The organism is Caballeronia calidae (assembly GCF_900044055.2).
GTDB lineage: Bacteria > Pseudomonadota > Gammaproteobacteria > Burkholderiales > Burkholderiaceae > Caballeronia > Caballeronia calidae.
In genome coordinates this window covers 1-45426 of record NZ_FCOX02000056.1, presented here as the reverse complement: position 1 = coordinate 45426, position 45426 = coordinate 1, and the positions used below count along the sequence as shown (strand labels likewise).

The window sequence follows — 45426 nt, the reverse complement described above, 5'->3', positions numbered from 1 at the left end:
ACGAAATGCAGAAGCGCGATGCGAAGAAGGGTCTGGCGTCGCTGTGCATCGGCGGCGGGATGGGTGTCGCGCTGGCGGTCGAACGTCCGTAAATCACTGGCGGGATAGGGAAGGGCCGGCGGGCGGCAAGGAGATCACCGTCCGCATAACGAAAATGGAGTGAGGAATGACGAAGCGCATAGCGTATGTAACCGGCGGGATGGGCGGCATCGGAACCAGCATCTGCCAGCGTCTGCTCAAGGATGGCTTCACGGTCGTCGCGGGCTGCGGTCCGAACTCGCCGCGCCGGGTGAAATGGCTCGAAGACCAGAAGGCGCTCGGCTTCGACTTCGTCGCATCGGAAGGCAACGTCGGCGACTGGGAATCGACCAAGAACGCGTTCGACAAGGTCAAGGCCGAAGTCGGCGAGATCGACATCCTCGTGAACAACGCCGGCATCACGCGCGATGTCGTGTTCCGCAAGATGACGCACGAAGACTGGACCGCGGTCATCGATACGAACCTGACGAGCCTCTTCAACGTGACGAAGCAGGTAATCGACGGCATGGTCGAGCGCGGCTTTGGCCGCATCATCAACATTTCGTCGGTGAACGGTCAGAAGGGGCAGTTCGGCCAGACGAACTACTCGACCGCGAAGGCCGGCATTCACGGCTTCACGATGGCGCTCGCGCAGGAAGTGGCCACCAAGGGCGTGACGGTCAACACCGTGTCGCCGGGCTATATCGGCACGGACATGGTGAAGGCGATCCGTCCGGAAGTGCTGGAGAAGATCGTCGCGACCATTCCGGTGCGGCGTCTCGGCACGCCGGATGAGATCGGCTCGATCTGCGCATGGCTCGCGTCCGAGGAGTCGGGTTTCGCGACCGGCGCGGACTTCTCGCTGAACGGCGGCTTGCATATGGGCTGACGGGCGGCGGCTTCCCGCGACGCTTCCGGGCGCGCGCGGGAAGCCTCCACTCGCCGGATTTATCAACGATGCGGCGAATATGCAGCAGCGCTTTTTTGCGACAACGCAAGACCTGCTTGCTGCCATCGCAGTAAAGTTTTGCGTTTAAAGGCGTTAAATGACCACCACCACTACTACTACAAAGAAAACCGCCGAACGACTCATAAAAAAATATCCAAACCGTCGGCTGTATGACACGGAAACGAGCACCTACATCACGTTGTCGGATGTGAAACAGCTCGTGCTCGATCAGGAAGACTTCAAGGTCCTCGACGCGAAGAGCAACGACGATCTCACGCGCAGCATCCTTTTGCAGATCATTCTCGAGGAAGAGAGCGGCGGCCTGCCGATGTTCTCGTCGGTGATGCTGTCGCAGATCATCCGCTTCTACGGCCACGCGATGCAGGGCATGATGGGCACGTACCTGGAGAAGAACATCCAGGCGTTCATCGACATCCAGCAGAAGCTGAGCGAGCAGAGCAAGGGCATCTACGACGGCAACGCGCTCAACCCGGAAGTCTGGTCGCAGTTCATGAACATGCAGGCGCCGATGATGCAGGGCATGATGACGAGCTACATCGAGCAGTCGAAGAACATGTTCGTGCAGATGCAGGAGCAGATGCAGTCGCAGGCGAAGTCGATGTTCAACACGTTTCCGTTTCAGCCGCCCACGGGGCCGTCGACGGAAAAGAAGTAATCGATGTCATGGGCGCGTTCGGGCTTCGGGGCGTTGCGGGCCTCGGCGTAAGGAGCGCGCGGCATTGTTGGCCGGCATGACAGGCGAATGACCGCTCGCGCGGTTCCGGTTTCACCCGCAGGGGCGCGGCCAAATCGCCCTCTCGTCGCTCCGGGGTAAAATAGTGGATTCGCCTTGTCGATCTCGCGAGGCGCCCACAACATCGCTCCTCCCCGTGAAAAATTCTTTGGATTCAACCGCCAAGACGACTCCCGCGCCGAAAATCGGCATGGTGTCGCTCGGCTGCCCGAAAGCGCTCGTCGATTCCGAGCAGATCATGACCCAACTGCGTGCCGAAGGTTACGAAATCTCCGGCACCTATGACGGCGCGGACCTCGTCGTCGTCAATACCTGCGGCTTCATCGACGAAGCCGTGCAGGAAAGCCTCGACGCCATCGGCGAGGCGTTGAACGAAAACGGCAAGGTCATCGTTACCGGCTGCCTCGGCGCGAAAAAGAGCGCGAGCGGCACGGGCCTCATCGAGGAAGTGCATCCGAAAGTGCTCGCCGTCACCGGCCCGCACGCCACCAACGAAGTGATGAACGCGGTGCACGCGCATCTGCCGAAGCCGCACGACCCGTTCACCGATCTCGTGCCGCCCGCCGGCATCAAGCTCACGCCGCGTCACTACGCGTATCTGAAGATTTCGGAAGGCTGCAATCATCGCTGCACGTTCTGCATCATTCCGTCGATGCGCGGCGATCTCGTGTCGCGCCCCGTCGCCGAAGTCATGCTCGAAGCCGAAAATCTCTTCAAGTCCGGCGTGAAGGAGCTGCTCGTGATCTCGCAGGACACGAGCGCCTACGGCGTCGACGTGAAGTACCGCACGGGCTTCTGGAACGGCAAGCCGCTCAAGACGCGCATGACCGATCTCGTCGGCGCGCTCGGCGAGCTCGCCGCGCAATACGGCGCGTGGGTGCGCCTGCACTACGTCTACCCGTATCCGAGCGTCGACGACGTCATCCCGATGATGGCCGAAGGCCCGCTGCGCGGCCACGTGCTGCCGTATCTCGACGTGCCGTTCCAGCACGCGCATCCCGAGGTGCTGAAGCGCATGAAGCGCCCGGCCAACGCCGAGAAGGTGCTCGAGCGCGTGAAGACGTGGCGCGAGATCTGCCCGGATCTGACGATCCGCAGCACGTTCATCGCGGGCTTTCCGGGCGAGACCGAAGAGCAGTTCCAGACGCTGCTCGATTTCCTGAAGGAAGCGGATCTGGATCGCGTCGGCTGCTTCGCGTACTCTCCGGTCGAAGGCGCGAGCGCGAACGAGCTCGACGGCGCCTTGCCCGACGACGTGCGCGAGGAGCGCCGCGCGCGCTTCATGGAGCTCGCGGAAGAGCTGTCGGCGAAGCGCATGAAGAAGAAGGTCGGCAAGACGCTGAAGGTGCTCGTCGACGAAGTGAGCACGGACGGCGGCATCGGCCGCACGGCGGCGGATGCGCCGGAAATCGACGGCGTCGTGTACATCGCGCCGGCGACGAAGGCATCGAAGCGCTACAAGGCCGGCGACTTCGTGTCGGTGAAAATCACCGGCGCCGATGGCCACGATCTCTGGGGCGAGGTCTGAGCACATGCCAGCGATGCCGCACGTTCTCGCGCTCGGCGAGGCCATGGTCGAGTTCAACCAGTCGAGCCGCGATCAGCCGAACTATCTGCAAGGCTTCGGCGGCGACGTCTCCAACTTCCTGATCGCGGCGTCGCGTCAGGGCGCGTCGACGGGCTTCGTGTCCGCCGTCGGCAACGACCACTTCGGGCAATTGCTGCTCGATCTGTGGCGCGCGGAGAATGTCGATACCTCGACCGTGCGCGTCGATCACGATGCGCCCACCGGCGTCTATTTCGTGTCGCACGGGGAGAACGGGCATCGCTTCGACTATCTGCGCGCGGGCTCGGCGGCGAGCCGCTACGCCCCGCCGCATCTGCCGCTCGATGCGATCGCCGCCGCGAAGGTGGTGCATCTGTCGGGCATCAGCCTCGCGATCGGCGTGTCCGCGTGCGATGCCGCGCTCGCCGCGATCGATCACGCGCGCACGCACGGCGTGAAGGTCAGCTTCGACACGAACCTGCGCCTGAAGCTGTGGCCGCTCGCGCGCGCCCGCGCGGTGATGCTCGAAGCCATCCGCTCGACCGATATCTGCCTGCCGAGCTGGGACGACGTCACCTTGCTCACCGGTCACGAAGACAAGGACGCGATCATCGACGCGCTCCTGAAACTCGGCCCGAAGGTCGTCGCGCTGAAGCTCGGCAAGGAAGGCGCATATATCGCGACGCCCGACGAGCGGCGCGTGGTTCCCGGCCGAGTCGTGCAGGCGGTCGATGCCACCGGCGCGGGCGACTGCTTCGGCGGCGCGTTCATCGCGCGCATCGTCGCGGGTGACGATCCTTTCGAAGCCGCGCGTTACGCGAACGCCGCGGCGGCCTTGTCGACGCAAGGCTTCGGCGCCGTCGCGCCGATTCCGGACAAGGCGGCGGTCGAGCGCGCGCTCGCGACGTAACGCGGCGCGCGCCGACCGGCAGCCCAACGAACACACAACCAGCGGAGACGACAACATGCAGCGAGAAGTGGTGGTGGTAAGCGGCGTGCGCACGGCGATCGGCGATTTCGGCGGCTCGCTCAAGGATTTCTCTCCGACCGATCTCGGCGCGCGCGTCGTGCGCGAGGCGTTGTCCCGCGCGAACGTCGCGGGCGATGAAGTCGGCCATGTCGTGTTCGGCAACGTCGTGCATACCGAGCCGCGCGATATGTATCTCGCGCGCGTCGCGGCGCTCGACGGCGGCGTGACGCAACACGCGCCCGCGCTCACGGTGAACCGGCTGTGCGGCTCGGGCCTGCAGGCGATCGTGTCGGCGTCGCAGTCCATTCTGCTCGGCGATGCCGATGTCGCCATCGGCGGCGGCGCCGAGAGCATGAGCCGCGCGCCGTACATCATGCCCGCCGCGCGCTTCGGCCAGCGCATGGGCGATGCGCGCATCGTCGACATGATGGTCGGCGCGCTCAACGATCCGTTCGACAAGATCCACATGGGCGTGACCGCCGAAAACGTCGCGCAGAAGTTCGGCATCACGCGCGAGATGCAGGACGCGCTCGCGCTGGAATCACACCGGCGCGCGGCCAAGGCGACCGAAGCCGGCTATTTCAAGGAGCAGATCCTGCCGATCACGCTCGCCTCGAAGAAGGGCGATACCGTGTTCGATCGCGACGAGCACGTGCGCATGAACGCAACCGCCGACGACTTCGTGAAGCTCAAGCCCGTGTTCGCGAAGGAAAACGGCACGGTGACGGCGGGCAATGCGTCCGGTATCAACGACGCGGCGGCGGCCGTGGTGCTCATGGAGCGGTCCGTCGCGGAAAAGCGCGGGGCGAAGCCGTTGGCGCGCCTCGTCGCTTACGCGCACGCGGGCGTCGATCCGAAGATCATGGGCATCGGCCCGGTTCCGGCGACGCAGAAAGTGCTCGAGCGCGCGGGGCTGACCGTCGACGATCTCGACGTCATCGAAGCGAACGAAGCATTCGCCGCACAAGCCTGCGCCGTGTCGCAGGAACTGAAGCTCGATCCCGCGAAGGTCAATCCGAACGGCTCGGGCATCTCGCTCGGGCATCCGATCGGCGCGACCGGCGCGCTCATCACCGTGAAGGCGCTGTACGAGCTGCAGCGCATCGGCGGGCGTTACGCGCTCGTGACGATGTGCATCGGCGGCGGGCAGGGCATCGCGGCGATCTTCGAGCGCATTTGAAGGACTGAAGGATGATGCAAAGCAAGAAAGGGCCGCGCGTTCTCGCGGCCTTGACGTCGATGGCGGCGCTCGTCGCGCTGGCCGGCTGCAATTCGCCGATGCCGCCGGGTTCGCCCGGCGCGACCGGCGCGGCCCGTGTTGTACCGTCCGATCAGCGCGAACCGGCCGAAACCGACGTCCACGGCGCGCAGGCGGCCATCAAGCAGCTTGCGCTGCCGCCGAAAAAGCCGCTCACGCCGAATCCGGACTACGCGCGTCTTCCGCGCTATATCGGCACGCTCGGCGACAAACAGATCGAGATGAAGCTCGGCGCGAAGACCGACGAGCCTTCCGGCGTGCACGGCGAGTACAGGTTCGCCGGCAGCCCGAACGTGATTCTCGTCGCGGGCGATCGCGACGGCGACACGCTCGAGATCGAGGAGTCGAACGACGGCACGCATATCACGGGCAACTGGGTCGGCAAGTTCGCGGCGGACGGCAGCGTGTCGGGCGAGCGCATGGATCCGGACGATTCGAACGGGCAACCCTTCGATCTGCGCCCGGCGGTCGCGGGCGTGAAACTGCCGCCGATGCCGGCAACGGGCGCGGCGAAAACACCGCCGCCCGCGCCGTCGCTCGAACCGGCGCCGCCTGCGCCTCCGAAAAATGCCGTGGGCGGCACGAGCAACGTCATCATCGGCGAATAGCTTCGCTCGTCTTCACGCCGCCGGGCGAACCGGCGGCGGCTTTTCCTTATCCCGTTCCACATCGACGTCATGACCGATTCCAACAACAACGCCCCCGACCGCGATCTGCAAACCCGCATCGTGCAGCCGAAGGATCGCATCACGCCCGGCTTCGAGTCGTTCTCGGTGCCGGTCGCGCGCGCATCGACGGTCGTGTTTCCCGATCTCGCGACGATGCGCGCGCTCGTCTGGAGCGACGATTCCAAATGGCGCTACGGCCTGCACGGCACGCCGACGACGATCGCGCTCGCGCAGCGCCTGGCCGCGATCGAAGGCGGCGAGCACGCGCTGTTGCAGCCGTCCGGGCTGGCTGCGATCTCGAACGTCTACTTCGCGCTGGTGAAGGCGGGCGATCACGTGCTCGTGCCCGACAACGCGTATTCGCCGAACCGCGAGCACGCGGACTGGCTCGCCGCCGATTTCGGGCTGGAAGTGAGCTACTACGATCCGATGACGGGCGCGGGCATCGCCGATTCGATCCGTCCGAACACGAAGCTCATCTGGCTCGAAGCGCCCGGCTCGGTGACGATGGAAGTGCAGGACGTGCCGGCGATCGTCGCCGTCGCGCGCGCGAAGGGCATCGTCACGGCGATCGACAACACGTACTCCGCGGGCCTCGCGTTCAAGCCGTTCGAGCATGGCGTCGACATCTCCGTGCAGGCGCTGACGAAGTATCAGTCGGGAGGCAGCGACATCCTGATGGGCGCGACCATCACGCGCGATGTCGAGCTGCACAAGAAGATGAAGCGCGCGCGCATGAGAATGGGCATCGGCGTATCGGCGGACGATGCCTCGCTCGTGCTGCGCAGCCTGCCGACCATGAAAACGCGTTACGAAGCGCACGATCGCACGGCGTTCGCGCTCGCGACGTGGCTGAAGACGCGTCCGGAAGTGGCGGCGGTGCTGCATCCGGCGCTGGAGGATTGTCCCGGTCACGCGTTCTATGAGCGCGATTTCAAGGGCGGCGCGGGCGGCCTGTTCTCGATCGTGTTCGATGGCCGCTACAGCGCCGCACAGGTCGATGCCTTCGTCGAGGCGCTGGATCTGTTCGCGATCGGCTGGAGCTGGGGCGGCGCGCACAGCCTCGCAATGCCGTACAACATCGGCTCGATGCGCACCGCATCGCAATGGCCGCACGAAGGCGTGCTCGTGCGCTTCTATATCGGCCTGGAAGCGGAAACGGATTTGCGCGCGGATCTCGAAGCCGCGCTCGTCAAGGCCTTCGCCTGAGTGACGAACCGATGAACTGAAAAACGGCACCGCGAGGTGCCGTTTTTTTTACATCAGAACAGGCGCAACAACCCGTCCAGCCCGACGAAGTTGAACGCGACGCTCGCCGATTGCCGCACGACCGGCTTCGCGCGAAACGCCACCGACAAACCCGCTTCGGCCATCATCTTGAGATCGTTGGAGCCGTCGCCCATGGCGATCGCGCGCTTCGGATCGATGCCGATCTTCCCGCACGTCTCGACCAGCGTGCGCGCTTTTTCGTCGGCGTTCACGATGTCCCCGACGACCTTCCCGGTCAGCTTGCCATCGACGATTTCGAGCGTGTTCGCGCGCGTGTAATCGAGCCCGAGGCGCGCTTTGAGGCGCTCGGTGAAGAACGTGAAGCCGCCCGACACGAGCAGCGTCTTCAGGCCGGCTGCGCGCGCGCCTTCGAGCATGCGTTCCGCGCCGGGCGAAAGTTGCAGCCGTTCCTCGTAGACGCGTTCCAGCGCGCTCGCGTCGAGCCCCTTCAGAAGCGCGACGCGGCGCGTGAGGCTCTCGTTGAAATCCTTGATCTCGCCGCGCATCGACGCTTCCGTGATCGCCGCGACCTCGGCCTTCAGCCCGCAAAAATCCGCGATTTCGTCGATGCATTCGATCGTGATGAGCGTCGAATCCATGTCCATCGCGACGAGGCCGAAATCCGCGAGATTCGCGTTCGGCTCGACATAGGCGTAATCGAGCGCGTGCGCGCCGCAATAGGCGTCGATATCGGGACGCTGCAGCGGATCGGCGTCGATCAGGCGCAGGAGCGTGTCGTCGACGCGCCGGGTCTCGCGCGAGCGGGCGAGCGCCGCGAGAGGCCGCAGATGCGAATCGGAGATCGGGGCGGGGCTTTGAATGACGAGGTTCATCGGAGGCAAAGGCGCAGAAAGGCAGCGCAGAAAGGCAGGAAACCGTCATTGTAAAGAACCTTCAGCGCTGCACGTGCGCCGGATCGACGTCCCAGTAAGGCGGCTCACCGAACCGGGCCGCGAGAAAGTCGATGAACGCGAGCGTCTTCGGCGGCACGAACGCGCGGCTCGGGTACACGGCCCAGATCGCGACGGTTTGCGCGAGCGGGTAGTCGTCGAGCACGGTGACGAGCTCGCCGCTTGCCAGCAAAGGCGCGACGCTCCATGTCGATTTCAGCCCGATGCCGATGCCCGCCGCGAGCGCATCGCGGATCACTTCGCCGTTGTCCGTCGCGAGCCGTCCGGACACGCGCACGTCGATCACGCCGGTCGGCGTTTCGAAGCTCCAGTCGCGCTGATCGGCGAGGATCACGCATTCGTGCTCCGCGAGATCGGCGGGATGACGCGGCGTGCCGTGCTCGGCGAGATACGCAGGCGACGCGCACAGCACGCGCCGGTTGCTCGCGAGCTTCTTCGCGATGAGCGTCGAGTCCTTCAGCGCGCCGATACGGATCGCGAGGTCGATGCCTTCATCGACGAGATCGACGATCTGATCGGTCATGCGCAGATCGACGCTCACGCCGGGATACTCGCGCAGAAACGCGGGAATCAGCGGCGAGATGTGCTGACGGCCGAGCGACGAGGGCATGGTCACGCGCAGGCGGCCGTGCGGATGCTCGCGCGCCCGCCCGACCGACGCGCGCGCGGCTTCGGCGGCGTCGAGCAACTCACGTGCGTGGGCCGCGAAAATCTCGCCTTCCTGCGTGACGGAGACGCGCCGCGTCGTGCGATGCAGGAGCCGCGCGCCGAGCATGCGCTCCAGCGCCGCGATGCGCGCGCTCGCCACCGCGGGCGACAGCCCGAACTCGCGCGCCGCCGACGACAGGTTCGCCAGCGCCGCCGCGCGCATGAAGAGGCCGACGTCGAGCAGATCGAGACGCTCGCGCGTGGCCCCGTCCATTGGTGGATCGCTCGCCATTCGATGGATTTCCCGAAAAATGTTTCAGCGATTATGACGGTTTTCCAGATGCCGGACGCGCACTAACATCGAGGCAAATCCACTCGACGGAGCACAAGCATGAAAGCCATCGGTCTCACCCGTTATCTTCCGATCTCCAATCCCGAATCGCTCATCGATATCGAACTCGATAAACCCGCGCCCACCGGCCGCGACCTGCTCGTGAAAATCGAGGCGATCGCCGTCAACCCCGTCGATACGAAAGTGCGCGCGCCGAAGGACAAGGTCGAGGAAACGCCGCGCGTGCTCGGCTGGGACGCGGCGGGCGTCGTGGAAGCGGTCGGGCCGGACGTCACGCTCTTCAAGGTCGGCGATCCGGTCTATTACGCGGGCGACATCACGCGCCAGGGCGCGAACAGCGAGTTTCATCTGATCGACGAGCGTATCGTCGGCGCGAAGCCGAAGTCGCTCGACTTCACCTGCGCGGCCGCCTTGCCGCTCACGACCATCACCGCGTGGGAAGCGCTCTTCGAGCGGCTCGGCGTGTCGGCGGAAGGCAAGGACGCGGGCAAGTCGGTGCTGATCATCGGCGGGGCGGGCGGCGTCGGCTCGATCGGCATCCAGCTCGCGAAGCGCGTGGCGAAGCTCCAGGTGATCGCCACCGCGTCGCGGCCCGAATCGGCCAGGTGGGCGGAAGACCTCGGCGCGGATCACATCGTCAATCACTTCGAGGACATTCCCAAGCAGATGAAGGACATCGGCTTCCCGCAAGTCGATTATGTGCTGATCTTCAACGACACCGACAAGCATTTCCCCGCCGCCGCCGAAGTCATCGAGCCGCAAGGCGGCATCTGCACGATCGTCGAGAATGCGAAGCCCGTCGCGGTGGAACTGCTGAAATCGAAGAGTGCGGCATTCCACTGGGAGTTCATGTTCACGCGCGCGATGTTCAAGACGCCGGACATGATCGAGCAGCACAAGCTGCTCTCCGAAGTGGCGCGGCTGATCGACGCAGGCACGATCCGCACGACGCTCGGCCGCGATCTCGGCAGGATCGATGCCGCGAATCTGCGCGAGGCGCATCGCCTGCTGGAAGAAGGGCGCACTGTCGGCAAGATCGTGTTGACCGGTTTCTGATCGCGTTGACGAACGTCATCGACGTTGCCGGGGACTCGGGTTTTCCATGAGCAGGCCCCGGCGCGCGCGGCGCTAGACTGACTCGGCCTTTCAGCATTCCGGCGCGGTTCAGTCGCGCCGGACTTCCCAAGCGCTCGTTACGGAGGTGGCGGCATGAATCGTCGTTCGATCGTTCGTCGCATCGTTCCCGTCGCCGCGCTCGCGATGTTCGCCGCGACCGTCCACGCGACGCCAGGCATCAAGGTTCTCTCCGAAGCGCCCAATGACGGACCCATCAAGTACACCGTGAAGATGGTGTCGAAGAACTTCGGCAACGAGCAGGAAACGCGCACCATCCGCTCGGGCCAGACCGACGACTTCACATGGCAAGGCTCGCCGCCGAGCGGCGCGCAGGCCGTGCCGGACGGGTGCCCGGAGGCGGCTTCGGTGCCCAAGAGCGCGGACGGGCAGGCCGTGCGCCAGGTGCAGATCCGCTTCGCGCCGGTCGTCGCCGACAACGGCTCGGCCAATGTGCAGATCAGCTTTCGCGCCTACGCGCCAAAGGGCACGAACAAGGTGACCGTGGGCGGCAAGAGTCTGCAATGTCCCGTCGACACGCGTCTGAGCCAGATCGTGCGTTTCTCGATGCCGACTTCCACCGGTTCCAAAAAGACCGTCACGCTCGACGACGGCACGCAGCTGACCGTCACCGCGAGCCGCAAATAACGCTCAAGTCCGCCTGCGATTGCCGACGCGCCGGCTCAGGTCGGCGCTTTTTTCCTGGGCTCGATCGCAACTAACCGTCTTTTTCTTCAGCGCCCTCGAAATGAGATCACGGCAACGCACAGCCGTTCTCATCAGTAAAGCTTACAGATGCCCGGGTTGTAGCGCTTCGCGGATTAACGCATCCGCCCAGTCATGAAGCGGATCAGCGCCTGCGTGCCGCTTGGCACGCTTCGTGCGATTCCTGTCGATACCCCGCCGGCCACGCGCGCAGAGAACGCTTCGACGCAAGGCCGCGGGCGTTTCCATCGACTCGATCGACAGCGAAGGTGCCGTGATGCCGCACATGATCTGGAAAGGCGCGATCAGCTTCGGGCTGGTCCACGTGCCCGTGCAACTCTATCCGGCGACGCAGTCGGAGAAGGTCGGCTTCAACCTGCTCGACAAGCGCTCGATGGACCCGATCGGCTACAAGCAGATCAACAAGAACACGGGCAAGGAAGTCACGCGCGACAACATCGTGCGCGGCTTCGAGTATGAGAAGGGCAAGTACGTCGTGATGACCGACGCGGAAATCCGCGCGGCCAATCCCGAATCGACGCAGACGGTCGATATTCTCGCCTTCGTCGATGCGCCCGAGATCTCTTTCCTCTCGCTCGATACGCCTTACTACCTCGCGCCCGATCGCAAGGGCGAGAAAGTCTATGCGCTGTTGCGCGACGCGTTGAAGGACACGGGCAAGGTCGGCATCGCGAGCGTCGTGCTGCACAACAAGCAGCATCTCGCGGCGCTGATTCCCGTGGGTCCGGCGCTCGCGCTCAACACCTTGCGCTGGGGCGACGAAGTGCGCGACTTCACCCAGTTCAAATTCCCCGACGAAGACACGAAGAAAGCGGGTGTCACGCCGAAGGAACTGGAGATGGCGAAGCGCCTCATCGACGACATGAGCGACACGTGGGACCCGACCAAGTATCACGACACTTTCAGGGACGACATCATGGCGCTCGTCGAAAAGAAGGTGAGGGAAGGGAAGGTCGCCGAGGTGATGAAGATCGAGGAAGGCGGCGAGCAAAAGGCCTCCGCCGACATTCTCGACTTGTCCGAGCTGCTCAAGCGCAGTCTGAAGAAAGGCGGCGCGGCGGCGAAGCGCGGCGCGAAGGCCGCGCAATCGGACGACGACACCGGCGACGACACCGGCGAGGAAACGGCGCGTCCCGCACGCAAGACGACGCGCCGCAAACGCGCATGAGGCGCGCGAGCGCATGAACCACGAAGCACACGACGATGGCAGAGAAACTCGAAACCTATCAACGGATGCGGCGCTTCGACGAGACACCGGAGCCGCCCGGTGCCGCACGGCGCAGCGCCCGCGCGAAGAAGCCCGCGGCTCACGCGTTGTCCTTCGTGATCCAGGAGCATGACGCGCGACGCCTGCATTACGACTTTCGCCTCGAACTCGAAGGCACGCTCAAATCGTGGGCGGTGCCCAAGGGACCGAGCCTCGATCCGTCGGTGAAGCGTCTCGCGGTGCATGTCGAGGACCATCCGATCGACTATGGCTCGTTCGAAGGCGAGATTCCCGAGGGCAACTATGGCGCGGGAAGCGTCATCGTGTGGGACCGCGGCACGTGGGCGCCGCAGTCGGGCAGCGTCGCGGAAGCGGCGCGCGACTACGAGAAGGGCAAGCTCAAGTTCACGCTCGACGGCGAAAAGCTGCACGGCGGATGGACGCTCGTGAAGAGCCACATGCGCGGCAGCGGCGACAAGGAGCAATGGCTGCTCATCAAGGAGCGCGACGACGCAGCGCGGCCCGAAGCCGAATACGACATCCTGCTGAAGAAGCCGGGCAGTGTGCTGTCGACATCGCTCGGTGCGCGCGACGAGAGCGGCGCGCTGCTCGAACGCGCCGAGCGCAAGGCGGGCGCGAAGAAAACGCCCGCGCGCAAGCCGGCGAGCAAGAACGCGGATGGCCACGCGCATCCGGACATCGTCGCGAATCGCAGCGCCGAATCTCTGCGCACCTTGTCGCACGATCCGGCGATCGAAGGCGCTGTTAAAGCGAAGCTGCCCGCGACCTTCAAGCCGCAACTCGCGACGCTCGTCGATGCCGCGCCGCCCGGCGACGATTGGGGATACGAAATAAAGTTCGACGGCTATCGCGTGCTCGCGCGCATCGAGACGATCGAGGGCAAGCGCGACGTGCGCATCTACACGCGCAACGGCAACGACTGGACCGCGAAGTTCTCGAAGCAGGTGAAGGCGCTCGACAGCCTCGATATCGAAAGCAGCTGGCTCGACGGCGAAGCGGTGGTGCTCGACGAGCGCGGCCTGCCGGATTTTCAGGCGCTGCAGAACGCGTTCGATGTGGGCCGTCCGCAGGACATCGTCGTGTATTTCTTCGACGTGCCCTATCTCAACGGCTACGACCTGCGCAACGTGCCGCTCGTGCAGCGCCGCGCGATCCTGAAGGCGCTCATCGAGCCGGTCGACGATCCGGTGCTGCGTTATTCGCAGGACTTCGCCTTTCATGCCGACGAACTGCTCAAGAGCGCGTGCGACATGGCCCTCGAAGGCATCATCGGCAAGCGTCTTGATAGCACGTATGTGTCCGGGCGAAGCAACTCATGGATCAAGCTCAAGTGCCGCCGCCGGCAGGAGTTCGTGATCGGCGGCTATTCGGAGCCGTCGGGCAGCCGCGGGCAGTTCGGCGCGCTGCTGCTCGGCGTGTACGACGCGCACGGCAAGCTGCAATATGCCGGCCGCGTGGGCAGCGGCTTCGGTCATGCGACGCTCGTCGCGGTGAAGAAGGAACTCGATAAACGCGAGACCCCGCGCATGCCGTTCGCAAGCGAGCCGCAGGAGCGCAGCCGCACGCCCGTGCATTGGGTGAAGCCGGAACTCGTGGCCGAATGCAATTTCGCGGAATGGACCAAGGAGCGCATCGTGCGACAAGCATCGTTCGTCAGTCTGCGCGACGACAAACCCGCGCGGCAGATCGTGAAGGAGGAGCCGGCATCGGGTAAGGCCGTCGAGGCCGATCATGAAGAGGCGGCGGCGAAGAAGCCCGCGCGCAAGACGGCTTCGAAAACCGCCGCAACGAAGACAACCCCGGCGAAGACACCCGCAGCGAAGACCACGCGCTCGCGCGCGAACGCAGCGGAGATCGAAGGCGTGAAGATCAGTCATCCCGAACGTGTGATCGACAAGTCGACGGGTCTCACGAAGCTCGATGTGGTCGAGTATTACGGATCGGTCGCCGACTGGATGCTGCCGCATCTGAAGGACCGTCCGGTGTCGCTCGTGCGCGCGCCCGAGGATATCGGCGGCGAGCTGTTCTTTCAGAAACACAGCGCGAAGCTCGCGATTCCGCATATCACGCAGCATCCCGATATCGATCCGGGGCATCCGCCGCTGCTCACGATCGAATCGTCGCAGGCGCTCGTCGGCACCGCGCAGATGGGCACGATCGAGCTGCATACATGGAACGCGGTCGCGTCGAACATCGAGAAGCCGGATCGCATGGTGTTCGATCTCGATCCGGGCGAGGGCGTCGGCTGGGAACGCATGATCGAGGCCGCGAAGCTCACGAGGGAACTGCTCGCGGAACTGGACCTCACGTCGTTCTGCAAGACAAGCGGCGGCAAGGGCTTTCACGTGGTCGTGCCGCTTGCGAAGCACGCGGGCTGGGACGAGATGAAGGCGTTCTCGCAGGCGGTCGCGCAACACATGGCAAGCACGCTGCCGAAGCTCTTCTCCGCGAAGATGGGCATGCAGAACCGCAAGGGCAAGATCTTCATCGACTATCTGCGCAACAACCGCGGCTCGAGCACGGTCGCGGCGTTTTCTTTGCGGGCGCGTCCGGGGCTCGGCGCATCGGTGACGCTCACGTGGGACGAGCTCGATGACGTGAAGAGCGGCGATCAATGGAACATCGGCAACGTGCGCGCGCGGCTCGATGGGTTGAAGAGCGATCCGTGGGCGGGCTACGACAAGGCGCGTCAAAGACTCACGGCCGAGATGAAGAAGCGGCTCGGCATCGGCAGCTCGCGCAAGTGAGCGCTCAAACAGGGAGACAATCATGAAGCAGGCCAGCACGGCACCGCAAAGCGCGCCCGAGCGCGGACGCGAGATGGCGAGCAAGGACCGCGAGACGCAGGCGCACGACGATGCATCGAATGCGCCGCTGCCTCACGAAGCGGATCAGAACGTCGAATCGCAACATGAGGAGGACGCGCGCGAGGTCGGCAAGCAGGCGCATGAGGACATCGAGCGCGGTCTCGTCGATACGGACAGAAGAGGCGGCGACGACTATCAGCGCCACACGCAGCGCGACGAACAGGTCAACGTGAACAGCGGCGAGGGCGGCGCGCGCGAGCGATGAACCGAACGGTGAAAAGCCCCGGCGAATGGCACCGTGCAGTGCGGTTGCGTAGAATGATTCGTTGATCAGGAGCGGGTCTGGGGAGGCAACGTTTGCTGCGTTCTTTCTACCGATGCACGCAAGGCGTGACATGCGCGAACCGGTAAGCCCTTCCGATACTTGCCTTCTTTTGCCCGCCTGACGGCCCCAAGCCAACACAACGGAACATGCCACTCGATCTTCTGTCCCGCCTGAAGCACGAAACCGCCGCTTGCCATGCGCGGCTCGAAAATGCGCTCGACCTCATGCGGGACGATCTTCAACGAAACGAGTACATCGCGCTGCTCGAACGCTTCTATGGCTATGTCTCGCCGTGGGAAGACGCCGCGGCCGCATGCATGCCCGCATCGCTCGCGGGCTTCTTCGATGCGCGCCGCAAGGCGCCGCTCCTCGCCGCCGATCTCGCCGCGCTGACGGGCGAACGGCTCTCCGCCGATGCCGTTCCGCAGGCCGATTCACGCCATGACCTGCCGCGCATGCGCAACCTCGGCGATGTCTTCGGCTCGATGTACGTGATGGAAGGCAGCACGCTCGGCGGGCGTTTCATCGCGCCGCATGTGGCCGAGCATCTCGATCTCGAGCCGGGCCTCGGCAATGCGTATTTCGACGGCTATGGTCCGCGCACGGGCAGCATGTGGAACGCGTTTCGCGAAACCGCGACGACCTCCGTTCCGGAGATTCAGTACGACGATGCGGTGAAGGCCGCCATCGATACGTTCGACAGCCTGCACGCGTGGCTGTGTCCCGAAGCCGCCGGTCTCGAGCCGCTGCAGCCGGCACCGGGAGCGGCTTCATGAGCGATCCGGAAAGCGAACCCATCGGCGCGAGAGCTTTGCACGAGACGTCGCTCGGACCGCCCGATGCCGAAGCGCGCCGCCGCACGCTCAGCTCGGGCGTCGCAGACAAGGACTGCGACGCCGAGCCGATCCACATTCCCGGCGGCATCCAGCCACACGGCTTTTTGCTCGTCCTCGCCGGCGATCTCAGCATCGTGCAGGCGAGCGAAAATCTTTCTTCGCTCACGGGCGCGAGCGTCGGCACCTTGCTCGGCCAGCCGCTCGATGCCGTGCTCGGCACGCAGGGCGCGCAACGCGTCGCGAAGGCGGTCCTCACGTCCGCGCTCGACGATGCGCCGCTTTATATCGGCGCGATCGACGTCACGCCGGCGATGCGCTTCGATGTCACGCTGCATCGTCATGACGGCGCGCTGATCGTCGAGATGGAAGCGGCCGCCGCGACGAACGATGCGTTCGCGTCGATGTATCCGCTCGTGCGCACGTTCGCGCGCGGGCTTCAGGACGCGGCGAGCGTTCAGGCGTTGGCGGAACTCGCGGTGCGCGAAGTGCGCGCGCTCACGGGCTTCGGCCGCGTGATGCTCTACAGCTTCGATGAAGAAGGCCGCAGTCACGTGCTCGCGGAAGACCGCGACTCTCGCTACGCATCGTTTCTGCACCAGTTCTTTCCCGCGTCGGACATTCCGCGGCAGGCGCGCGCGCTGTATCTGAAGAACCGCATCCGCCTCGTCGCGGACGTGAACTACAGGCCCGCGCGGCTCGTGCCGAACGTGAATCCCGTCACGGGCCGTCCCACCGATCTCACCTACGCAACGCTGCGCAGTTTCTCGCCCGTGCATCTGGAGTACATGCGCAACATGGGCACGCATGCGTCGATGTCGGTGTCGCTCGTCGTGCGCGGCCAGTTGTGGGGACTCATCTCGTGTCACGATCATGACGCGCGTATCGTGCCGTTCCACATGCGCGTCGCGGTCGAGCATCTCGGGCACATGCTGTCCCTGCAGATCGAGGCGAAGGAAGAGCGCGCCGAAGGTGAATATCTGGCCGCGCTGCGCCGCACGATGGGCCGGCTCATCTCCGCGATGGGCGAGCATGAGAACTTCGCCGCCGGCTTGCAGGCAACGCCGAAAGACATGTTGAGCTTCGCGCGCTCGGCGGGCGCGGCGATCGTGTTCGACGATCAGGTCACGCTGCTCGGCTCGACGCCCGACGAGCAGACCGTGCGCGCGCTCGCGCAATGGCTCGCGGAGCATACGTCCGGCGTATGGGCCACGGATTCGCTCGCGCGCGAATGGCCGCCTGCCAAGGCGCACGAGGACAAGGCCTGCGGCGTGCTCGCGGTGCCGGTCTCGCAGATCTTTCGCCACTACCTGCTCTGGTTCCGGCCCGAAGTGATGCAGACCATCAAGTGGGCGGGCGAGCCGGTCAAGATCGAAAGCGCCGATGGCGCCAGCGCGCCGCGCACGAGCTTTTCGCCGTGGCTCGAAACGGTGCGCGGGCATTCGTCGATATGGCGCCAGGGCGAGCTCGAAATCGCGGGCGAACTGCGCGGCGCGCTGCTCAACATCGTGCTGCGCCGCGCGGAAGAGCGCGCCGAGCTCGCGACCGAACTCGCGCGCGCGAACAAGGAACTGGAAGCGTTTTCGTATTCGGTGTCGCACGATCTGCGCGCGCCGCTGCGCCATATCGCGGGCTACGGCGATCTCCTGCGCGAGCAGGAAGGCGAGCGCATGTCGGAGAAGAGCCGGCGCTTTCTCAACAACATGCTCGATTCGGCGCGCTTCGCGGGCACGCTCGTCGACGATCTGCTGACCTTCTCGCAGATGGGCCGCGCGGCGCTCAGGCCCGCGTCGGTCGATCTCAACCTGCTCGTGCGCGGCGTCGTGCAGGAGTTCGAGGTGGAAGGCGCGGGGCGGCGTATCGAATGGGTGATCGGCGAACTGCCGCACATCACCGGCGACGCGGCTTTCCTGCAGCTTGCGTTGCGCAACCTGATTTCGAACGCGGTGAAATATACGCGAACGCGGGAATCGGCGAAAATCGAGATATTCGCCAGCCGAAGCGGCGACGAATACGTGATCGGCGTGCGCGACAACGGCGTCGGCTTCGACATGAAGTACGGCGCGAAGCTGTTCGGCGTGTTCCAGCGGCTGCATCGCGCGGAAGAGTTCGAAGGCACGGGCATCGGGCTCGCCAACGTGCGGCGCATCGTCGAGCGCCATGAAGGGCGCACGTGGGCCGAAGGGCGGCTGGGAGAGGGCGCCGCATTCTATTTCTCCCTGCCGGTCGAATACCGCAACGCGAGTGGAACGTCAGGGACGCAGGGTGTGCGCCAGCCTGGCGTATCGACAAGAAAGCCAAGAAAAAACCATGCTTAAACCGATATTGCTCGTCGAAGACAATCCGAACGACCTCGAGCTGACGCTCGTCGCGCTCGACAAGAGCCAGCTCGCGAACGAGGTGATCGTGGCGCGCGACGGCCAGGAAGCCATCGACTATCTCACCTGCGAAGGCGACTGGAAGGCGCGTGCGCCGGGCAATCCCGCCGTGATCCTGCTCGACCTGAAGCTGCCGAAGATCGACGGCCTCGAAGTGCTCGACATGATCCGCTCGAATGCGTCGTTGAAGAGCATTCCCGTCGTCATGCTGACGTCATCGCGCGAGGAGCAGGATCTCGTGCGCAGCTACGAACTCGGCGTGAACGCGTACGTGGTGAAGCCGGTGGAATTCGCGGAGTTCGTCGAGGCGATCGGCGATCTCGGCGTCTTCTGGGCCGTGCTCAACGAGCCGCCGCCGGGCTCCACGCGTTTTCGCCGTCCGCCGTCCGCGCAATGACCGCTGTGCCCATGTCCGCGAACTCGTCCCGTGTCATGCGCCCGAAAGCGTCCTTCGAAGAGGACGTGTAGATCATGCAGCCTCTGCATCTGCTTCTCGTCGAAGACAACGCACTCGATGCGGAGTTGACGATCGCCCAGCTGGAGCGCGCGGACTACGCGGTCGATGCGTCGATCGTGTACGACTCGGCCAGCTTCATCGCCGAGCTCGATCAAAAGCGTTTCGACGTGATCCTCGCCGACTTCGTGATGCCCACGTTTTCCGGCATCGAGGCGCTGACCATCGCGAGCGAGCGAACGCCTGACACGCCGTTCATTTTCGTGTCGGGGCTGCTCGGCGAGGAGCATGCCGTCGACATGCTCAAGCGCGGCGCGACCGATTACGTGCTGAAGCAGCGCCTGCAACGTCTGCCCGCCGTCGTGCGCCGCGCGATGCGCGAGAGCGCCGAGCGCGCGCAACGCATCGCGGTCGAGCGGGCGTTGCGCGAGACGGAGACGCATTTTCGCCTGCTCGTCGACGCACTGAAGGATTACGCCGTCATCACGCTCGATCCGGAAGGCCGCATCCGCACGTGGAACGCGGCATCCGAGCGCATTCTGGGCTTTCCCGCGCAGGACGTGCTCGGCCAGTCGGCGAACATCTTCTATGCGCAGGAAGACCGCGAGGCGGGCGTGTTCGAGGACGAGCTCGACACGGCGCGCCGCGAAGGCAGCGCGAGCGACGACCGCTGGCTGTGGCGCAAGGACGGCCATTCGTTCTTCGCGTCGGGCGTGACGACCGCGATCCGCAGCGAGCATGACGAGCTGATCGGCTTCTCGAAGATCGTGCGCGACGCCACCGATGCCCACATGGCCGCCGACGCACTGCGGCTCGCGAAGGATCAGGCGGAATCGGCGAATCGCGCGAAGGATCATTTTCTCGCGGTGCTGTCGCACGAGTTGCGCACGCCGCTCACGCCGATTCTCGCCGCGGTGCGCCTGCTCGAAATGAAGCACGCGCTGCCGCGCGAGGCGCATCCGACACTCGATCTCATCCGCCGCAACGTCGAGCTCGAAGCGCGCCTGATCGACGATCTGCTCGATCTCACGAGCATCGCGCGCGGCAAGCTGTCGCTCAATTTCGCGAGCGTCGCGCTCGATACCTTGCTGACGAGCGCGCTCGACATGTCCGAGGCCGATCTGCGCGCGAAGAGCCTCGCGCTGGAGACGCATTTCGACGCAGGCCGCTTCGTCGTGCTCGGCGATGCCGCGCGGCTTCAGCAGATCGTCTGGAATCTGATGAAGAACGCGGTGAAGTTCACGCCGGCGGGCGGGCGCATCCACGTGCGAACGTGGAATCCGGACCCGGCGACGATCGCGGTATCGGTGACAGACAGCGGCATCGGCATCAGCGCGGAAGCGTTGCCGCGCATTTTCTCGGCGTTCGAGCAGGCCGACGATTCGATCACCCGCTCGTTCGGCGGCCTCGGCCTCGGCCTCGCGATCGCGAGCACGCTGGCGCAGAAGCACGGCGGCACGCTCTCGGCGTACAGCGAAGGCCGCGACGCGGGCGCGCGCTTCACGCTCACGCTGCCGCTCGCGAAAGTGCAGCCCGCGCGCGAGGACCAGCCGCTCGTCGAGGCGGCGAACCAGGAGCACGGGCGCGCGCTCAAGGTGCTGCTCGTGGAGGACAACGAGCAGACGTCCTCGGCGATGGCCGAAGTGCTCGAAATGCTCGGCCACGAAGTGACGGTCGCGGTGACCGTCGCGGAGGCGCTGGAGCGCGCGCAGAGCGGTCCGTTCGATCTGCTCGTCAGCGATATCGGCCTGCCGGACGGCAGCGGACTCGACATCGCGCGCGCGTGGCAGACCTTGCAGCCGGAGAAGCCGTCCGTCGCGATCACGGGCTACGGCATGGATGAGGACATCCGCCGCTGTCGCGAAGCGGGTTTTCGCGATCATCTGACCAAGCCGGTGAACTTCTCGCGGCTCGAAGCGCTGATTCAATCGCTGGCCGAACAGCATTCGAAATAATCCATCCTCGCGTGCCGGTACAAGAAATTTGACGTCCGCGTGCGCGTTCGTGTCGATTGACGGACCCCGCGTTCGTTGTAGGGTATGAGGGCCGCGCCGAACCCGGCGCGCCTCGTTCACTACACGGAGCCAATATGTCCACTTCCGCCGTCAAGCCGATCCCCGAAGGCATGCATTCGCTGACCCCGCATCTCGTCTGCGCGGGCGCCGCCGATGCCATCGAGTTCTACAAGCGTGCGTTCGGCGCCGTCGAGCTGGGCCGCCTTGCGGGCCCGAACGGCAAGATCATGCACGCGCAGGTCAGGATCGGCGATTCCGCGCTGATGCTCGTCGATGAAGATCCCGCCTACGGCATGATCGGCGCGAAGGCGCTGAAGGGTTCGCCCGTCACGATCCATCTGTACGTGGAGGATGTCGACGCCGTCGTGCGCCAGGCCGAAGCCGCGGGCGCGAAAGTGACGATGCCCGTGGCCGACATGTTCTGGGGCGACCGCTATGGCCGGCTCGAGGACCCGTTCGGGCATCAATGGTCGGTCGCCACGCACCAGCACGAGTGCAGACCGGAAGACATCGAGAAGGCGATGGCCGCCATGTCCCGGAAAGACGCGTGACTTTTCCCGCCTGACGAAAACGGAGCCAATCAATGAACAAGATTTCGCCCTGTCTATGGTTCGACGGCAACGCCGAGGAAGCCGCGAACTTTTATCTCGGCGTGTTCCCGAGCGCCCGCATCAAGGAGATCATGCGTCATACCGAATCCAGCCCGGGACCGGCCGGCAGCGTGCTCGCCGTGCTGTTCGAACTGGAAGGCGAGGATTTCATGGCGCTGAACGGCAACTCGGATTTCAAGTTCACGCCGGCCGTTTCGATGTTCATCAAATGCGAGACGCAAGCCGAGATCGACCATTACTGGGACAAGCTGATGGACGGCGGTCAGTCGATGGCATGCGGCTGGCTCACGGACCGCTTCGGCGTGACGTGGCAGATCGCGCCGACGCGTCTGCTCGCCATGTTGCAGGACCCCGATCCGGTCAAGGCGGATCGCACGATGAAGGCGATGATGGACATGATCAAGCTGGACATCGCCACACTGGACCGCGCCTATAGCGGTGAATGACAGCGGTGAATGACAGCGACGATGACGCGCGTGCTCAGGGCGCGCGCTTTCGGGCCTTGCGCTCCACGAGCTTCGACGCCATGAACCGATGGTCGGCGGAGAAGAGCCGCCGATACGTCAGCACGACGGCGCCGACCACGCCGAGCCCGGAAGCCGCCGCGATCAGAAACATGATGACGATCTGATAGCGCACCGCCTGCAACGGCGACTGCCCGGCGAGCACCTGGCCGGTCATCATGCCCGGCAGGCTGACCAAGCCGACCACCGCCATCTGGTTCAGGGTGGGAATCATCCCCGCGCGCACGGCATGGCGCGCGGGCCCTTGCGCGGCTTCCCAGCGCGATGCGCCGAGCGCGAGCGACATCTCCACCGCCGCGCGTCCGGCGGTCAGTTCTTCCGTCATGCGCTCGATGCCGAGCGACACGCCCGTCAACGTGTTGCCGAGGATCATGCCGAGAATCGGAATCGCGTATTGCGGCTCGTACCACGGATGAATGCGGATCACGACGAAGAGCCCGAAGGCGCCGATCAGCCACGAGCTGCCCCATATCGACAGGATGCTGTCCGTGCGCTGTCCCGCGTAGCTGCGCCGCCCGCGATTCGACGCCGCGAGTCCGGCGATGACGGTCATCAGCGCGATCAGCGGCAGCACGACATACCAGCGGTTGAACGCGAACACCCAGCCGAGCACGTAGCCGATCAGGAGCAGTTGCACGACGGTGCGGATCGCGGCGACGAAGAGCCTGCGCTCGAGACCGAGATCGAGCGCGACCGACAGCGCGCCGTTGATGACGATCAGCGCCGCCGCGAGCCCGATGTCGAAGAGACCGAGGTTCTGATAGCCGTTCATTGCACGTCGCCTCCGAGCACGCCGGCGCTCATCGTCAGATGACGCGTGGCGACGCGGCCCGCCTGTTCCGGATCGTGCGATACCCAGATGGACGCGCGTTCTTCGCCGCCGTCGAACCAGGCCGAGACGAGCGCCTCGATCGAACGGGCCGATGCGGGATCGAGCGATGCCGTCGGTTCATCGAGCAGCAGGACATCGGGCGCGAGTTGCAATACGCGCACGAGCGCCGCGATCTGCGCCTCGCCGCCGGACAGGTCGGCGGCGAATTTGTCGAGGAAGTCTTCGCCCCGTCCGGCCGCCTGCGCGAGCCGCATGGCGGTGTGACGGTCGAAATGCGTATCCCCATAAGTTTTGAGCGTGAACGGATAGCGCAGATTGTCCTCGACGGTGCCGTCGAGCATCGCGGGCCGCTGCGCGATATACGCGGCGCGCCGCCGGTACGCCGGAATGCGCGCCCGCGCGATGCGTGCGCCGCGCCAGGTGACGTATCCGGCGTCGCACGCGTCGAGCAGCGCGAGCGTGCGCAGAAAGACGCTCTTGCCCGAGCCGGACGGGCCCGTGACCGCGGCGCGCTGGCCCGCATACAGCGTGAAGTCCGTCGGATGCAGAAGCACGGCGCCACGAATGGCATCGCGGCGCATGACGCCGTGCGCGGCGACGAGCTCGATCGAGGGGACGGCGGACATCGTTTTTATGGGGGCATGTTGTTCTTCGAGCGCACATCTTACGGACATTCGGCGTTCAGCGTAGATCGCCCCGCGCCCGACGACGCCCGCACGCGGGCACACGATGTGCTGCCGCACACATAATCAGAAAGAACGGATGGAGCCGTTATGGCGCAGGCCCGGATGAGCGGAAAAATCGGAAGGATCGTCGCATGGTTTTTTGCCGTTCTGGCGGTTCTGATTGCAATCCTCGTAGTGATCTTCCTGACCTTCGACTGGAACCGCCTGCGGCCGTGGGTGGATGACAAGGTATCGGAGGCGATCGGCCGGCGTTTCGAGATCACCGGCGATCTGAAAGTCGGCTGGCAGCGGCCACCGAACGAAACGGGCTGGAAGCGCTGGGTGCCGTGGCCGCGCTTCTCCGCGGAAAAGATCACCATCGCGAACCCGGACTGGGCGCGCCAGAAGTTTTTCGCGACGCTCGACGAAATCGATTTCCAGGTGGCGATGCTGCCGCTGCTCGCGCACGACATCGTGATTCCGGCGATCAATCTCGTGAACCCGTCGATCGATATCGAGCGGCTCAAGGACAATCGCAACAACTGGACCTTCAAATTCAAGCAGTCGACCGAGCCGTCGACATGGAATCTGCGGCTCGGCGACGTCTCGCTCGCGAAAGGCACCGTCGACGTGCACGATGAAGTCACGAAGGCCGAGATGCAGGTCGTCGTCGATACGCTCGGTCAGCCCGTGCCGATCGGCGAAGTGATGAAGCAGCAAGAAGCGGCGTCCGCGAAGTCGTCGGCGGAAATGGTCGGCAAAAGCGGCGCGGCGAAGCTCGACAAGCAGGCCGACGCGGCTGCGGCGTCCGAAGCCTCCGCGGCGTCGGCGGCGTCGGCTGCGGCGGCGGCGAATGCATCGGCGCCCAATCCGGCGAGCGTGTCGGCGAATACGAGCATCACGACGAAGGAAGGGCCGAAGCCGCCCATTCCGCCTTACGCGTTCGGCTGGACCGTGAAGGGTACGTACAACGGCGGCAAGGTGTCGGGCGACGGCAAGCTCGGCGGCGTGCTCGCCGTGCAGGACGCGAAGCGGCCATTCCCCTTGCAGGCCGATGTGCGCCTCGGCGATACGCATATCGCGTTCGTCGGCACCGTGACCGATCCGGCCCATCTCGCCGCGCTCGATCTGCGCCTGTGGGTGCAAGCCGTGAGCATGGCGCATCTCTATCCGTTCACCGGCGTGCCGCTGCCCGAGACGCCGCCTTTCGCGACCGAAGGACGCCTGACCGGCCAGTTCCGGGAAGACGGCAACGTGTTCCACTACGAGAACTTCACGGGGCGCGTGGGCGGCAGCGACATCAACGGCTCGCTCGTCTATGCGGGCAAGAAGCCGCGTCCGTTGCTGAAGGGCGAGCTCGTGTCGCATCTGCTGCAGTTCAAGGATCTCGCGCCGGTCATCGGCGCCGATTCGAACAAGAGCAAGGCGAAGCGCGGCGAGACGCAGAAGCAGCCGTCGTCGAAGGCGCTGCCGACCGAGGAGTTCAAGACCGACCGCTGGAAGGCCATCGACGCCGATGTGAAGTTCACCGGCCAGCGCATCGTCAAGGACCCGGATCTGCCGATCACCGACCTGTACACGCACGTCCTGATGAACGATGGCGTGCTGTCGTTCGAGCCGCTCAAGTTCGGCGTGGCGGGCGGGGCGATCGCGTCGAACATTCATCTCGATGGCAGCGCCGCGCCGTTGAAGGGCCGCGTCTCGGCGCAGGCGCGGCATCTGAAGCTGAAGCAGCTGTTCCCGACGGTGAAGACGATGCAGTCCGCGCTCGGCGAAATCAACGGCGACGCTGCGCTCTCCGCGACCGGCAACTCGCCGGCGGCGCTCGCTGCGACATCGAACGGCGAGGTGAAGGCGCTGATCACCGAAGGCACCGTGAGCCGCCTGTACATGGAGGCGGCGGGGCTGAACGTGGCGAACGTCGTCTACGAGAAGCTCTTCGGCAAGCGCGACGTGAACATCAACTGCGCGGCGGCGGATTTCGTCGTGACGGACGGCGTGCTCGATTCGCGCGTCTTCGCGCTCGATACCGACGACGCGGTGATCAACGTCGACGGCACGATCAACATGAAGACCGAGGACATGGATCTGGGCATCCATCCGCATACGAAGGGCTTCCGCGTGTTTTCGCTGCGCTCGCCGCTGTATGTGAAGGGCACGTTCAAGGATCCGAAGGTGGGCGTGAGCGTGGGCGCGCTCGCGGCGCGCGGCGGGGCGATGGTCGGGTTGGGGCTCATCAATCCGTTCGCGGCGCTGATTCCGCTCATCGCGCCGAGCAACAACAAGCCGCTTCCTTGTCATCAGATGCTCGCCGACATGAGCCGCGCACCGACCGCGCCGCCGCCGGGACAGAAGGAAAAGGCGAAGGCGGCGCCGGCTTATATGTCGTCGGATGCGGCGGCTGCGGATAAGGCAGCGAAGAAGCCTGCCGCGCCTGCGGCGCCCGCAGCGGCTAGCGCGGCACAGTATCGGGGGAGTTGAGGGAGGACGGATTCCCACCCCATCTTGCCGGCCGAGCCTTGCGAAAGACGGCGCAAGAACTTGTCCCCACGAATTGGGGAACACCCTGTTGAAAACGCCTCGAAAAGTCTGCTAAATCCCTGACGCGGAAGGAAAAGCGTCACGCGCTTCACGACGCGTCACTGCGCGTCGGAGTCTGCATAACTTATCCCCAGCGCAAGGGGAAAGGGCTGTGGAAAACCACTGGGCGACTCACCTAGATTCTTGATTTCGCGCCGGAAACCCCGCCCGGCGCGGATCGCGTCAGTGTTCCGCTCTCTCGTGGCGCTTCGAATCGATGCCCGACTTATCCACAATTTCTGTGGATAGCGATGTTGAAAAGCATCGCGCATCCATGTTAAGTCGTTGATGAAGAACGATTTGTATGAACTGACCGCTGCGGCGCGAAAGTGAGCGAAGCGAGCACGGGCGACGCCCGGCGCGCTCACGTCACCCTGTGCCGGAAGCTAGACCGATATCCCGGGACCGCCGTTGCTGCCCAGCAATTGCTCCACCGAATCCGCGTCCTTGTAGTCCTGCTCGGGCAAGCCGTCGAAGAGCGTGATGACGTCGTTGGAGACGCCCGCATCGCGCGCCGCATCGACGATCGCGTCCTTGTTGGCGGGATACTTCACGAGGCGCAATACCTGCGTGATCTCGTCGTCGATCGGCTCGTCGTTCAAGGCGTGATTTGCGTGCGTGTCGGTCATGGCGAGGTCCAGTGTCGAGTCGGTGGGAAGGAGGGCGTCAGGTCTGCACCTGGATCGGCTGGCTCGCCATGCCGTGGCTCGGCGTGCGCGACTTCGGCAGCGGCACGTGACGCCAGCGCGCGTGATCGAGATCCTGCGCCGAGACTTCCGGCGCGGGCGGCGCGACGGGCGCGGCATTCACGCGCAGCGCGGCGCGCGTGGCGGCCACGCCGGCAGGGGAAACATCCGTCGAGCTCGTGTGCAGCGGCGCCGCATAGCACGAGACCGAAACCAGGGCCATCGACAACAACGTTGAGGTCTTCATCGGGCAACCCCTCCTCTGTCAAGCAGCGAGAATCATCAAGCAATGGCTATGCCGATGAACACTCACGCTGCCCGCCATGCGCGCGGTCCTCCCGGACGTCTTGCGCACGGGCGCGACGATCGGACGTCGCGCGGAAACACTTCGAGTGAATTGTGAAGTCGGTCCGACTCGCGCGAAACACGCGCGCACGCGGTGCTGCGCGCCGCGAAATTGCACGGCTGCGCACTTTCAGCGCGATGTCGGATTCAAACGGAAGTATGCGTCCAGAAGCGAGGTTTTGTACACGACGCCGAGCAGCAACGGCTGCGTCTTTTTTTCGATCACCGGCAGCCGTTCGCCCTGGAACGCGAGGAAGTGCTGGAGCGCCTCGCCGAGCGACATGTCGGGCGTGAGCACGTCGAATTGCGGCTGGAGATAGTCGGCAGCGGTCTTGGCGTCGCAGCCTTTGTCGTCGAGCAGATCGGAAGTGATGTTCTTCAGCGCGACCACGCCCTGAAAGCGCCCGGCTTCATCGATCACGTACAGATACTTCACCGGATATTCGAGGAACACGCGCGTCATGTCCTTGATGTTCGCCGTCAGCGGCACGACGGTATCGGCGGGCTTGACGAGCTCGCGCATCTGCGTGGCGGCGAGACGCAGGCGCTCTTTTTCCTCGCGATTGCGGCGCAGCGTGACTTCGTACATCGAGGTCTGCTCGGACGTGCGCGCGATGAAATACGCGATCACGCACGAGAGCATCAGCGGCAGCATGACCTGATACGAAAGCGTCATCTCGAAGATCATCAGGATCGCCATGAGCGGCGCGTGCGTGGCCGCGGCGAGAAACGCGCCCATGCCGACCATCGCGTAAGCGAAGGGCGCCGACGTGTGATCCGGCCAGATCGCATGCGCGCCGAGGCCGAAGAGACAGCCGAGCACCGCGCCGACGAAGAGCGTCGGTGTGAAGATACCGCCGACCGCGCCCGAACCGGCGGTGGCCGCCGTCGCGATGATCTTGAAGACGAGCACCGTGAGCAGCGCCGTCCATGTCCATGGCTCGTGCAGCAGCGAGTTCACGACCTCGTAGCCGTTGCCCCACACTTCGGGCCACCAGATCGAGATCACGCCGACGATCAGGCCGCCCAGCGCGAGGCGCACGGGTAGCGGCAAGGGCAGCGTGGAGAAGCGTTTTTTGGATGCCGCGAGCAGCCGCAGGAAATGCGGCGCGAGCACGCCGCACAAGAGCCCGAGCAGGACGAAGAGCAGCACCTCGACGCCCGTGACGGTCGGGAACACGGGCATCTCGTACGGCGGCCTGTAGCCGGCGAACTCGCGCATCGTGATATTGGCGACGACCGACGAGACGACGATCGGCCCGAAGCTTTCCATCGCCATCGAGCCGAGCACGAGCTCGGTGACGAAGAACGCGCCCGCGATCGGCGCGTTGTACGCCGACGTGATCCCCGCCGCCGCACCGCACGCGACGAGCAGCCGCAGGCGCGGCGGATCGAAGTGCACCCAGCGCCCGATGAGCGACGACGCGAGCGCGGCGAGCTGCACCATCGAGCCTTCACGGCCGATGGAGCCGCCGCTCGAAATCGTGATCAGCGAGGACAGGCTGCGCCATACGCTCTGCCACACGGGCACGACGCCATCGCCGATGGTGACGGCTTCCATATAGTCCGTGCTCGCGTTCTTGCTGGCGCGTTTGCGCGCGATCAGCAGACAGAAGCCCGCGATGAGGCCACCGACAGCCGGCAGCAATATGCGCGCGGGCCAGGGCAGATCGCGGGCGAGCGCGACGAGACCTTCCGAATGATTGCCGAGCAGCCGCTGCAATAGCTCAATTCCTTCGCGAAAGACGGAGGTCGCGAACGCCCCGGCCACGCCGACGACGACCGCCCAGACGAGCATCGTATGCGAGTCCGACAGACGGAACAGCCGTTGGGCGCGCGTGCGCAGCTTGAGCAGAAATGAGAGCACTTTTGCGAAAACGTGGAAAGCTTAGAAGGAAATGGAATAAGGGAGTGGCAAGGATAGCATTGGAAGGGCGGATCTACGGTACACGATCGACGGTCGCAACGACTTCGCCAGAACGCGAGAGCGGGCGCATTGCCCGCTCTCGCTGTGTGTGTTACCTGGGTGCTTTCTTTGCCGTGTAAGTGGCTTTCACTTCTTTGCCGTCATCGGATCCTAGGTCCAAGATAAGGAAGATCGGCGCGTTGTCCGTGGGTTTTGCCTGGCCTTCACCCGTGCCATACGGATCTTCTGACCCATATGGGCCGATCAGCATCCACGCGCCGCCGTACGAACCGCCGCTCCCCCACATATTCTCATTGTAGAGTTCGGCGCCGCCAAATTCGAAAAGGCGTCCGCCGCCGCTATATTGCGTCACCATCACATAGACGCGATTGTGGATCGCAATCGTGTGGTAAGGCGCTTCGGTCGCCGACACTGGATCCAGATTGACGACAATCGGCAGGAAATAGGGCGCTTTGGACGTCAGTTCGACCGTTTCACCGTACTTCACGTGGCCGCCATTGATGTATGGCCGGACGTTCACGTCTGCGTCAGTACCATTGCTCGAAACAATGTTCACGTAGTAGAAACCGGGCTTCGGATCCCACACCATGCAGTTGTAAACACCGAAGTCGCCAATGCGGCAATCGGTCCATGTCTGGTCGAATTGCGATCGAATGCGCGCCTTGCTCGCGGCTGATACATCGAGTCTCAGCAATTGGAGATTGTCGAGCGCCGGCACCTTGTAGGTGGCGCCATTCGCAGCATCGGCTTTCACGTTGACCTCGCCGGTCACGGGCAAGTCGCCATCGACGGGCAGGGGCAGGCTCGCAAGCGCCTTGTCCGCATTGATGAGACCCGCGCCGCATCCTTCCGGACAGCGATCGCTCATCGAGGTTGCCGTAGACGCCAGATAGCTCCTGATCTGATCGACCGTCGAAGACGGCTGCTGTTCCAGCAGCAGTGCGACCACGCCGGCCGCGTGAGGCGTCGCCTGCGACGTTCCGGACATGTAGCCATAACCCTCGCCCTCCGGGCCTTTGGCGCCCGCATTGACGGTGGAGAGAATGGTGTCGCCGGGCGCCATTACATTGACCAGTGAACCGAAATTCGAGAACCAGGCGCGGTTGCCGCTCGAGTTGGTCGCACCGACGACGATGATCCCTTGGCAGGCAGGCGTCGAATAGGTCTGCGACGCATCGATACTATCATTGCCCGCAGCCTGCACGATAATCGCGCCGTTGCTTCGGGCTATATCGATCGCATCCTGATTGGTCTTGCTGCATTGCCCGTTGCCGCTGATGCTGAGATTGATCACCTTGGCCGGGTTGGGATTGTCCGGAACGCCAGGAACCGAGCCGCCCGAGGCCCATACGATGGCGTCGTTGATATCGGAAGTGAATCCGCCGCAGCGTCCCAGGGCACGCGCGGGCAAGATCTTGCTGTTGAACGCGGTACCTGCAACGCCGACGCCGTTGTTGGTTTTGGCGGCGATGATGCCTGCTACGTGCGTGCCATGCCAGGTCGAATCGTGAACGTAATAGGGACCGCCGGACGCCGGACAGGAGTCACCGATTTGCAGCCAGTCGCCCGGGTCCGAGGCATCGGCGGAACGGCCGCTTCTGTTCCGGTCGAAGGTTGCGTTGGAGATGAAGTTGTAGCCGGGCAGCACTTGCCCGGCGAGGTCGCTATGCTCGGTAATCCCCGTATCGACGACCGCGACGACTACGCCCTTTCCGGTGGCCTTGTCCCACGCGGCCGGCAGGGAAATGCCCGTTGCTTCGCCCGACATGCCCCACTGTTGGCCGTACTGGGCGTCGTTGGGCACGAGCGCCGGATGCACGATCAGATCGGGCTCGATGTACTCGACGTCCGGATTCTTCAGATACTCGACCATGAACGCTTGAGCTTCCGAGGCGCTCATGCCCTTCGAGGTCTGGATGACGTGCCCGCGGGTGCCGGTGATGCTTCGTTCCTGAATGGAGATGCCTCGCGCGCTCGCCACGCGGGAGTTGTTGGATGCGGCCGCCGCGGTGTCATTGCTCGAACCCTTGAGCAAATTGCTCTTGCGGTAATAGACGATGAAGCGATCGTACTGACCGTCCTCGAGAATTCCGCTCACGCTGGTGCGCGAAGCATAGCCAGCGGGAATCTCGTTGGCAGCGGCTTTCGCCGTCGACTTGAGTTGCGATGCGGAGTTCTGCACTTTGACGGTCGACTGCGGTGCGATGCTGCTGCCAGTGCCGCCTCCGCAGGCGCCGAGAACCGAGACTGCGATTACGGATAAACAGGCGAGTTTTATTCTCATTTTTGTTCGATACTTTTGTGATCGCTGTGACAGCGAGTGGGATTAGGATGTTCGATTTCTCATGGTCTCTCGACCATTTCCTCTCTTCAGATAGGATTTGTTCTATTCGAGCTATAAAGTAATCCGAATAAATCGGAATGCTTTATACCTTGCAAGGTGCTAACTGACAATGAGGGTTAAGTCAGAAACAGCGCGTGCGAGTAATTTTTTACAGTGGCGTAGTTGCGGTGAAACGCGAGAAAAAGCGGCCGAGTGTCAGAAGAAAGGGTTATCGATGCGGCGAAGAAAAAAGCCAGTGCCGGCCTCGCCGACACTGGCTTGCGACGACTTCGAGTCAGCCGGACAGGCGAGCGCGCGTCACCACTTCGGCGCGAACGGCGGATTCGCATTGCGCTTGCCTTCGTCGAGCGCATCGATTTTCGCGATGTCGTCGGCGTCGAGCTTCAGCTTCTGCGCATCCCAGTTGCTCTTCTGATGCTCCGGATTCGTCGATGCCGACAGCACCACGATATCGCGCGACAGCAGCCACGCGAACGTCACCTGCGCGGGCGTCGCGTCGTGCTTTTTCGCGATCGCCGCGAGCGTCGCGTCGGTGTGCGCGCGGCCTTCGCCGAGCGGCATATACGCGGTCACCTTTACGCCGAGTTGCTGCGTCGCATCGACGAGCTCGCGGTTCGCGAGAAACGGGCTCACTTCGAACTGATTCGTGACGATCTCCTTGCCGCCCGGCGCCTTCAGCGCTTCTTCGAGCAGCGGCGCGGTGAAGTTCGACACGCCGTAACGGCGGATCAGCCCGAGCTTCTGCGCTTCCTGCATCGCCGCGAGCGTTTCGGCGATGGGCACCGCGCCGTCGGGCGACGGCCAGTGCACGAGCGCGAGATCGATGGTGCCGATATCGAGCTTCGCGTGACTGTCCTTCAGGCTCGCGATGAGCGCGTCGCGCGAGAGCCGCTCCCACCAGACTTTCGTCGTGACCCAGATGTCCTCGCGCGGCACGCCCGAGTCGCGCACGCCCTGACCGACGGCCGCCTCGTTGTTGTAGTACTGCGCGGTGTCGATATGACGATAGCCGAGCTGCAACGCGCTCTTCACGGCGTTCGTGGTCTTCGCGGCGTCGACGCGAAACGTGCCGAGGCCGAAGGAAGGAATCGTTTCTACCATGCTGGCTCCTGGTTTGCGTTGGGTTTGCGTTGGGTTCAAGCGTCCTGATCGAGTTCGGGGTAATGCCTGAAAATGCCCGATTCGTTGAACGGGATGCGCCGTTCCGAATCGACATAAGCCGCGATGTTCGGCCTTTGCAGCACCGCGTCGTGCAGCGCGGCGACGCGCGGATACTGCGTGCCGAACTTCTTCATCGCGCGCGGAAAGGCGTAGTGCAGGCCGTCGACGATCTGGAACATCGAGAGATCGACGTATGTCGTGTCATGGCCGACCATCTGCGTGTCGCCCTGTGGATTCTGCTTGAGCACGCGCTCGAAGTAGTTCATGAACTTCGGTACGCGCTTGTCGAGAAAATTCTGCGTGCGGATTTTCGCCGCGTCCTTCTGATCTTCGTAGTAGAGATCGGTCGCGAGCGGATGATGCGTGTCGTGCACTTCGGCGACGAAATCGGCGATCGTCAGTTGCAGGCCGTGCGCGACATAGCGCAAGCCTTCGTCCTTCGGCGCGAGCTTCAGCTTCGGCCCGAGATAGAGCAGGATGTTCGCGACGTGCGGCACGATGAGATCGCCATCCTTCAGAAACGGCGGCGCGAAGGGAATGTGCGGCTCGGTCTTGCTGTTCAGCACCTTCATCATCGCGTCCATGCCGTAGCCGCTTTTCTTCGATTCGCGCGCCACGTCGATATATTCGGCGCCGGCATCTTCCAGCGCGAGCCGCACGAATTCGCCGCGGCCTTGCAATCCGTCCCAGTAATAGAGTTCGTAAGCCATGAGAAAGGCTCCTCGTCGGGGCATGCCGCGTTCGCGGCGAGATGTGAGTGTGCGCGTTTTCCGCTTGCGATGAAACGCGCGGACGAAGGAGCGAGCGAGCAACACGCGTTCCCGTGGCGCCGGAACGGCATGATTGCGCCATGAATCGTCGCGGATCGGGCAAAATTGGCGTTTTGCGATTCGACTCGTAGCGGAGAAGGGATGGACAAGCAAGGCTTCACCACAGGCATCGTTCACGGCGACAGGAACGTCGGCGTGGAGCATGGCGGCGTGCACCAGGCGATCCACACATCGGTCCAGTACGGATTCGAGCGCGTGGAGGATCTGATCGGCGTCTTTCAGGGCACGAAGAAGGGCGGCTTCAATTACGCGCGCCAGGGCACGCCCACGACGGCCGCGCTCGAGCGCAAGATCACGAGCCTCGAAGAGGGCATCGGGTCGATCTGCTTCAGCACGGGCATGGCGGGGCTGACGGCGGTGTTCCTGACCTTGCTGCGCGCGGGCGATCATCTGGTCTCCAGCCGCTACGTGTTCGGCAACACCAACAGTCTTTTTGGCACGTTGCGCACGCTCGGCATCGAAGTGACGATGGTCGATGCCACGTCCGCCGGCAACGTCGCCAGCGCGATCAAGCCGAACACGCGCATGGTGTTCGTCGAGACCATCGCGAATCCGGGCACGCAGATTCCCGATCTCAAGGGCATCGGCGATCTGTGCCGCGAGCGTGGCCTCGCGTATGTCGTCGACAATACGATCACGTCGCCCGCGCTGTTCCGGCCGAAGGCGGTGGGCGCGAGCCTCGTCGTCAACTCGCTGACGAAGACGATCGCGGGGCACGGCGCGGCGCTCGGCGGCGCGGTGACGGACACGGGGCTTTTCGACTGGAGCGCGTATCCGAATATCGCCGATGAGTATCGTCGCTCGCCGTCGAAAGAGCAGGGGCTCTTGCAGATTCGCAAGAAAGGGCTGCGCGATATGGGCGCGTCGCTTTCGTCGGAGCAGGCGCATTCCATCGCGATGGGCGCGGAAACGCTCGCGCTGCGTGTCGCGAAATGCAGCGAGAATGCGCTCGCGCTCGCTCAGTTTCTCGAGAAGCACGAGGCTATTGGCCGCGTGTTCTATCCGGGGCTGAAGAGTCATCCGCAGTATGAGATCGCGCAGACGCTGTTCAAGGGTGCGTCGTGGCTGCTGTCGTTCGAACTGCGCAATGCGGATCGCATGATCGAAGTGGTGAACGCGCTGCAAGTGCCGATCAAGGCGACGGGCCTGGGCGACACGCGCACGCTCATCATTCCGGTCGCGCCGACGATCTTCTACGAAGCAGGACCGGAAGTGCGCAAATCGATGGGCATATCGGACGGCATGCTGCGCTTGTCCGCGGGCATCGAGGATATCGACGATCTGATCGCCGATTTCGAGCAGGCGCTCAAGCTCGCCGTGTAAGCGAAAACGCGTGCCGTGCGGCACGCGTTTTTTGTCGGATCACGAAGCCCGCGCGTAATAGATGTTCTGCGAATGCCGCGCTTCCGCGAAGAAGAACCATCGCTCCGCGATGAGACCGAGATACTGCGTCAGCGCCGCGATGCAGAACAGCGCGGCCGATTGCGCGCTCATGCCGAGCAGCATCAGCACGAAGGGCACGCCGAACGCGCAGACGAGAAATGTCCACTTGATGCGCGCGATCGCTTCGGCCGATCGTCCATGAAAGAACTCCCGCAGATTGAACGCGCCCGCCGTGAAGCCGCGCGACTTCTGCACGACATTCGGCCCCTTGATGCCCGTCGCGCTTTGCACGGTCGACTTCGGCCGCAGCCGCGCATTGCGCTGCAGGCTGGCGACGCGCGTCGCGCAACCGGCGAGCGTGAGCGTGCATGCGCAGGCCGCGAGACCCGCCGCGAGCGACGGCGCGAGCCACGCGGCGCACGCGGTCGCGAGCGTGAATCCCGACGCGCAGCCGAGCAGCACGAAGTTGACCAGCGTGAGCGGCGTCGCCCATTCCTGAAGGAAGCGCAGGCAAGCGTAGATCATCGCGGTGCAGACGAAGAGCGCCGCCGACGCGATCACGCCGATCAAACCGATGACGAGCGACCACGGCGCGCCGAACCAATGCGCGATGCCATACAGCGCGCCGCATCCGAGAAACGCGGGCAGACAGAGACATTCGCGCGACAGCCACGACGTGCGCCACATCGCGATGGCGCGCCACGCACGTTCCGGATGCCCGAGGTGAAAGAACGAAGCGAGCAGCCCGAGGCCGCCGAGCACGACCGACAGCGCCGCGCCGACGATGAAGAACGTCTGCGAAGGCGACGTGATCAAGCCGAGCTTCGCGCACGCCTCGACACCGACGAGCGCGATCAGCAAGCCTTGCGCGGCGCCGCTCAGTGTCGTGAGAAACACGACGGAAAACGCGGGTTTCATGATTGAGCTCCGATGAAAGGTCAGACGCGCACGGCCATCGCCGCGAGATTCAGTTCGCCGTGTGCTTCGGGCGCTTCGGCGGCGTTGGAATTGCAGCCGCACGAGCCGCCGCTGCTGCACGAATTGACCGGCCGCCGCGGCAAATAATGATTCGCGGGCTTCGTCTCCCATTCGGGCATCAGCTGATAGCCGCCGCGCTCCTTGATCGCCTTCGATACCACCGACTCGGGATCGTGGATATCGCCGAAGAGCCGCGCCGACGTCGGGCACGCCAGCACGCACGCCGGCTTGCGATCGCGCTCGGGCAGCGCCTCGTTATAGATGCGATCCGCGCACAGCGTGCACTTCGTCATCTCCTTGCGCTCTTCATCAAGCTCGCGCGCGCCGTAAGGACACGCCCACGCGCAGTACTTGCAGCCGATGCACTTGTCGAAATCGACGAGCACGAGCCCGTCTTCCTTGCGCTTGTAGCTCGCGCCGGTCGGGCACACTGGCACGCACGGCGGGTCCTCGCAGTGCAGGCACGACTTCGGAAAGTGGATCGTGTCGGCGAGCGGAAACTCGCCCGCCTCATAAGTCTGCACGCGGTTGAAGAAGGTGCCGGACGGATCGGCGTCGTAGGGACGCTGATCCGCGAGGCTGCCCGCTTCGCCGGAGGTGTTCCACTCCTTGCAGCTCGTCACGCAAGCGTGGCATCCGACGCAGACGTTCAAATCGATCACCAGGGCCATCTGGGTCATGTCGGTCTCCTTCAGTTGCTTGGGTTTCGCTTGACGGCGTTGCGCAGGCGCGCCGCGAATTCGCCGCGCCCGGCGAAGTACGTCTGCACGACGCGCTGGATCGAACCGGTCATGCCCGGCGATGGCGGCATCGGTGCGAACTGCGGCAGCGTGTGGCGCGCATCGGCCTCGGCGGGATAGACGCGCACGCGCACGTCGTACCAGGCGGCTTGTCCCGTGATCGGGTCCGAGTTGGAAAACCGCGCGCCTTCGCGCCGTGCATCCGGGATCTCGTCCGTGATGAGGTGATTCAGCAGGAAGCCGCGCTGCGATTCGTTGGCGTCGGGACCGAGGCTCCACGCGCCCGCTGCCTTGCCGATCGCGTTCCACGTCCACACGGTGCCGGGCTCCACGGCTTCGCTATAGCGCGCCATGCAGCGCACCTTGCCCCATTGCGATTCGACGTAAATCCAGCCGCCGTCCTCGATGCCGTTCTCCTTCGCCATGCGCGGATTCATATACAGCAGGTTTTCGCCGTGAATCTGCCGCAGCCATGCGTTTTGCGAGTCCCACGAGTGATACATCGCCATCGGGCGCTGCGTGACGGCCGCGAGCGGATAGTGCGCGAGATCGGTCGTGTCGAGTTCGAGCGGCGCATACCAGAACGGCAGCGGATCGAAATACTGCTCGATGCGCGCGCGCAGATGATCGGGCGGCTGCCGGCCTTTCGTGCGCCCTTGCGCGGCGAGTCGGAACTTCTGCATCACGTCGGAATAGAGCTGGATCAGGATCGGCGCGTCGAACTTGCGAAAGCCTTTTTCGACCGCGAATTGCAGATACGGCCCGTTCTGCCCGCGCATGTATTGCAGCGATTCGGGCAGCGTGTAGTGATAGACGCAATCGTGCTTCGCGTACTCTTCCCACTGATTCGGATTCGGCTCGCCGACGAGCGCGTCCTTGCCGTCCTTGCCGCGCCAGCCGATCAGAAAGCCGACGCCCGAGCCCGGCGACGTCTGATGATTGACGATGAAATCGGGATAGTCGCGATACTTGCGCGTGCCTTCGGGCGTGGTGAACGCGGGCAGCTTCAGCCGGCTGCCGAGCTCGACGAGCACTTCCTGGAAGGGCCGGCATTCGCCCGTGCGCGGCACGACCGGCACGCGAACCGAGTCGACGGGGCCGTCGAACTCGGAGATCGGGCGGTCGAGCATCGACATCGCATCGTGGCGTTCGAGATAGGTCGTGTCGGGCAGGATGAGATCGGCGAACGCGGTCATCTCCGACTGGAACGCATCGCACACGACGATGAACGGAATCCTGTACTCGCCGTTTTCATCGCGGTCGGCGAGCATCTTGCGCACTTCCATCGTGTTCATCGACGAGTTCCACGCCATGTTGGCCATGAAGATCATCAATGTGTCGATGGGGTAGGGGGCGCCGCGCCATGCATTCGTGATGACGCTGTGCATCACGCCGTGCACCGCGAGCGGATACTCCCACGAGAATGCCTTGTCGATGCGCGCGGGCGTGCCGTCGTCGTGGATGAACAGGTCCTCGGGCGCGGCGGGCCAGCCGAGCGGGCCGCTTGCGAGCGGCGTATTGGGTTTGACCTGATCGGGATGATTCGGCGGTTTCGCCGACGGCGGCACCGCGCGCGGAAACGGCGACTTGTGACGGAAGCCGCCCGGCCGGTCGATCGTGCCCATCAGCGACATCAGCACCGCGAGCGCGCGGATCGACTGGAAGCCGTTCGAATGCGCCGCGAGACCGCGCATCGCATGGAAGGCGATGGGATTGCCCGTCACCGTGTCGTGCTTCCTGCCCCAGCAGTCGGTCCATTCGATCGGCAGCGTGATCTTGTGATCCCGGCTCACCTCGATCATCTCGGCGGCGAGGCGTTTGATCGTCTCGGCGGGAATGCCGGTGATGTCCGCTGCCCATTCGGGCGTGCACGATGCCGTCTGCTCGCGCAGCAACGCGAAAGAGGGCGCGACGGGCGTGCCGTCGTCGAGCGTGTAGCGGCCGTCGAGCGCGGGCTCGGCGTCATCGGCATGATGCGCGACCGCGCGATTGCTCTTCGTGTCCCACCACAGATGATTCTGCGGAAAGAGCGCATTGCCTTCGGGCGCGCCGGCGTCTTTCACGAAGAGGCCGAACGTGTCGCTCGCTTCGTTCATGTCGAGCAGTTCCGCCGCGTTCGTGTAGCGCGTGACGAACTCGTGATCGTAGGCATCGGCGGCGATCAGCTCATGGATCAGCGCCATGAAGAGCGCGCCGTCGGTGCCCGGACGAATCGGCACCCATTCATCGGCGATGGCCGCATAGCCCGTGCGCACCGGATTGATCGCGATGAAGCGTCCGCCCGCGCGCTTGAACTTCGACAGGGCGATCTTGAGCGGATTCGAGTGATGATCCTCCGCCGTGCCGATCATGAAGAAGAGCTTCGCGCGGTCGAGATCCGGGCCGCCGAATTCCCAGAAGGAGCCGCCGATCGTGTAGATCATGCCCGCCGCCATGTTCGCCGAGCAGAAGCCGCCGTGCGCCGCGTAGTTGGGCGTGCCGAAGTTCTTCGCGAAGAGGCCGGTCAATGCCTGCATCTGGTCGCGGCCGGTGAAGAGCGCGAACTTCTTAGGATCGGTCGCGCGCAGATGCGCGAGCCGTTTTTCGAGCGTGTCGAGTGCGACGTCCCACGACACGGGTTCGAACTGCGCTTCGCCGCGCAGCGCGTCCTTCTTGCGCATCAGCGGCTGCGTGAGACGCGCGGGCGAGTACTGCTTCATGATGCCCGACGCGCCTTTCGCGCAGATCACGCCTTGATTGAGCGGATGGTTCGGATTGCCGTCGATGTATCGGACTTCGCCGTCGCGCAGATGCACGCGGATGCCGCAGCGGCATGCGCACATGTAGCACGTCGTGGTCTTGACATCGAGTTTCTCGTTCTGGGTGCGAGCGCCGTGTTCCATGAGTGCTCCTTCAAAAACGATGACGCGCAACGGGACGTGTTGCGCGTTTAGTGCTACTTCAAGCCATCGGTCAGCCGAACAGATGCTCGACGCCGAGCGTGATGCCGAGACCGCCGACCACCAGCCACACATACAGGATCGCGCCGGTAGCCAGTGCCCGGGGGCCGGCCTGGCGGATCTGCGCGATGCGCGTCTCCATGCCGAGCGCCGTCATGGCCATCGTGAGGGCGAAGGTGTCGAGCATGTTGATGGTGCTGGTCGCGGCATCGGGAAGAATATGCAGCGAGTTCACGACGACGAGTGCGAGAAAGCCGAGCGCGAACCAGGGCACCGCGATCTTGCCTTTGCCCTGCGCCGAACCTGCGGCACGCGAGCGGCTGATCCAGAAACCGACCACCAGCAGCACCGGCACGAGCAGCATCACGCGGGTCATTTTCACGATGGTCGCGATATGCGTCGCTTCCGGGCTCACGTTGCTCGCCGCGCCGACGACCTGCGCCACTTCGTGAATCGTGCCGCCGAAGAAGAGGCCCGCGCCGAGCGTGTCGAGATGCAGCCAGCCGGCGTTGAGCGCGAGCGGGTAGAGGAACATCGAGAGCGTGCCAAACAGCACGACGCTGCCGACCGCCATCGCGCTCTTGTGCGCCTTCGATTGCAGTGTCGATTCGAACGCGAGCACGGCTGCCGCGCCGCAGATCGCGCTGCCCGCCGCCGTCAGAAGCGCGGTATCGCGATCGAGCTTCATCAGCTTCATGCCGGCCCACGTGCCGATCACGAGCGTGCTGACCACGACCAGCACCGACACCGTGAATCCCGACAGGCCCACTTGCGCGATTTCCTGCAGACTCACGCGCAGCCCGAAGAACGCGACCGCGATGCGCAGCAGCTTGCGCGCGGAGAAGTTGACGCCGGCGGCCCAACTATCCGGCATGCCGTGACGCAGCGCATTGCCGTAGATCGCACCCGCGACGATGCCGACGATCAGCGGACTGATCCCGAGGCCAGCGATGGCGGGCACGGCGGCGAGCCGGGTCACGGCCGCTGCGAACAATGCGACGAAGAGAATGCCGTTGAGCTGTCCTCGCGTGGAGGACGCGGCTGGCGCCAGGGATTGGGCAGACGTAACCGTGGACATGGGAAAACCCGTTGGAAAGGTGGAAGACTCGATGGGCTAATCCTATTCTCGATATATGAATATGAAAAATCGTGATTTAGAATGAGATGTATCGCGAAAACTGATATTTGTATGTCATGACCCCGGAACAACTGATAACTTTTGCAACGGTCGCGGAGCACGGCAACATCAGTCGAGCGGCGGTGGCGCTGCACTTGTCGCAGCCTGCGGTGTCGGGGCAGTTGCGGCTTTTGCAGGAGGAATTCGGCGAGCCGCTCTATCAACGCGATGGCCGCGGCGTGCGCCTGACCGCCGCCGGCGAGCAACTGCTCGGCCACGCGGAGCGCCTGCGCGAGACCTTCCGCGCGGCCCATGCGCTGCGCGACGCCTTGCGCGGGCTCGAGCGCGGCACGCTGCGCATCGGCGCGAGCACGACACCTGCGAGCTATCTGCTGCCGTATCTGATCGCGGCATTTCACAAACGCTTTCCTGACGTCCTTGTCACGACGATCGACGGCAATACGGCGGATATCGTCGCGGCGCTCGGCTCGCTCGATATTGCGCTGGTCGAAGGCTCGCCCGGTCACGAACTGCCGCTCGGCACCACGGTCACGTCGTGGCGCGAGGACGAAATCGTCGCGATCCTGCCGAATGCCCATCCACTCGCCGATGGCCGCGATGCCGCGACGCTCGACGCACTGAGCGAGCATCCGCTCGTGTTGCGCGAGCCCGGATCGGGCGTGCGGCAGGTCATCGAGCGGGCGTTCGCGGACCGCGACGTGCCGATGCGCGTCGCGCTCGAAATCGCGGGCGTGGAGGGCGTGAAGGAAGCGGTGCGCGCGGGCATGGGCATCGGCTTCGTGTCGGCGATGTCGATCCGGCACGAAGACAGCGCGCTGCGCCGCGTGCGTATCGCGCCGGAGCCGCTCACGCGGCGCTTTTCGATTCTTTTGCCGCATGCCGCCACGCCGTCGCGCGTCGCGGCGCGCTTTCTCGAGTTGTGCGAGGAACCGGGTCTGCTCGGCTAGGGAATTCCACTATGGCGCGTCGGCGCCGGTCTCGCGCACTATTCGTTCTCAACACGGGCGCTGCGGCGTCCTTTTTGAAAATCGTTTATGGAACCGGTTCCATATCGCAGTTCGGGGCCGGAACAGCAGCGGGGCAGCAGATGCAAATTCCTTCGAGCGAAGCCAGAGCCAGCGAAATCGTGATCGTCGCGAGCGCGTTCGGCGCGGACGCGATCCGGCGCGACGGCCATGCGGCGTGGGCGGCGGCTGCCGCGCGCGCCGGTGCCGACGGCTTCGAAGTGCGCCGCGAACTGTTCGCGAGCGACGCCGATGCAACGCCCGCAGCGCTCGCGCAACTCGGCGAACGCATCGCGGTGCACGGACTGTGGTCCGTCTATTCGACGCCCGCGACGCTTTTCCGCGATGACGGCGCGCTCGATCTCGACGCGCTTCGCCTTGCGCTCGCTGAAGCCGCTGCGCTCGGCGCGCGCATCGTGAAGCTGCAGCTCGGCGGCACGGAAAGCGCCGTCGCGACCGATGCCGCCACGCTCGATCGCCTGATGACGGAAATCGCCGCATCGAAAGCGCGCGTCGTCGTCGAAAACGGGCAACTGAAGGCGGGCGGCACGATCGGCGCGTTCGACGCGCTCTTCGCCGCGCTGCCGCCGGCGAGCGGCCTCACGATGACCTTCGACACCGGCAACTGGCACTGGGCCGAGCAGGACCCGCTCGACGCCGCGAAGCGCCTTGCGCCGCACGTCGCCTATGTGCATTGCAAGGCCGTGATGGGCGAGGGCGCGCGCCGTTTCGCCGCCGCGCCTGCACACGGCGACACGCGTTTCGCGACCCTGCTCGCGCACTTGCCGGGCGATGTGCCGCGCGGCATCGAATATCCGTTCATGCCCGGCGCGGGCCTCCCGCTCGACGCGGACGCGGCGCGCCAGGTCGCGCGCATCGCGGCATTTTGAATTACGCATTTTGCATCACGCATTCATTTGTAAAGGACCCGACATGCAAGCCAAGCCCGAAGCCCTCGACGTCGTCACCTACGGCGAAGCAATGACGATGTTCGTCGCGGCCGAGACCGGCGATCTCGCGCAGGCCGGCCAGTTCACCAAGCGCGTTGCGGGCGCGGACCTGAACGTGGCGATCGGTCTTTCGCGCCTTGGTTTCAAGGTGGGCTGGATGAGCCGTGTCGGCAAGGATTCGTTCGGCCGCTACGTGCTGGACGTGCTTGCCGCGGAAGGCATCGACGCGCGCCGCGTGACGATCGACGAGCGCTATCCGACCGGCTTCCAGTTGAAGGGCAAGTGCGACGACGGCAGCGATCCGGCGGTCGAATACTTCCGCAAGGGCTCGGCCGCGAGCCATCTCTCGATCGACGATTACGCCGCGGATTACGTGCTCGGCGCGCGCCATCTGCATCTGACGGGCGTCGCGCCGGCGATTTCAGCGACCTCGCGCGAACTCGCGTTCCACATGGCCCGCGAAATGCGTGCAGCGGGCAAGACGATTTCCTTCGATCCGAACCTGCGCCCGACGCTCTGGCCGTCGCGCGAGGCGATGGCCGAGTCGCTCAACGCGCTCGCCGCGCTCGCCGACTGGGTGCTGCCGGGCGTGTCCGAAGGACTGACGCTCACGGGCTACGCGAAGCCCGAGGACATCGCCGCGTTCTATCTCGACCAGGGCGCGAAAGGCGTCGTCGTGAAGCTGGGCGCGCACGGCGCGTACTTCCGCACCGCGGACGGCGAGCAGGGCATCGTGGCGGGCGTGCCGGTGGAGCATGTCGTCGATACGGTCGGCGCGGGCGATGGCTTCGCGGTGGGCGTCGTGAGCGCGCTGCTCGAAGGGCGCGACGTGCGTCATGCGATCGCGCGCGGCAACCGCATCGGCGCGCTGGCGATTCAGGTGATCGGCGATAGCGAAGGATTGCCGACGCGCGCCGCGCTCGACCTGCTCGAAGCACAGGATTCCAACGACAAGACGGCCAAAGCCGCGTTCGATCTGGCGTAACGGATAAACAGCCCTTCGAGGGGCGAACCTGAGAGACTCAACCGAAATGTCTTCGGAGACAACCATGCATTCTTCCACTCCCAAGCTCGCGGTGCGCCGCTGGTGGGCGATCATGCCGATCGTTTTCATCACCTACAGCCTCGCGTATCTCGACCGCGCCAACTACGGCTTTGCCGCGGCCGCGGGCATCAATCAGGATCTCGGCATCAGCAAGGGGCTGTCGTCGCTGATTGGCGCGCTGTTCTTCCTCGGCTACTTTTTCTTCCAGATTCCGGGCGCGATCTATGCCGAGCGCCGCAGCGTGAAGAAGCTCGTGTTCTGGAGCCTCATTCTGTGGGGTGGCTGCGCGACGCTCACGGGCATGGTGAGCAATATTCCGTCGCTGATGGCGATCCGCTTCGTGCTCGGCGTCGTCGAGGCGGCGGTGATGCCCGCGATGCTCGTCTTCATCGCGAACTGGTTCACCAAGTCCGAGCGTTCGCGCGCGAACACGTTCCTCATTCTCGGCAATCCGGTGACGGTGCTGTGGATGTCGGTCGTATCGGGCTATCTCGTGAACTCGTTCGGCTGGCGCCACATGTTCATCGCGGAGGGCTTGCCGGCGGTGGTGTGGGCGGTGATCTGGTGGTTCATCGTGAAGGACAAGCCCGCGCAGGTGAGCTGGCTCACGAATCAGGAAAAGAGCGATCTCGACGCGACACTGCGCGCTGAGCAGGCTGCGATCAAGCCGGTGAAGAACTATCGCGAGGCGTTCAAGTCGCCGGCGGTGATCAAGCTGTGCGCGCAGTATTTCTGCTGGAGCATCGGCGTGTATGGATTCGTGCTGTGGCTGCCGTCGATTCTGAAGAGCGGTTCGACGCTCGGCATGGTCGAGACCGGCTGGCTTTCGGCGGTGCCGTATCTCGCGGCGACGATTGCGATGCTGCTGGCATCGTGGGCATCGGACAAGCTGCAGGCGCGCAAGGCGTTCGTGTGGCCGTTCCTGCTGATCGGCGCGCTGGCGTTCGCGGGATCGTATCTGCTTGGTTCGACGAACTTCTGGGCTTCGTATACGTTGCTCGTGATCGCGGGTGCGGCGATGTATGCGCCGTACGGGCCGTTCTTCGCGATCGTGCCGGAGCTTTTGCCGAAGAATGTCGCCGGCGGGGCGATGGCGCTTATCAATAGCATGGGCGCGTTGGGGTCGTTCGTCGGGTCGTATTTCGTGGGATATCTGAATGGGGCGACCGGGTCGCCGGCTGCCTCTTACGTGTTCATGAGTGTGGCTCTGTTGCTTGCTGTCTGGTTTACGCTGGCCGTTAAGCCGCAGGCTGCGGTTCGGGCTGGGGTTGTTGTGCGGTCTTGAGTTTTTTTTTTCGCCGGATCCCGTGGGCGTGTCGGTCTATTAGCGTTGCCCCTGTGCGGGGCGGCAGTCACTTTCTTTGCTGCTGCAAAGAAAGTAACCAAAGAAAGCAGCTATCCCCAGCCTAAGCACTTCATGCCGGCCGCGGCACAGAAGATCGGCGGTGGTCCGGCAGTAGCGAGTGCCCTCATAGGCCATACCGGGCGTGGACCGCGCACGGTCTGACAAGCTAGAACCTTG

The 45426-nt window shown here is 64.4% G+C and carries 39 protein-coding genes; 25 read left to right on the top strand and 14 right to left on the bottom strand.

Annotated features, from left to right (window positions below; all coding sequences use genetic code 11):
• From AWB78_RS44100 to AWB78_RS32850, 8 genes are all read left to right on the top strand, one after another.
• On the top strand, nucleotides 1-92 hold a 92-nt coding region (locus AWB78_RS44100; protein WP_157695918.1), incomplete at its 5' end, for a hypothetical protein.
• Nucleotides 93-166: 74 nt separating this feature from the next.
• Entirely contained in the window at nucleotides 167-907 is a 741-nt protein-coding gene (locus AWB78_RS32880) for a 3-ketoacyl-ACP reductase (protein ID WP_062610801.1), read from the top strand.
• 157 nt (nucleotides 908-1064) lie between these two features.
• A complete protein-coding gene (gene phaR, locus AWB78_RS32875) occupies nucleotides 1065-1643 on the top strand; it encodes a polyhydroxyalkanoate synthesis repressor PhaR (protein WP_062610800.1) in 579 nt (192 codons plus the stop codon).
• A 214-nt stretch (nucleotides 1644-1857) separates the two neighbouring features.
• A complete protein-coding gene (rimO, locus tag AWB78_RS32870) occupies nucleotides 1858-3249 on the top strand; it encodes a 30S ribosomal protein S12 methylthiotransferase RimO (protein ID WP_074173587.1) in 1392 nt (463 codons plus the stop codon).
• Between the two features lie 4 nt (nucleotides 3250-3253).
• On the top strand, nucleotides 3254-4177 hold the full coding sequence (locus AWB78_RS32865) for a sugar kinase (RefSeq protein ID WP_062610798.1): 924 nt from the start codon (nucleotides 3254-3256) through the stop codon (nucleotides 4175-4177).
• Between the two features lie 55 nt (nucleotides 4178-4232).
• Entirely contained in the window at nucleotides 4233-5417 is a 1185-nt protein-coding gene (gene bktB / locus AWB78_RS32860) for a beta-ketothiolase BktB (RefSeq protein ID WP_062610797.1), read from the top strand.
• 11 nt (nucleotides 5418-5428) lie between these two features.
• Nucleotides 5429-6103, top strand: coding sequence for a hypothetical protein (locus AWB78_RS32855; RefSeq protein WP_062610796.1), 675 nt, complete (start codon nucleotides 5429-5431; stop codon nucleotides 6101-6103).
• A 69-nt stretch (nucleotides 6104-6172) separates the two neighbouring features.
• Nucleotides 6173-7372 carry a cystathionine beta-lyase gene (locus tag AWB78_RS32850; protein ID WP_062610795.1) on the top strand — a complete coding sequence of 400 codons (1200 nt, stop codon included), beginning with the start codon at nucleotides 6173-6175 and terminating at the stop codon, nucleotides 7370-7372.
• 53 nt (nucleotides 7373-7425) lie between these two features.
• Here AWB78_RS32850 and serB read toward each other — a convergent pair whose 3' ends face one another.
• Nucleotides 7426-8265 (bottom strand): phosphoserine phosphatase SerB, encoded by an 840-nt coding sequence (serB, locus tag AWB78_RS32845; RefSeq protein WP_062610794.1) that lies wholly within the window; start codon nucleotides 8263-8265, stop codon nucleotides 7426-7428.
• Nucleotides 8266-8326: 61 nt separating this feature from the next.
• Nucleotides 8327-9283, bottom strand: a complete 957-nt coding sequence (locus AWB78_RS32840) for a LysR family transcriptional regulator (RefSeq protein WP_062610793.1) — start codon at nucleotides 9281-9283, stop codon at nucleotides 8327-8329.
• A gap of 99 nt (nucleotides 9284-9382) precedes the next feature.
• Between AWB78_RS32840 and AWB78_RS32835 the strand changes: the two genes are divergently transcribed.
• From AWB78_RS32835 to AWB78_RS32785, 11 genes are all read left to right on the top strand, one after another.
• Nucleotides 9383-10399, top strand: coding sequence for a zinc-binding alcohol dehydrogenase family protein (locus AWB78_RS32835; RefSeq protein ID WP_062610792.1), 1017 nt, complete (start codon nucleotides 9383-9385; stop codon nucleotides 10397-10399).
• Between the two features lie 153 nt (nucleotides 10400-10552).
• On the top strand, nucleotides 10553-11104 hold the full coding sequence (locus tag AWB78_RS32830) for a DUF6013 family protein (protein ID WP_062610791.1): 552 nt from the start codon (nucleotides 10553-10555) through the stop codon (nucleotides 11102-11104).
• Between the two features lie 334 nt (nucleotides 11105-11438).
• Nucleotides 11439-12350 (top strand): non-homologous end joining protein Ku, encoded by a 912-nt coding sequence (gene ku, locus AWB78_RS32825; protein WP_062610802.1) that lies wholly within the window; start codon nucleotides 11439-11441, stop codon nucleotides 12348-12350.
• A gap of 35 nt (nucleotides 12351-12385) precedes the next feature.
• On the top strand, nucleotides 12386-15157 hold the full coding sequence (gene ligD, locus AWB78_RS32820) for a DNA ligase D (protein WP_062610790.1): 2772 nt from the start codon (nucleotides 12386-12388) through the stop codon (nucleotides 15155-15157).
• 22 nt (nucleotides 15158-15179) lie between these two features.
• Entirely contained in the window at nucleotides 15180-15482 is a 303-nt protein-coding gene (locus AWB78_RS32815; protein ID WP_062610789.1) for a hypothetical protein, read from the top strand.
• A 206-nt stretch (nucleotides 15483-15688) separates the two neighbouring features.
• The gene (locus tag AWB78_RS32810; protein WP_062610788.1) at nucleotides 15689-16318 is read left to right on the top strand and encodes a biliverdin-producing heme oxygenase; all 630 of its coding nucleotides are present in this window, start codon (nucleotides 15689-15691) and stop codon (nucleotides 16316-16318) included.
• Nucleotides 16315-18693 carry an ATP-binding protein gene (locus AWB78_RS32805; protein WP_062610787.1) on the top strand — a complete coding sequence of 793 codons (2379 nt, stop codon included), beginning with the start codon at nucleotides 16315-16317 and terminating at the stop codon, nucleotides 18691-18693. Before AWB78_RS32810 ends, AWB78_RS32805 begins: the two co-directional genes overlap by 4 nt.
• Nucleotides 18686-19150 (top strand): response regulator, encoded by a 465-nt coding sequence (locus AWB78_RS32800; protein ID WP_062610786.1) that lies wholly within the window; start codon nucleotides 18686-18688, stop codon nucleotides 19148-19150. Before AWB78_RS32805 ends, AWB78_RS32800 begins: the two co-directional genes overlap by 8 nt.
• Nucleotides 19151-19224: 74 nt before the next feature.
• Nucleotides 19225-21162 carry a hybrid sensor histidine kinase/response regulator gene (locus tag AWB78_RS32795; RefSeq protein WP_062610785.1) on the top strand — a complete coding sequence of 646 codons (1938 nt, stop codon included), beginning with the start codon at nucleotides 19225-19227 and terminating at the stop codon, nucleotides 21160-21162.
• Nucleotides 21163-21296: 134 nt separating this feature from the next.
• Nucleotides 21297-21773, top strand: a complete 477-nt coding sequence (locus AWB78_RS32790; protein ID WP_062610784.1) for a VOC family protein — start codon at nucleotides 21297-21299, stop codon at nucleotides 21771-21773.
• Between the two features lie 32 nt (nucleotides 21774-21805).
• Nucleotides 21806-22279 carry a VOC family protein gene (locus tag AWB78_RS32785; protein ID WP_062610783.1) on the top strand — a complete coding sequence of 158 codons (474 nt, stop codon included), beginning with the start codon at nucleotides 21806-21808 and terminating at the stop codon, nucleotides 22277-22279.
• Between the two features lie 34 nt (nucleotides 22280-22313).
• Here AWB78_RS32785 and AWB78_RS32780 read toward each other — a convergent pair whose 3' ends face one another.
• A complete protein-coding gene (locus AWB78_RS32780; protein ID WP_062610782.1) occupies nucleotides 22314-23129 on the bottom strand; it encodes an ABC transporter permease in 816 nt (271 codons plus the stop codon).
• A complete protein-coding gene (locus AWB78_RS32775) occupies nucleotides 23126-23815 on the bottom strand; it encodes an ABC transporter ATP-binding protein (protein ID WP_062610781.1) in 690 nt (229 codons plus the stop codon). Before AWB78_RS32775 ends, AWB78_RS32780 begins: the two co-directional genes overlap by 4 nt.
• A 147-nt stretch (nucleotides 23816-23962) precedes the next feature.
• Between AWB78_RS32775 and AWB78_RS32770 the strand changes: the two genes are divergently transcribed.
• Nucleotides 23963-26335: an AsmA family protein gene (locus AWB78_RS32770; RefSeq protein ID WP_062610780.1), complete on the top strand. Its 2373-nt coding sequence runs from the start codon at nucleotides 23963-23965 to the stop codon at nucleotides 26333-26335.
• Nucleotides 26336-26820: 485 nt separating this feature from the next.
• On the opposite strand, the gene AWB78_RS32765 is transcribed toward AWB78_RS32770, so the two are convergent.
• From AWB78_RS32765 to AWB78_RS32740, 6 genes are all read right to left on the bottom strand, one after another.
• Entirely contained in the window at nucleotides 26821-27063 is a 243-nt protein-coding gene (locus AWB78_RS32765) for a DUF2795 domain-containing protein (protein ID WP_062610779.1), read from the bottom strand.
• Between the two features lie 37 nt (nucleotides 27064-27100).
• Entirely contained in the window at nucleotides 27101-27367 is a 267-nt protein-coding gene (locus AWB78_RS32760; RefSeq protein ID WP_062610778.1) for a hypothetical protein, read from the bottom strand.
• Nucleotides 27368-27595: 228 nt separating this feature from the next.
• Nucleotides 27596-29332 carry a ClcB-like voltage-gated chloride channel protein gene (locus tag AWB78_RS32755; RefSeq protein ID WP_062610777.1) on the bottom strand — a complete coding sequence of 579 codons (1737 nt, stop codon included), beginning with the start codon at nucleotides 29330-29332 and terminating at the stop codon, nucleotides 27596-27598.
• A 151-nt stretch (nucleotides 29333-29483) separates the two neighbouring features.
• Nucleotides 29484-31676, bottom strand: a complete 2193-nt coding sequence (locus AWB78_RS32750) for a S8 family peptidase (RefSeq protein WP_082883511.1) — start codon at nucleotides 31674-31676, stop codon at nucleotides 29484-29486.
• Between the two features lie 357 nt (nucleotides 31677-32033).
• On the bottom strand, nucleotides 32034-32837 hold the full coding sequence (locus tag AWB78_RS32745; protein WP_062610775.1) for an aldo/keto reductase: 804 nt from the start codon (nucleotides 32835-32837) through the stop codon (nucleotides 32034-32036).
• A 35-nt stretch (nucleotides 32838-32872) separates the two neighbouring features.
• On the bottom strand, nucleotides 32873-33607 hold the full coding sequence (locus AWB78_RS32740) for a glutathione S-transferase (protein ID WP_062610774.1): 735 nt from the start codon (nucleotides 33605-33607) through the stop codon (nucleotides 32873-32875).
• 201 nt (nucleotides 33608-33808) lie between these two features.
• On the opposite strand from AWB78_RS32740, the gene AWB78_RS32735 reads away from it, so the two are divergent.
• Nucleotides 33809-35050: a cystathionine gamma-synthase family protein gene (locus AWB78_RS32735; protein ID WP_062610773.1), complete on the top strand. Its 1242-nt coding sequence runs from the start codon at nucleotides 33809-33811 to the stop codon at nucleotides 35048-35050.
• Between the two features lie 39 nt (nucleotides 35051-35089).
• Here AWB78_RS32735 and AWB78_RS32730 read toward each other — a convergent pair whose 3' ends face one another.
• The 4 genes from AWB78_RS32730 to AWB78_RS32715 all read right to left on the bottom strand — a co-directional run bounded on the left by AWB78_RS32730 (nucleotide 35090) and on the right by AWB78_RS32715 (nucleotide 40845).
• Entirely contained in the window at nucleotides 35090-36028 is a 939-nt protein-coding gene (locus AWB78_RS32730; protein WP_062610772.1) for a dimethyl sulfoxide reductase anchor subunit family protein, read from the bottom strand.
• A gap of 20 nt (nucleotides 36029-36048) precedes the next feature.
• Complete coding sequence (locus AWB78_RS32725; protein ID WP_062610771.1) at nucleotides 36049-36768, bottom strand: 4Fe-4S dicluster domain-containing protein; 720 nt, start codon at nucleotides 36766-36768, stop codon at nucleotides 36049-36051.
• An 11-nt stretch (nucleotides 36769-36779) separates the two neighbouring features.
• A complete protein-coding gene (locus AWB78_RS32720) occupies nucleotides 36780-39710 on the bottom strand; it encodes a molybdopterin oxidoreductase family protein (protein WP_062610770.1) in 2931 nt (976 codons plus the stop codon).
• A gap of 70 nt (nucleotides 39711-39780) precedes the next feature.
• On the bottom strand, nucleotides 39781-40845 hold the full coding sequence (locus AWB78_RS32715; protein ID WP_062610769.1) for a YeiH family protein: 1065 nt from the start codon (nucleotides 40843-40845) through the stop codon (nucleotides 39781-39783).
• A 116-nt stretch (nucleotides 40846-40961) separates the two neighbouring features.
• Between AWB78_RS32715 and AWB78_RS32710 the strand changes: the two genes are divergently transcribed.
• The 4 genes from AWB78_RS32710 to AWB78_RS32695 all read left to right on the top strand — a co-directional run bounded on the left by AWB78_RS32710 (nucleotide 40962) and on the right by AWB78_RS32695 (nucleotide 45189).
• Nucleotides 40962-41852, top strand: coding sequence for a LysR family transcriptional regulator (locus tag AWB78_RS32710; RefSeq protein ID WP_062610768.1), 891 nt, complete (start codon nucleotides 40962-40964; stop codon nucleotides 41850-41852).
• Between the two features lie 140 nt (nucleotides 41853-41992).
• The gene (locus tag AWB78_RS32705) at nucleotides 41993-42799 is read left to right on the top strand and encodes a sugar phosphate isomerase/epimerase family protein (protein WP_062610767.1); all 807 of its coding nucleotides are present in this window, start codon (nucleotides 41993-41995) and stop codon (nucleotides 42797-42799) included.
• A 43-nt stretch (nucleotides 42800-42842) separates the two neighbouring features.
• Nucleotides 42843-43844 (top strand): sugar kinase, encoded by a 1002-nt coding sequence (locus AWB78_RS32700; protein WP_062610766.1) that lies wholly within the window; start codon nucleotides 42843-42845, stop codon nucleotides 43842-43844.
• A gap of 64 nt (nucleotides 43845-43908) precedes the next feature.
• The gene (locus AWB78_RS32695) at nucleotides 43909-45189 is read left to right on the top strand and encodes an MFS transporter (RefSeq protein ID WP_062610765.1); all 1281 of its coding nucleotides are present in this window, start codon (nucleotides 43909-43911) and stop codon (nucleotides 45187-45189) included.
• The last annotated feature ends 237 nt before the right edge of the window (nucleotides 45190-45426 follow it).

What these genes read in the sequence shown, in the direction of transcription:
- AWB78_RS32785 (WP_062610783.1), top strand. Translation starts at nt 21,806, where the DNA reads ATGAACAAGATTTCGCCCTGTCTATGGTTCGACGGCAACGCCGAGGAA.
- AWB78_RS32835 (WP_062610792.1), top strand. Translation starts at nt 9,383, where the DNA reads ATGAAAGCCATCGGTCTCACCCGTTATCTTCCGATCTCCAATCCCGAA.
- AWB78_RS32720 (WP_062610770.1), bottom strand. Translation starts at nt 39,710, where the DNA reads ATGGAACACGGCGCTCGCACCCAGAACGAGAAACTCGATGTCAAGACC.
- serB (WP_062610794.1), bottom strand. Translation starts at nt 8,265, where the DNA reads ATGAACCTCGTCATTCAAAGCCCCGCCCCGATCTCCGATTCGCATCTG.
- AWB78_RS32740 (WP_062610774.1), bottom strand. Translation starts at nt 33,607, where the DNA reads ATGGCTTACGAACTCTATTACTGGGACGGATTGCAAGGCCGCGGCGAA.
- AWB78_RS32710 (WP_062610768.1), top strand. Translation starts at nt 40,962, where the DNA reads ATGACCCCGGAACAACTGATAACTTTTGCAACGGTCGCGGAGCACGGC.
- ku (WP_062610802.1), top strand. Translation starts at nt 11,439, where the DNA reads ATGCCGCACATGATCTGGAAAGGCGCGATCAGCTTCGGGCTGGTCCAC.
- AWB78_RS32850 (WP_062610795.1), top strand. Translation starts at nt 6,173, where the DNA reads ATGACCGATTCCAACAACAACGCCCCCGACCGCGATCTGCAAACCCGC.
- AWB78_RS32705 (WP_062610767.1), top strand. Translation starts at nt 41,993, where the DNA reads ATGCAAATTCCTTCGAGCGAAGCCAGAGCCAGCGAAATCGTGATCGTC.
- AWB78_RS32855 (WP_062610796.1), top strand. Translation starts at nt 5,429, where the DNA reads ATGATGCAAAGCAAGAAAGGGCCGCGCGTTCTCGCGGCCTTGACGTCG.
- AWB78_RS32815 (WP_062610789.1), top strand. Translation starts at nt 15,180, where the DNA reads ATGAAGCAGGCCAGCACGGCACCGCAAAGCGCGCCCGAGCGCGGACGC.
- AWB78_RS32880 (WP_062610801.1), top strand. Translation starts at nt 167, where the DNA reads ATGACGAAGCGCATAGCGTATGTAACCGGCGGGATGGGCGGCATCGGA.
- AWB78_RS32760 (WP_062610778.1), bottom strand. Translation starts at nt 27,367, where the DNA reads ATGAAGACCTCAACGTTGTTGTCGATGGCCCTGGTTTCGGTCTCGTGC.
- phaR (WP_062610800.1), top strand. Translation starts at nt 1,065, where the DNA reads ATGACCACCACCACTACTACTACAAAGAAAACCGCCGAACGACTCATA.
- AWB78_RS32770 (WP_062610780.1), top strand. Translation starts at nt 23,963, where the DNA reads ATGGCGCAGGCCCGGATGAGCGGAAAAATCGGAAGGATCGTCGCATGG.
- AWB78_RS32865 (WP_062610798.1), top strand. Translation starts at nt 3,254, where the DNA reads ATGCCAGCGATGCCGCACGTTCTCGCGCTCGGCGAGGCCATGGTCGAG.
- AWB78_RS32745 (WP_062610775.1), bottom strand. Translation starts at nt 32,837, where the DNA reads ATGGTAGAAACGATTCCTTCCTTCGGCCTCGGCACGTTTCGCGTCGAC.
- bktB (WP_062610797.1), top strand. Translation starts at nt 4,233, where the DNA reads ATGCAGCGAGAAGTGGTGGTGGTAAGCGGCGTGCGCACGGCGATCGGC.
- AWB78_RS32735 (WP_062610773.1), top strand. Translation starts at nt 33,809, where the DNA reads ATGGACAAGCAAGGCTTCACCACAGGCATCGTTCACGGCGACAGGAAC.
- AWB78_RS32800 (WP_062610786.1), top strand. Translation starts at nt 18,686, where the DNA reads ATGCTTAAACCGATATTGCTCGTCGAAGACAATCCGAACGACCTCGAG.
- AWB78_RS32840 (WP_062610793.1), bottom strand. Translation starts at nt 9,283, where the DNA reads ATGGCGAGCGATCCACCAATGGACGGGGCCACGCGCGAGCGTCTCGAT.
- AWB78_RS32830 (WP_062610791.1), top strand. Translation starts at nt 10,553, where the DNA reads ATGAATCGTCGTTCGATCGTTCGTCGCATCGTTCCCGTCGCCGCGCTC.
- AWB78_RS32790 (WP_062610784.1), top strand. Translation starts at nt 21,297, where the DNA reads ATGTCCACTTCCGCCGTCAAGCCGATCCCCGAAGGCATGCATTCGCTG.
- ligD (WP_062610790.1), top strand. Translation starts at nt 12,386, where the DNA reads ATGGCAGAGAAACTCGAAACCTATCAACGGATGCGGCGCTTCGACGAG.
- AWB78_RS32810 (WP_062610788.1), top strand. Translation starts at nt 15,689, where the DNA reads ATGCCACTCGATCTTCTGTCCCGCCTGAAGCACGAAACCGCCGCTTGC.
- AWB78_RS32765 (WP_062610779.1), bottom strand. Translation starts at nt 27,063, where the DNA reads ATGACCGACACGCACGCAAATCACGCCTTGAACGACGAGCCGATCGAC.
- AWB78_RS32730 (WP_062610772.1), bottom strand. Translation starts at nt 36,028, where the DNA reads ATGAAACCCGCGTTTTCCGTCGTGTTTCTCACGACACTGAGCGGCGCC.
- AWB78_RS32780 (WP_062610782.1), bottom strand. Translation starts at nt 23,129, where the DNA reads ATGAACGGCTATCAGAACCTCGGTCTCTTCGACATCGGGCTCGCGGCG.
- AWB78_RS32775 (WP_062610781.1), bottom strand. Translation starts at nt 23,815, where the DNA reads ATGTCCGCCGTCCCCTCGATCGAGCTCGTCGCCGCGCACGGCGTCATG.
- AWB78_RS32795 (WP_062610785.1), top strand. Translation starts at nt 19,225, where the DNA reads ATGCAGCCTCTGCATCTGCTTCTCGTCGAAGACAACGCACTCGATGCG.
- AWB78_RS32700 (WP_062610766.1), top strand. Translation starts at nt 42,843, where the DNA reads ATGCAAGCCAAGCCCGAAGCCCTCGACGTCGTCACCTACGGCGAAGCA.
- AWB78_RS32805 (WP_062610787.1), top strand. Translation starts at nt 16,315, where the DNA reads ATGAGCGATCCGGAAAGCGAACCCATCGGCGCGAGAGCTTTGCACGAG.
- AWB78_RS32695 (WP_062610765.1), top strand. Translation starts at nt 43,909, where the DNA reads ATGCATTCTTCCACTCCCAAGCTCGCGGTGCGCCGCTGGTGGGCGATC.
- AWB78_RS32715 (WP_062610769.1), bottom strand. Translation starts at nt 40,845, where the DNA reads ATGTCCACGGTTACGTCTGCCCAATCCCTGGCGCCAGCCGCGTCCTCC.
- AWB78_RS32725 (WP_062610771.1), bottom strand. Translation starts at nt 36,768, where the DNA reads ATGACCCAGATGGCCCTGGTGATCGATTTGAACGTCTGCGTCGGATGC.
- AWB78_RS32750 (WP_082883511.1), bottom strand. Translation starts at nt 31,676, where the DNA reads ATGAGAATAAAACTCGCCTGTTTATCCGTAATCGCAGTCTCGGTTCTC.